Source organism: Enterocloster alcoholdehydrogenati, assembly GCF_013282095.1.
GTDB classification, from domain to species: Bacteria; Bacillota; Clostridia; order Lachnospirales; family Lachnospiraceae; genus Enterocloster; species Enterocloster alcoholdehydrogenati.
This window is the reverse complement of record NZ_BLTJ01000007.1, coordinates 1-57,671: the sequence shown is the minus strand read 5'-3', so window position 1 is coordinate 57,671 and position 57,671 is coordinate 1. Positions and strand designations below refer to the sequence as shown.

50 protein-coding genes and 1 pseudogene (1 of these 51 running past the window's edge) are annotated in these 57,671 nt (G+C 47.8%); 41 read left to right on the top strand and 10 right to left on the bottom strand.

What is annotated here, in order from left to right; genetic code table 11:
• Window positions 1–81, top strand: partial view of a glycoside hydrolase family 88 protein gene (locus tag HW447_RS09385; protein WP_176255040.1) — the 3' end only. The gene continues 1,092 nt to the left of window position 1, outside the view; the window shows 81 of its 1,173 coding nt (coding positions 1,093–1,173); its start codon lies off the left edge, out of view; it ends in the stop codon at window positions 79–81.
• 11 nt (window positions 82–92) lie between these two features.
• Complete coding sequence (locus HW447_RS09380) at window positions 93–1,877, top strand: hypothetical protein (RefSeq protein ID WP_176255039.1); 1,785 nt, start codon at window positions 93–95, stop codon at window positions 1,875–1,877.
• 168 nt (window positions 1,878–2,045) lie between these two features.
• Here HW447_RS09380 and HW447_RS09375 read toward each other — a convergent pair whose 3' ends face one another.
• Window positions 2,046–3,059: an NADH:flavin oxidoreductase gene (locus tag HW447_RS09375; protein WP_176255038.1), complete on the bottom strand. Its 1,014-nt coding sequence runs from the start codon at window positions 3,057–3,059 to the stop codon at window positions 2,046–2,048.
• 121 nt (window positions 3,060–3,180) lie between these two features.
• Between HW447_RS09375 and HW447_RS09370 the strand changes: the two genes are divergently transcribed.
• Window positions 3,181–3,528, top strand: coding sequence for a winged helix-turn-helix transcriptional regulator (locus HW447_RS09370; protein WP_176255037.1), 348 nt, complete (start codon window positions 3,181–3,183; stop codon window positions 3,526–3,528).
• A 225-nt stretch (window positions 3,529–3,753) separates the two neighbouring features.
• Here HW447_RS09370 and HW447_RS09365 read toward each other — a convergent pair whose 3' ends face one another.
• Together HW447_RS09365 and HW447_RS09360 are read right to left on the bottom strand one after the other, a co-directional pair.
• Window positions 3,754–5,811, bottom strand: a complete 2,058-nt coding sequence (locus HW447_RS09365) for a heparinase II/III family protein (RefSeq protein WP_176255036.1) — start codon at window positions 5,809–5,811, stop codon at window positions 3,754–3,756.
• A 127-nt stretch (window positions 5,812–5,938) separates the two neighbouring features.
• Window positions 5,939–8,152, bottom strand: coding sequence for a helix-turn-helix domain-containing protein (locus HW447_RS09360; protein WP_176255035.1), 2,214 nt, complete (start codon window positions 8,150–8,152; stop codon window positions 5,939–5,941).
• 283 nt (window positions 8,153–8,435) lie between these two features.
• On the opposite strand from HW447_RS09360, the gene HW447_RS09355 reads away from it, so the two are divergent.
• The 22 genes and pseudogenes from HW447_RS09355 (at window position 8,436) to HW447_RS09250 (ending at window position 28,645) form a co-directional block, all read left to right on the top strand.
• Window positions 8,436–9,344, top strand: coding sequence for an ABC transporter permease (locus tag HW447_RS09355; RefSeq protein WP_243176261.1), 909 nt, complete (start codon window positions 8,436–8,438; stop codon window positions 9,342–9,344).
• A 13-nt stretch (window positions 9,345–9,357) separates the two neighbouring features.
• Window positions 9,358–10,263 carry a carbohydrate ABC transporter permease gene (locus tag HW447_RS09350; protein WP_176255033.1) on the top strand — a complete coding sequence of 302 codons (906 nt, stop codon included), beginning with the start codon at window positions 9,358–9,360 and terminating at the stop codon, window positions 10,261–10,263.
• 27 nt (window positions 10,264–10,290) lie between these two features.
• A complete protein-coding gene (locus HW447_RS09345) occupies window positions 10,291–11,919 on the top strand; it encodes a type 2 periplasmic-binding domain-containing protein (RefSeq protein WP_176255032.1) in 1,629 nt (542 codons plus the stop codon).
• A 229-nt stretch (window positions 11,920–12,148) separates the two neighbouring features.
• Window positions 12,149–13,174 carry a branched-chain amino acid aminotransferase gene (locus HW447_RS09340; RefSeq protein ID WP_176255188.1) on the top strand — a complete coding sequence of 342 codons (1,026 nt, stop codon included), beginning with the start codon at window positions 12,149–12,151 and terminating at the stop codon, window positions 13,172–13,174.
• A gap of 66 nt (window positions 13,175–13,240) precedes the next feature.
• Window positions 13,241–13,660, top strand: coding sequence for a protease complex subunit PrcB family protein (locus HW447_RS09335; protein ID WP_176255031.1), 420 nt, complete (start codon window positions 13,241–13,243; stop codon window positions 13,658–13,660).
• A gap of 98 nt (window positions 13,661–13,758) precedes the next feature.
• Window positions 13,759–14,433, top strand: coding sequence for a serine O-acetyltransferase (gene cysE / locus HW447_RS09330; RefSeq protein WP_176255030.1), 675 nt, complete (start codon window positions 13,759–13,761; stop codon window positions 14,431–14,433).
• Window positions 14,430–14,873: pseudogene (locus tag HW447_RS09325) on the top strand (tRNA 2-thiocytidine biosynthesis protein TtcA); the annotation flags it as partial. The gene cysE and the pseudogene HW447_RS09325, both read left to right, overlap by 4 nt.
• 123 nt (window positions 14,874–14,996) lie before the next feature.
• Window positions 14,997–16,646, top strand: a complete 1,650-nt coding sequence (locus HW447_RS09320) for an SPOCS domain-containing protein (RefSeq protein ID WP_176255029.1) — start codon at window positions 14,997–14,999, stop codon at window positions 16,644–16,646.
• A gap of 151 nt (window positions 16,647–16,797) precedes the next feature.
• A complete protein-coding gene (locus HW447_RS09315; protein ID WP_176255028.1) occupies window positions 16,798–17,526 on the top strand; it encodes an NAD-dependent protein deacylase in 729 nt (242 codons plus the stop codon).
• Window positions 17,527–17,602: 76 nt separating this feature from the next.
• Window positions 17,603–18,610: an aldo/keto reductase gene (locus HW447_RS09310; RefSeq protein WP_176255027.1), complete on the top strand. Its 1,008-nt coding sequence runs from the start codon at window positions 17,603–17,605 to the stop codon at window positions 18,608–18,610.
• A 70-nt stretch (window positions 18,611–18,680) separates the two neighbouring features.
• Window positions 18,681–18,899, top strand: coding sequence for a DUF951 domain-containing protein (locus tag HW447_RS09305; RefSeq protein WP_176255026.1), 219 nt, complete (start codon window positions 18,681–18,683; stop codon window positions 18,897–18,899).
• A gap of 17 nt (window positions 18,900–18,916) precedes the next feature.
• Complete coding sequence (locus HW447_RS09300) at window positions 18,917–19,633, top strand: hypothetical protein (RefSeq protein WP_176255025.1); 717 nt, start codon at window positions 18,917–18,919, stop codon at window positions 19,631–19,633.
• Window positions 19,630–20,979: an ATP-binding protein gene (locus HW447_RS09295; protein ID WP_176255024.1), complete on the top strand. Its 1,350-nt coding sequence runs from the start codon at window positions 19,630–19,632 to the stop codon at window positions 20,977–20,979. The genes HW447_RS09300 and HW447_RS09295 overlap by 4 nt, the downstream gene beginning before the upstream one ends.
• Before the next feature lie 190 nt (window positions 20,980–21,169).
• A complete protein-coding gene (gene rpsF / locus HW447_RS09290) occupies window positions 21,170–21,457 on the top strand; it encodes a 30S ribosomal protein S6 (RefSeq protein WP_066544744.1) in 288 nt (95 codons plus the stop codon).
• A gap of 47 nt (window positions 21,458–21,504) precedes the next feature.
• Window positions 21,505–21,981 carry a single-stranded DNA-binding protein gene (locus tag HW447_RS09285; protein ID WP_176255023.1) on the top strand — a complete coding sequence of 159 codons (477 nt, stop codon included), beginning with the start codon at window positions 21,505–21,507 and terminating at the stop codon, window positions 21,979–21,981.
• Between the two features lie 42 nt (window positions 21,982–22,023).
• Window positions 22,024–22,293: a 30S ribosomal protein S18 gene (rpsR, locus tag HW447_RS09280; protein ID WP_066544740.1), complete on the top strand. Its 270-nt coding sequence runs from the start codon at window positions 22,024–22,026 to the stop codon at window positions 22,291–22,293.
• A gap of 264 nt (window positions 22,294–22,557) precedes the next feature.
• A complete protein-coding gene (locus HW447_RS09275; protein ID WP_330589142.1) occupies window positions 22,558–23,136 on the top strand; it encodes a YHYH domain-containing protein in 579 nt (192 codons plus the stop codon).
• Window positions 23,137–23,369: 233 nt separating this feature from the next.
• Entirely contained in the window at window positions 23,370–24,869 is a 1,500-nt protein-coding gene (locus HW447_RS09270; RefSeq protein WP_176255022.1) for a tagaturonate reductase, read from the top strand.
• 285 nt (window positions 24,870–25,154) lie between these two features.
• Window positions 25,155–26,315 (top strand): GGDEF domain-containing protein, encoded by a 1,161-nt coding sequence (locus HW447_RS18005; RefSeq protein WP_176255021.1) that lies wholly within the window; start codon window positions 25,155–25,157, stop codon window positions 26,313–26,315.
• Window positions 26,316–26,654: 339 nt separating this feature from the next.
• Window positions 26,655–27,116 (top strand): Hsp20/alpha crystallin family protein, encoded by a 462-nt coding sequence (locus tag HW447_RS09260; protein WP_176255020.1) that lies wholly within the window; start codon window positions 26,655–26,657, stop codon window positions 27,114–27,116.
• 193 nt (window positions 27,117–27,309) lie between these two features.
• Entirely contained in the window at window positions 27,310–27,828 is a 519-nt protein-coding gene (locus HW447_RS09255) for a peptidylprolyl isomerase (RefSeq protein WP_176255019.1), read from the top strand.
• Between the two features lies 1 nt (window position 27,829).
• Window positions 27,830–28,645, top strand: a complete 816-nt coding sequence (locus tag HW447_RS09250; protein ID WP_176255018.1) for a GNAT family N-acetyltransferase — start codon at window positions 27,830–27,832, stop codon at window positions 28,643–28,645.
• Here HW447_RS09250 and HW447_RS09245 read toward each other — a convergent pair.
• A complete protein-coding gene (locus tag HW447_RS09245) occupies window positions 28,548–29,231 on the bottom strand; it encodes a hypothetical protein (RefSeq protein WP_243176260.1) in 684 nt (227 codons plus the stop codon). The two genes, HW447_RS09250 and HW447_RS09245, sit on opposite strands and share 98 nt — an antisense overlap.
• Window positions 29,232–29,412: 181 nt before the next feature.
• Between HW447_RS09245 and HW447_RS09240 the strand changes: the two genes are divergently transcribed.
• From HW447_RS09240 to HW447_RS09225, 4 genes are all read left to right on the top strand, one after another.
• Window positions 29,413–30,147: a YesL family protein gene (locus HW447_RS09240; protein ID WP_176255017.1), complete on the top strand. Its 735-nt coding sequence runs from the start codon at window positions 29,413–29,415 to the stop codon at window positions 30,145–30,147.
• Window positions 30,148–30,377: 230 nt separating this feature from the next.
• A complete protein-coding gene (gene ispE, locus HW447_RS09235; protein WP_176255016.1) occupies window positions 30,378–31,292 on the top strand; it encodes a 4-(cytidine 5'-diphospho)-2-C-methyl-D-erythritol kinase in 915 nt (304 codons plus the stop codon).
• A 15-nt stretch (window positions 31,293–31,307) separates the two neighbouring features.
• Window positions 31,308–32,012: a GntR family transcriptional regulator gene (locus HW447_RS09230; RefSeq protein ID WP_176255015.1), complete on the top strand. Its 705-nt coding sequence runs from the start codon at window positions 31,308–31,310 to the stop codon at window positions 32,010–32,012.
• A 2-nt stretch (window positions 32,013–32,014) separates the two neighbouring features.
• The gene (locus HW447_RS09225) at window positions 32,015–32,218 is read left to right on the top strand and encodes a hypothetical protein (protein WP_176255014.1); all 204 of its coding nucleotides are present in this window, start codon (window positions 32,015–32,017) and stop codon (window positions 32,216–32,218) included.
• A 37-nt stretch (window positions 32,219–32,255) separates the two neighbouring features.
• Here the strand turns inward: HW447_RS09225 and HW447_RS09220 are convergent, their stop codons facing one another.
• A complete protein-coding gene (locus HW447_RS09220) occupies window positions 32,256–32,891 on the bottom strand; it encodes a stage II sporulation protein R (RefSeq protein WP_176255013.1) in 636 nt (211 codons plus the stop codon).
• A 97-nt stretch (window positions 32,892–32,988) separates the two neighbouring features.
• Between HW447_RS09220 and HW447_RS09215 the strand changes: the two genes are divergently transcribed.
• Together HW447_RS09215 and HW447_RS09210 are read left to right on the top strand one after the other, a co-directional pair.
• Window positions 32,989–34,050 carry a D-alanine--D-alanine ligase family protein gene (locus HW447_RS09215; RefSeq protein ID WP_176255012.1) on the top strand — a complete coding sequence of 354 codons (1,062 nt, stop codon included), beginning with the start codon at window positions 32,989–32,991 and terminating at the stop codon, window positions 34,048–34,050.
• A 91-nt stretch (window positions 34,051–34,141) separates the two neighbouring features.
• The gene (locus HW447_RS09210) at window positions 34,142–34,573 is read left to right on the top strand and encodes a DUF1934 domain-containing protein (RefSeq protein ID WP_176255011.1); all 432 of its coding nucleotides are present in this window, start codon (window positions 34,142–34,144) and stop codon (window positions 34,571–34,573) included.
• 72 nt (window positions 34,574–34,645) lie between these two features.
• On the opposite strand, the gene HW447_RS09205 is transcribed toward HW447_RS09210, so the two are convergent.
• Complete coding sequence (locus HW447_RS09205) at window positions 34,646–35,098, bottom strand: hypothetical protein (protein WP_176255010.1); 453 nt, start codon at window positions 35,096–35,098, stop codon at window positions 34,646–34,648.
• A gap of 309 nt (window positions 35,099–35,407) precedes the next feature.
• On the opposite strand from HW447_RS09205, the gene rpoB reads away from it, so the two are divergent.
• Together rpoB and rpoC are read left to right on the top strand one after the other, a co-directional pair.
• Window positions 35,408–39,268: a DNA-directed RNA polymerase subunit beta gene (rpoB, locus tag HW447_RS09200; RefSeq protein WP_176255009.1), complete on the top strand. Its 3,861-nt coding sequence runs from the start codon at window positions 35,408–35,410 to the stop codon at window positions 39,266–39,268.
• A 19-nt stretch (window positions 39,269–39,287) separates the two neighbouring features.
• Complete coding sequence (gene rpoC / locus HW447_RS09195) at window positions 39,288–43,145, top strand: DNA-directed RNA polymerase subunit beta' (RefSeq protein WP_390470847.1); 3,858 nt, start codon at window positions 39,288–39,290, stop codon at window positions 43,143–43,145.
• 121 nt (window positions 43,146–43,266) lie between these two features.
• On the opposite strand, the gene HW447_RS09190 is transcribed toward rpoC, so the two are convergent.
• Both HW447_RS09190 and HW447_RS09185 read right to left on the bottom strand, forming a co-directional pair.
• Window positions 43,267–44,241: a GDSL-type esterase/lipase family protein gene (locus tag HW447_RS09190; protein WP_243176259.1), complete on the bottom strand. Its 975-nt coding sequence runs from the start codon at window positions 44,239–44,241 to the stop codon at window positions 43,267–43,269.
• A gap of 20 nt (window positions 44,242–44,261) precedes the next feature.
• Window positions 44,262–45,680: an MBOAT family O-acyltransferase gene (locus tag HW447_RS09185; RefSeq protein WP_176255008.1), complete on the bottom strand. Its 1,419-nt coding sequence runs from the start codon at window positions 45,678–45,680 to the stop codon at window positions 44,262–44,264.
• Between the two features lie 342 nt (window positions 45,681–46,022).
• Between HW447_RS09185 and rpsL the strand changes: the two genes are divergently transcribed.
• The 5 genes from rpsL (at window position 46,023) to HW447_RS09160 (ending at window position 51,510) form a co-directional block, all read left to right on the top strand.
• Window positions 46,023–46,442 (top strand): 30S ribosomal protein S12, encoded by a 420-nt coding sequence (gene rpsL, locus HW447_RS09180; RefSeq protein ID WP_176255007.1) that lies wholly within the window; start codon window positions 46,023–46,025, stop codon window positions 46,440–46,442.
• Window positions 46,443–46,674: 232 nt separating this feature from the next.
• Complete coding sequence (gene rpsG, locus HW447_RS09175) at window positions 46,675–47,145, top strand: 30S ribosomal protein S7 (protein WP_176255006.1); 471 nt, start codon at window positions 46,675–46,677, stop codon at window positions 47,143–47,145.
• A gap of 43 nt (window positions 47,146–47,188) precedes the next feature.
• A complete protein-coding gene (gene fusA, locus HW447_RS09170; RefSeq protein ID WP_176255005.1) occupies window positions 47,189–49,306 on the top strand; it encodes an elongation factor G in 2,118 nt (705 codons plus the stop codon).
• Between the two features lie 201 nt (window positions 49,307–49,507).
• A complete protein-coding gene (gene tuf / locus HW447_RS09165) occupies window positions 49,508–50,701 on the top strand; it encodes an elongation factor Tu (RefSeq protein ID WP_176255004.1) in 1,194 nt (397 codons plus the stop codon).
• A gap of 173 nt (window positions 50,702–50,874) precedes the next feature.
• A complete protein-coding gene (locus HW447_RS09160) occupies window positions 50,875–51,510 on the top strand; it encodes a thiamine phosphate synthase (protein ID WP_243176258.1) in 636 nt (211 codons plus the stop codon).
• Here the strand turns inward: HW447_RS09160 and HW447_RS09155 are convergent.
• Complete coding sequence (locus HW447_RS09155) at window positions 51,497–52,330, bottom strand: hydroxyethylthiazole kinase (RefSeq protein WP_176255003.1); 834 nt, start codon at window positions 52,328–52,330, stop codon at window positions 51,497–51,499. The genes HW447_RS09160 and HW447_RS09155 overlap by 14 nt on opposite strands.
• 126 nt (window positions 52,331–52,456) lie before the next feature.
• On the bottom strand, window positions 52,457–53,173 hold the full coding sequence (thiW, locus tag HW447_RS09150; RefSeq protein ID WP_176255002.1) for an energy coupling factor transporter S component ThiW: 717 nt from the start codon (window positions 53,171–53,173) through the stop codon (window positions 52,457–52,459).
• Window positions 53,174–53,552: 379 nt separating this feature from the next.
• Here thiW and HW447_RS09145 point away from each other — a divergent pair, with 379 nt between their 5' ends.
• The 3 genes from HW447_RS09145 to HW447_RS09135 all read left to right on the top strand — a co-directional run bounded on the left by HW447_RS09145 (window position 53,553) and on the right by HW447_RS09135 (window position 57,123).
• Window positions 53,553–54,458, top strand: coding sequence for a YitT family protein (locus tag HW447_RS09145; RefSeq protein WP_330589140.1), 906 nt, complete (start codon window positions 53,553–53,555; stop codon window positions 54,456–54,458).
• Between the two features lie 111 nt (window positions 54,459–54,569).
• Window positions 54,570–56,276 carry a DUF5722 domain-containing protein gene (locus tag HW447_RS09140; RefSeq protein WP_176255001.1) on the top strand — a complete coding sequence of 569 codons (1,707 nt, stop codon included), beginning with the start codon at window positions 54,570–54,572 and terminating at the stop codon, window positions 56,274–56,276.
• Between the two features lie 73 nt (window positions 56,277–56,349).
• Window positions 56,350–57,123, top strand: a complete 774-nt coding sequence (locus tag HW447_RS09135) for an AIM24 family protein (RefSeq protein ID WP_176255000.1) — start codon at window positions 56,350–56,352, stop codon at window positions 57,121–57,123.
• The last annotated feature ends 548 nt before the right edge of the window (window positions 57,124–57,671 follow it).

Below are 57,671 nucleotides of genomic sequence, written 5' to 3'. Positions count from 1 at the left end.
GACGAATGCAATCTTTTGGGAGATTATTATTATGCAGAGGGTCTGGTGCGCCTGAGCAGAGAATGGAATCCGTATTGGTAAAGGGGAGTGTTATGAAAGAACTATGCAATAATTTGCTTGAAGAATGGAGCGAAAGCCTTTTAAGGCTTCAAATCAGAAATACGGGAGAGAAACGTTTGGACGGAGGGATTCTGTGTCCGGCCTGCGGAAGGATCCACGGAAGATGCGCAGATGCCATGTATCCTTTCTTAGTAATGGCAGAAAAGACCAGAGAAAGGAAATGGGTTGAGGCGGCGAAGGCTGTTTTTCTCTGGACAGAGCATACGGTTTCTAAGGAAGACGGATCCATACAGAATGATATCGATTCCGACTGGAAGGGAATTACGGTATTTTATGCCATTCAGCTTGCTGACTGTCTGAAATACCATGAGTCTCTTCTGGATGACGATACAAAAAGGCTGTGGAGAGAACGGCTGAAAAAGGCGGCTGAGTTTTTGTATTCGTTTGATGAACTTTCAGACAATAATATCAATTATCCCGTCTCAAATGCTCTTGCCATGTTTTTATGCGGAGATATCCTGGCTGAAGAACGGTACAAAGAAAAGGGGCGGGATCTTTCGGCTGCTGTAAAATGCGCAGCAACCGAAAACGATCTGTTGGAGGGAGAAGGTGTTCCCCGGGGCAGGAAAAGCAAAATGGGATGTTCGGCAGTAGATATCGGCTACAATGTAGAAGAAACACTTCCGGCTCTTTTGAGATATGCACTGATAAGCAGGGAAAAGGATACTGCGTTCCTGGCGAAAAAGGGGCTGGAGGCTCATATGGATTTCATGCTCAATGACGGCGGATGGGACAACAGCTTTGGAACAAGAAACTATAAGTGGAGTTACTGGGGAAGCCGCACTTCAGATGGATGTGCGCTGGGGTATCTGATGGCGGCCGCTTTGGAAGAAAATACTGAGAAAGCGGCCGACTGCACAGAAGCGGCCCGAAAAAATCTGGAATTACTGAAACGCTGCACAAAGGATGGGCTTCTGATGGGAGGTCCTCATTATGGAAACGCCGGACAGCCAATATGCGTCCATCATACGTTCACCCATGCAAAGGTGCTGGCCGGAATTGCAGACCAGGAAACAGAGGGATGGATAAAGACAGAGGACAGAACATTCAGGCAGGAGAGGGAAGAACAGGAGGTGGTTATCCGAAGCTATTCGGAAGTCAGAACATGGAAGGTAACTGCCCCGCTGTTTAACGCTTCTGTTACAGCCTGCGACTGGGAATATATGCCGGGCGGCCATGTCAGCGGTGGAACCCTGTCTATGTTAAGCCACAGACGATCCGGTCCTGTCCTGTGTGCGGGGATGGCAGACTATTCTTTAAAGGAACCTGATAATATGCAGCTTCCCGTGGGCTGTATACACGAATGCCTGGCGTTTCGGATCGAAACCACAGTTAATGGGGAGCGCTACAGCAGCATATATGAAGACAGCGCAAAGGTGCAGGTATCGGGCCGGACCATCAGGGTATGGGGCTGTATGAAGGATATGGCTCACTGCCTGTGTCCGGACCGGAAACTGCCCTATTGGATCGAGTATGAGTTTGATAAGCAGAGAATAAGGATCCGTGCCGGGTTTGAGGAGGGCATAATGATCTGTCCTGTTATCAGTTCAAGCGGCGAAACGGTGATCCGGGAAGAAGATTTAAACCGGATAGAGATAATAAAGCCGGAGTCCTCTGTTCGGATTACTGCAGATGGAAGGATGGATCTGCCGTATGGAACAGAGCGGATATTTAACCTGATCCCCGGATTTCAGGCATTGAAGATATGTATTATACCACAGAGAGAGAATGAGGTAGCCATAGATCTGAATCTATGAAATCAGATGTGAAAAAAGGCTGCTTATCATTTGGCGAATATCAATAAGGAAACAGCAGAAACGGTTTGCAAAAAGGGGCTATCTATTTTCTGACAGCCCCTTAAACTTAATCTGTTTTATGTCAACGCACTAAAACAACGGTTTATTTTTGTATGCCGCTTCATACTGTTAATTTTTATTGATGTAAAAATGTGCGTTTTTTGCCCAGTCTGAATTTTTTAATATCGCTCTGCCGACACCAACTAAGTCTGTCTTGTTTTCCAATAACAGTTTTTCAGCAGTTGCTGCATCTACAATTCCTCCTGTTAAAATAATAGGAATGCTAATATGTTTTTTGAGTTCTTCCGTAATCTCGCTGAAATATCCCTGTTCCTTACTGTATGGATTGATATATCCACAGAAACCACCCGATATATCAAGCAAATCAATTCCGGCTTTTTCAAATTCTTTTGCCGCAGCAATACTATCTTGAAGTGTGCTGCCTCCTGGAATGTAATCACATGCACCAAGCCGTAACGCAATGGGATAATCCTTCCCAACGGCTTCACGAACAGTCTGAATAACATCCAAGTGGAGTTTAATACGCCCCATTAGCGTACTTCCGCTGTACTCATCAGTTCTTTTGTTTGTTAGTGGAGAGTAGAATTGATTTAATAAATATCCATGTGCTGAATGGATTTCAACCCCGTCATATCCGGCTTTTTTTGCTCTGATTGCAGCTTTGGCAAAATCATCAACTACTTTTTGAATATCTAAGAGATTCATTTCTTTCGGAATGTCTGTATTTTCTTTTCCTGCTCTTGGCAGGGGATTTGCACTTGCGCTTAATGTAGTTTGCCCTGTAATGCTCGTTTTCGCTGCACCGCCTGCATGACTGATTTGCGCCATAGCCTTTGTATCGTTTTTATGAATCACATTTACGATTTTTTCCAGACCATCAATATCGCTGTCGTCAGCAATGGCTAATTGCCCGTTGCCTGCTTTTCCCTCAGGGCTGATAAAACTATGCTCTGTTATAATTAGTCCAATATAACTGCCATGTGATTTTTCATCATAGTAATTGCATAAAGCTTGACTTACCTTTCCGTCATTTCCTGCTTTGGCAGTAGCCATTGGCGGCATGACAATTCTATTATTGAGTTTAATATTTCCAACCATAATGGGCGTATTCAGAATATTCATTTGTTGCTCCTCCTGTCGGATGGACGTTTTAGTTTCTTGTTGTTTTTACTTTAGCATGATATAATTGATTATGTAAGAACGCACTTTTTTGATAGATACTATCCAAAAGGAGAGTTATGGGATGAATGATAAATACGAATTTTGTAAGGAAGTGAATGTACGTCCGTTTGCTTACGCTATTTCCTTAATAGATGGTAAATGGAAAATGCATATTTTATTTTGGTTATGGAAGAAAGAAGTTCTTCGGTACAGCGAGCTAAAGCGTGCATTGGGTAAAGTAACACATAAAATGCTAAGCAACCAACTAAAGGAATTAGAAAATGATGGACTTATCCGACGCAGAGAGTATCCGCAAGTACCACCTAAAGTAGAATACAGTTTATCAGAAACAGGAAAAACTTTAATGCCTGTACTTTCTGCAGTCTGTCATTGGGGAACAGAGCATATTCCAGAGGATTGGAATATATAACTTGCGGATAAAAGGGATAGGAAACATACATTAACTCGTATTGGAACGTCGCAGATTGCGGCGTTTTTTCTTTTGTGTATCTTTGGTATTTTGGAAATTTTCCCGTATTAAGGAGTGAGTTGGCAAAGAAAAAGCAGAACGGCATAGCCTTTCGACTGTGCCGCCCTGTGGTTATTAAATTCCTTCCATATGGGTTCTGCCCGTTGCAGGGAGCAGCTTTTTAAGTTATGCCTGGGATGCAGCTGTGCGTTCTACGGTAAGACTGCCGTCTGAAAGTTTCAGTGTATAATAGGTATTATCAATCCGGACGGAGAAATGGACTTCTCCCGGACGGACGATATGGCTGTTTATATCTGTTACAGACGGAGCCGTGCAGCCGGGACGAAGAGGAACTGCTACGGAGAGAAACGCGGTGTCTGTATCGGAGAGATGGTCTGTTTCAAACCGGGCAATCATGGTATCATGCCAGGTGTAATCGATGACAGAAATTTTGGCAGGAACCAGATGGGGTTTCAGACGCTTGTCTGAGAACACCGCAACATTTGCATCATCGGACAGGGACTGGGCAAATGACTGCTCAGAATCAGCAACAGCTCTCGACGCATCCATGTGGAAATTGATCTGGACGCTGGTGTCCGGCTCAATATCTTCCAGATAGTCCATAACTGCAAGAAAACGGGAGTCAACGACAGCAACCGTTCTCTGATGTCTGGTCGGCCGGTAGTTCATATGGAATGCGGTGGCGTACATGAACTGGCTGTTTTGTTTCACGCACATGATATCGCCGATATCCTGTTTTCCTGATTCCCAGGAAGAGATATATTCCCAGGGATTACGGTGGTTAAGTGTCAGACAATTATGCCAGTGGGCCGATTTTGCCTTTTTCCGGTTTTCATCATTTTTATAGGTATAGATAGACGGATCTCCCAGAAGCGTCCGTCCATAGGCGGTAAACTCAAAGCCGGCGGGATCAATATGCTCATGCTCATTTTGAATGGGAGTACGGCATGCGAACATGACATAAAGGGCATCATTGCTCCAGTCGGTCCGAAGAAATGTCTGCTTCAGCTTTTTCTGCCAGGAAACCGTAGGCAGCTCAGGATATCTGTGATGCTGCTGCGCAGTCTGGATCCAGCGGTTCAGATCCTCCAGATCAGGAACTTCCCAGATATAAGGCGCGATCACATTCAGAAAATCTCCGATGGAGTAGTAACAGAGAGCATTGGCAATGTAAGTTCCGTCACCAGTGGCAAGATAGTAGCAGAATGCCCCTACGGAGAAGGTGCCGCTTTTTGTATGGCTGTCTCCCCAGGCGCTGTTGCCGCCGCAGGGACGTGTAGCATGGGTGGAGTATTCCACCATTTTCTTAACGCGTTCCTGATAAGCACAGGACATGGAAAAACCATATTTCTTGGACAGAAGGAGCGGAAGGGCAAACCAGTAGGTGCAGCCGTTGTGATAAGAAGCACAGCCTTCAATCTGTCCGCCCTCATCCGTTACCTGGGCCATAATACTGCGCTCCATTTCATGAATGGCGTGGGCTTTCCAGGTATCCGAATCCTTTAGCTCAGGGAACATACAGGACAGATAGAGCAGGCCATTGTTTTCCATGAGATAGTGGTTGTGGTCTGCATTGGGCCAAAGTTTTGGCGTGATCAGATACAGAACACGGCCATGCTGGTAAATGCTTAACAGATAGGTTTCCAGGAATTTCTCATCAATCAGTCCGCTGTCAAGCAGATGATGAATGATATAGGGCCAGGTGCGGTACATACGGATACCCACTTCCAGAGAACGCCAGATGCCCTGATTGCATTCATAACCGTCAAAGTCCATAAGGGCAAGTTCGCCCTGCTGATTATAGAGAGGCTGGCAGGGGCATTCTTCAACCCAGTGATAAAATTCATCCACAATTTTCTGAGCATATTGGATGTCGCCGGTAAATGAGTATGCTTCCGCCATGGTTCTCCAGTGATCCATACGGTTTAACTGATAGGAATATTCTGCATAGTCGTAGATATTTTCATACCATTTGACAGGATTGCCAATAAAATGCCAGGAAGATGAACCGGGAAGAATAGCATAACCGTCCAGGTTATGCTGCGCGCGGTCCATCCGGCTGGAATAGATATCAGGAAAAAGACTGCGGATGCGTTCTCCCTGCTGAATGAAAGAAACCTCCTTTTGAAAGTCCTTTTCCCGCAGCTTTAACTGAGCTAACACATCAGATATGGTAATCCCGTCTTTTAAAATGTCTTTTAGTGTATAGTCTGCATGAAGCACAAAGAATACCTCCCTCGTTTAAGTTATATAAGTACCTTAACAGCAGGGAGGTAAAATAGCAATTATCTGTTTTTAATATGGAAGCAGCTTTTTTTTCCAAAAGCTGCATACTGGAAAAATCGGCATATCAGGACAGGGAGCTGTTTTGGCTGCGGGCCGCAGATTTCCTGTATTCGCCGGGAGTACAGCCCTGGTTGAGCTTAAAGCGGCGGGTAAAGCTGGAGACGTTGTAATAGCCTACCTGCTCTGAGATATCCTTCAGAGGGAGGTTCGTATGGGTCAGCAGTTCTCTGGCCTTTTGAATGCGCGACTGGATAGTGTAATCCATTACATTTTTACCGGTAGACTCTTTAAAATATTTGCTGAATGCAGGAAGCGTCATATGGAAATGTTCCGAAGCCTCATAAACAGAAAAGTCAGGACTTAATACATATTGATCCAGATATGCAAGAATTTCCGCAATCGAACTGCGTTTCTTTTCCGAAGGGAGTTCCTGAAGCTTCTGGCTCCAGGACTTCAGCATATCCGTGATTTCCTGGGCCGTTTCCATGTTGGACAGTTCTAATACGGAGGTATTAAATGCTTCCGTATTATATTGCTTTTTCACCAGACGCACCAGGTCAAAGCAAATGCTGCGGGCAAGATAAAGGGGCAGAGGGTTCTGCTCCATAAACAGAATGATATTCTGGATGGAGGTATGGATAGCCGGCCTGTTTTGGGTAAAAAGTGCATTTTTCAGAACTGTAAATTCCTCAAGGGGGTATACGGCACTGCTCTGGCTAAAGTCAGTAATTTCCTGAAACTGGATTACAGTCCCGTTTCCCTTTACAAAACGGTAGTCCAGCGCGCTGGCTGCTTCCATATAAGACTGCATGATGCAGTCAGTCTGTTCGGTGGCTGTGCCGATTCCAATAGTGGATGCAATCTGGTACTTTTTAGCAAGAAACATTCGCAGATCCTCAAAACAGAGGTTTGGGGACTGCTGGCTGTCTGTCAGAGTCACAAGGAAGATGATCTGTTCCGGGTGCAGTGAATGGATGCAGTAGTAAATATAAGGAATGGAGGAATGTTTCTGTATATCTTTTGCTATCCGGTCAATATTCGGATCGGTATGATGGAGCAGCATAATGGCAGCGCAGTAGCTTCCCTTGGGAAGATACAGATCCAGCTCGGAACAGTCAAGATTAAAATCCTGCCGGGAATCGTATCTTCCGCTGAGGAGACGGAACAGACGTTCATTTCTCACCGCATTCAGGCTTCCGGAAAGTTTGGAGGAGAGCTCATTGTTCTGATCAGCCAGGTAATCCAGGGCATAGGAAATAGAGTCTAACTCATCCGGGCCATACGATGAGGAGGGGAGAAGCTGCCTGGATTTCTTCAGCAGATTCCGGATGGGAGCATAGTTGAGCCTGGATAGGGTATAGATCACAAGGCAGGCCAGCAAAAGTGCAATAATAATAGAAAAGATAAACTCCCATGTAATGGAGGAAACCTGTGCAAAGGTATCCTGCCTGTTGGGCAGGTAGGCTAAATAAGACCAGTTATTTTCCGGTGAATGCCAACTGCGGACGATGTACTGCCCCTTATTTTCATGGATCGCCTCAGGAGAAGGCCCAAGGGACATGATGACAGAATTTGTCTGATCCATAATATAAAGCTGCGACTGGTAACTGATCAGGCGAGGACTTTTAAAGTTCTGTACCGAGTGTTCTGAAACGAAAAACATAACCGTTCCAACCAGCTTCTGGTAATCCGAAAAAACAGGAAATGAAAAAATGAGAGTATTTTCTGTTGTGGTATTAAGCGAGCGGTTGGTAAGCGGCTGACTGGGAAGACAGCATGGCCGGGTAGAATCAATCAGATCCGTCAGTACATTTTTGGAGGTTCCTGTGTTGGCAGGAGTGACCAGCTGATTGAAATAATACTCCCTTTCCGCTGTAGTAAAGCAGGTGGTAACGTAGGGCTGGTCTTTCATAACCAACACAATATCCGTCAGGAATGGATTGGCAGATCGATAGTTGGATAATGCAGTAATGACAGGCTTAAGTTCCAAAGGACCTGCTGCGTTTGCTGCCTGTGAGGTGACACCGGTCATGGTAAGATGGTCTGTAATGCTCTGCATACTGTTCCATTCATTATCCATCTGTGTTCCAAACTGGATCAGCTCAGAATCTACCGTATTATATATTTCTGTATAGAACCGCTTCATAAACCGTGAGGAATAGAAGTAGATAAGTACAACGAGCGGTATTAAGAGAACGACTGTATAGGAAAAAAGGAGACGGGAATACAGTTTTGAAAAATTCTTTGGCAGCAGCTTTCGATGTCTTGTATTCTCCATTTTATTTTATCCTCCCCATTACTTTTGTGCAGCTTTTATTATAGCGTATACAGATAGCAAAAGCAAGAATAAGCCATTATGCTGTATAAATATGAAGAAAACGGAGAAAAGACGGAAAAATGCGATGATAAAATTGGTCAAGTGGAAAAAAATGCGCATAAGGCGGATGAGATATAAAAAAAGTCCTGCAAATGGGAGAGAAAAAATGTCCGTTGCAATTCAGGCAGAATCAAATTATAGTGGACACGACAAAACGAAACGACAAAAAGGAGGTAATATGTTTATGGGGAAGCAGCTGAGGCGATACATAAAAAGAGACTGGCAGCTCCTGTTGCTGTGCGCTCTGCCGGTAGCGTATTTCATTATTTTTCATTATGTGCCAATGTATGGTGTGCAGATTGCTTTTAAGGATTTCCGGGCGGTAGACGGAATATGGGGAAGCGAATGGTGCGGACTGGAACATTTTAAACGGTTCTTTTCCTCATCTCAATTCTGGCCGCTGATCAAAAACACATTGGGACTCAGCTTTATGCAGATTTTAATTGGTTTTCCGATTCCGATTATTCTTGCGATCATGCTGAATCAGGTAAAGAATGCACGTTACAGAAAATTTGTACAATCTGTGGCATACTGCCCGCATTTTATTTCAATTGTTGTATTAACAGGTATGCTCTATATTTTCTTATCGCCCAGAAACGGCGTTGTGAATCAGATCATCCAGCTATTCGGAGGAGAACCCATTTTCTTTCTGGGGGATCCGAAATATTTTAAAGGAACCTTTGTACTGTCGGGAATCTGGCAGAATGCAGGATGGAGCGCGATCATTTATATAGCAGCGCTGGCTGGGGTCAGTCAGGATCTGTATGAAGCGGCGCAGGTAGACGGAGCGAACAAATGGCAGAGAATCTGGCATATTGATCTTCCTGGAATCATGCCAACTGTGGTAATGATGCTGATTCTTGAAGTAGGAAAGGTAATGAATCTGGGCTTTCAGAAAGCATATCTGATGCAGAACGCACAGAATCTGGCATCCAGTGAAATCATTTCTACCTATATTTACAAGGTGGGTATGATTGATGCACAGTACAGTTATTCTGCGGCGATTAACCTGTTTAATAACATTATTAACATTATTTTGCTGGTAAGCTTTAATAAACTGGCCAAAAAGATTACAAGCAACAGCTTGTGGTAAGGAGGGGAGAAACGTGAAAAAGAAAAGACTGCACAGAGGCTTTCGTTCACAGTCGCTGTCGGATAAGCTGTTTGATATTTTGAATTATGGTTTGCTGGGACTGTTTGCTTTAATCATTTTATATCCCATGTATTTTATTATTATAGCGTCATTCTCAGATCCCGTAGCTATTAACAACGGCCAGATCTCCTTCTGGCCGGTAGGTTTTAATACTCTGGGATATCAGAAAATTTTTGAAAATACCAAAATATGGCGATCCTACAGCAATACAATTTTTTATACGGTTGTGGGTACAACCATTAATATTTTCCTTACAATGATGATGGCGTATCCATTAAGCCGGAAAAATTTCTTTGCAAGAAAACCATTGCTGTTCCTTGCGATGTTTACCATGTATTTTCAGGGGGGAATGATTCCTACCTATCTATGGATGAATGATCTTCACCTTTATAATACTCCGTGGGTTATGGTGCTGCTTCCGGCTATGAATGTATTCAACCTGATAATTGCCATGAATTACATTGCTACCAATATTCCGGAAGAACTTTATGAAGCGGCTTCCATTGACGGATGCAGTCATATTGCCTTTTTTACCAAGATGGTGCTGCCTCTGTCAAAAACAATTATTGTAGTGCTGGTTTTATACTATGGTGTAGCACACTGGAATGAGTTTATGAATGGTTTGATCTATCTTCAGGATGAAGGGCTGCATCCTCTGCAGATGACCTTACGAAGCATTCTTTTACAGAATCAGGCGTCCGGTCTGGGAGATGTGGACAGTATGATGGAACAGCAGAAAGCGGCTGAATTGCTGAAATATGGAGTCATCATTGTATCCACATTACCGGTACTGGCTATTTATCCATTCCTTCAGAAGCATTTTGAAAAAGGCATTATGGTTGGTTCTGTAAAGGGATAAAAATGAAAGAAAAGGAGTAAACGAGCAATGAAGAAAAAAATGGTATGGGCAGCACTCGCTGCTGCGGTAGTGGCTGTCAATCTGGCAGGCTGTGTTCCTCAGGCTGAGTCTAAGGAAACAGAGACAGATAAAACAACTGAAACGGAAGTGACATTCAATAAAGAAGGTCTTCCGATCACGGCTCAGCCGGTTCACTATGACATTGCAGGCATTTCAGTGCGAAACAAGAATTTCAAGGAGCTGGAATACTTTAAAACATTAGAAGAAGAGACCAATGTTATTATCGACTGGAATATGGCAGCTTCTGAGGCATGGAGCGAAAAGAAGAGCCTGCTGTTTGCCGGTTCTGAGCTGCCGGACGCTTTTTATGGACAGAACATATTAACGGATGTGGATATTATCAAGTATGGTTCCCAGGGAATTTTAATTCCGTTAAATGATTTGATTGATACATATGCTCCAAACTTAAAAGCAGTTCTGGATTCAAATCCGGAGTACCGTAAGCAGATCACTGCTCCGGATGGAAATATTTATGCTCTTCCAGCAATCAATGAATTAAATCCGTCTACCTATGATAAGCTGTTTATCAATAAGACATGGCTGGACAAGCTGGGGCTGGAAGTGCCTGAAACACCGGAAGAATTTGAAGCGGTTCTGCAGGCATTTAAGAATAATGACATGAATGGAAACGGAGACACTTCCGATGAGATCCCATTTACATTCCGTTATAATTCTGCCGATCCATATAACCGTCAGCAGGGAATTCAGTCCATGTTCGGTACCTTTGGCCAGTTAGATGATATTTATCATTTCGTAGTGAATAACGGTAAAGTAGTCTATACACCTACAACTGATGGATACAGAGATGCCATGAACTGGTTCGGTTCTCTGTATAAGAAAGGCCTGATCGACAAAGAGGTATTTACTCACGATGCAAATGTATATGCGTCCAAGGTTCAGAATCCGGAAAAAACCGTTGGTGTATTTATGGGATGGAGCAGAAACTCTACTGCAGGAAACAATAAGGATGATTATATTCCAATGGCACCATTGAAGAGCAGCAGCGGAGAGCAGGTATGGCGGACTGTGGATGCCGATGTTATGTCCAGAGGTGCGTTTGCAATTACAAAGCAGGCAGAAAAACCTGAGATTCTTATGCGCTGGATCGACCAGTCCTATGAGCCTGAGACATCATTGGAGATTGGACAGGGTCTGCTGGGAAGAGCTCTGGAAAAGACAGAGGATGGCGGATACCGTCAGATGAAGCCTCAGGAGGGTATGCTTCTGGATACCATGATTCACGATTACAGCCCTGGCAACAGCGGTGTATTTGCGATCACACAGACCATGATTGACAAGCTGGAATTAAACGAAAACCTTCAGGAGAGAAAAGAACTGGATGAATTTTATGCTCCGTATAATGTACCTTTAGAGAATATGTATCCCAATGTATTTTTCACAGAAGAAGAAATTGAAGAGATTGGAGTTTTACAGACCGATATTGATGCATATGTGATGAAAATGTATGCTCAGTGGATTGTAGAAGGCGGTGTGGACGACTGGGACGGTTTCCAGAAGCAGCTTGAGAAGATGAATGTAGGACGTTATATTGAGCTTTACCAGAAAGCCTATGACCGTTATGTAAAAGCGGAATAGCCTCAGAGAAAGACAGGCCTGGTTATACCTTCCATATCGTAATGATATATCCGGAATGAAACTTTTTCGTTGATTTTCTCATGTAATGCGTCTATAATGGCTGTAAATTTAAAGAAGCAGAATGGCTGATATGGTATATAAAACAAAATCAGCAGAACTGCTGGAATGTATAAATGCCGGTTATGGAAAAACGGGATATTTCCCGCAGACAGGAATGGAGGAAATGCCAATGGAAAAGAAAAATCTGGACTGGGGCAATATCGGTTTCAGCTATATGCCAACAGATATGCGATATGTAGCAGATTATAAGGATGGAGCATGGGGAGAAGGGAGACTGACTTCTGATTCTACTGTAGTGCTCAATGAGTGCGCGGGTATCCTGCAGTATTGTCAGGAGTGCTTTGAAGGCTTAAAGGCATATACCACAGAGGACGGCAGCATCGTTACCTTCCGCCCGGACTTAAATGCAGAGAGGATGATGGACTCTGCCAGCCGCCTGGAGATGCCCGTATTTCCCAGGGAGCGTTTTCTTAAGGCGCTGGATCAGGTGGTAAAGGCAAACGCAGCCTGGGTGCCTCCCTACGGCAGCGGAGCTACCCTTTATATTCGGCCCTATATGTTCGCCTCTGGCCCGGTGATTGGCGTAAAACCCTCAGACGAATATCAGTTCAGGATGTTTGTAACGCCGGTTGGCCCTTACTTTAAAGGCGGCGCGAAGCCGATCACCCTTTGTGTCAGCGACTTTGACCGGGCGGCTCCCCATGGTACGGGTCATGTAAAGGCAGGCTTAAACTATGCCATGAGCCTTCATGCCCATGAGACGGCCCACGCCAGCGGATTCGATGAAAATATGTTCCTGGATCCCGCTACCAGAACCTATGTGGAAGAGACTGGAGGAGCAAACTTCATCTTTATTACAAAGGACGGAGAGGTAGTAACTCCCAAATCAGATTCCATTCTGCCGTCGATCACAAGACGGTCTCTGATGTATGTGGCAGAACATTACCTGGGATTAAAGGTAACTCAAAGACCGGTAAAGCTGGAGGAGTTACAGGAATTTGCCGAGTGCGGCCTCTGCGGCACGGCAGCCGTGATCTCACCGGTAGGAAAGGTCTTTGACCACGGAAAAGAGATCTGCTTTTCAAGCGGCATGGAGGAGATGGGCCCCGTTACAAAGAAACTGTATGACACCCTGACGGGCATCCAGATGGGGCGTATTGAGGCTCCTGAGGGATGGATCAGAAAGATCCTGTAGGGATCACAGACAGGCCTTCCGGAATATACTGATCACAGATGGTATATTCCGGGAGGTTTTTTTACTATGAGGAAATTTGTGAAAATGCTTTTGGCGGCGGCGCTTGCAGCTTCATTTGCAGCGGGTCTTTCCGGCTGCTCTGTTTCCAGGGAAGATAAAGATAAGGTGCGGGATCTGGAATTTCAGGTGGCTGCGCAGGGAGAACTGCCTCAAGAACTGTCAAAGCTTATTGCTCAAAAGGTTTCTCAGCCCTTTAAGCTGACCTACACAGACAGTCAGAATCTTTACATAGCTGTCGGCTACGGGGCACAGCCTACAGGAGGATACAGTATCAGCGTGAAAGAACTGTACCTGACAGAAAATTCCATTATCCTGCAAACGGAACTTATGGGGCCTGAAAAAGGGGAGGATCCGGGGACGGAGCAGTCATTTCCTTATATCGTACTGCGGACGGAGCTGTTAGAGGAGCCGGTAGTATTTCAGTAGAAAAAAACCTTTTTTTCGCCGGGATCATATGCTATACTACACCAAAGTATATGTGCGTTTCAGGAGCGTCGTATGATTTAGAAAGGTTGGAGGCGGATATGATCTTAAAAGATATTTGGCTGGATATAAAGGCAGTACAGGAACGGGATCCGGCAGCCCGCAGCGCATTTGAGGTGCTTTTTCTGTATCAGGGCATCCACGCGTTGATCTGGCATCGGTTTGCCCACTGGTTTTACTGCCATAAAATGTTTTTTATTGCCAGGCTCATTTCACAGATCGCCCGGTTTTTTACGCTGATCGAGATTCATCCGGGAGCCCGGATGGGACACGGAATCCTCATCGATCACGGAAGCGGAGTGGTGATCGGAGAGACCGCTGTGGTGGGAGATAACTGCACCATCTATCAGGGAGTGACCCTGGGCGGCGTTGGCACAAAGAAGGGGAAGCGCCACCCCACTCTGGGAAATAATGTGATGGTAGGCGCGGGAGCCAAGATCTTAGGCGCCTTTGAGGTGGGAGATAACTGCTCTATCGCGGCCAACGCAGTGCTTTTAAAGCCCCTTGAGGATAATGTGACCGCAGTAGGGATCCCTGCCCGGCCGGTGAAAAAGGACGGAGTCAGCCTGCCTAAAAAGCGGGAGGCCATGACGCTGGAAGAATATGAGGAAATGAAGCGTCAGATGGAGCAGATGACCAGGGAACTTAAGGAGCTTAAAGAGATGGCAGAGCGGCTTGCAAAAGAAAAAGAGGCAAGGGAAAGCATATCAGAATGAAACAGGAAGCACCACGCATCAACATTGAGCGGAGCATCATAAAAGACTATAGAAAAACCATCTGGAAACCTTTTGTAAAGGGCATTCAGGAATACCGGATGATCGAGGACGGCGATCGGGTAGCTGTGTGCATTTCCGGGGGGAAGGACTCTATGCTTCTGGCAAAATGCCTGCAGCAGCTGAAACGCCAGAGCGATACGAAATTTGAACTGGAATTTATCATTATGGATCCGGGGTATCAGGCGGAAAACCGGCGTCTTATTGAGGAAAATGCGGCGCTCATGAATATCCCGGTCCGTATTTTTGATTCAGATATTTTTAATATTGTGGTGGATGTGACCCAGTCCCCATGCTATCTCTGCGCCAGGATGCGCCGGGGATATCTCTACTCCCACGCAAAGGAACTGGGATGCAACAAGATCGCGCTGCGCCACCATTTTTTAGAGACATATGACAGGGAGGAGTCCCAGGAATAGGGCCGGCGTAATGGGGGATATCATAAAATACCTGCTGTCCGCATAGATTCTTTATCAAGAGACTATGAGGGATGGCAGGTATTTTTTATGGAACTTATAAAGAAACAGATACATATGAATCAGTGGAGGGGGACAGCGTCTACACAGATCACTCTGGATGATGATTTCATCGTGCCGGATACCATGGACGACATGGAGCAGGTGATGCTTCATACAGGGGAGGTTCAGGTTGAGCAGGTGAAGAATCAGGGAGATAAGGTAAATGTGAAGGGACATCTGGAGTTCCAGGTGCTTTACCGCAGGGAAGGCGGTGGGCTTCAGACACTGGGAGGGAATATCCCTTTTGAGGAACTGATCAATGTGCCTCAGTTAGAGGATAAGGACGCAGTGAGCCTGACCTGGGTGTTAGAGGATCTGAATACTGATATGATCCATTCCCGCAAGCTGGGAGTCCAGGCGATTGTTACCCTGCAGGTGCGCATCGAGGCCGTAAGGGAAACGGAGGCGGCGGCAGATGTAAAAGCGGAGGGAGATACGGGGGTGTCCCCTGAACATCCCCTGGCTTTTGCAGAGGGGGAAACGTCGGGACTGCTAAGAACTCCGGGAACCGGCTCAGATCCTGTTCCTGTTGAGACGCTAAAGCGCAGGATCACCGCCGCCTCCATGGCTGTCCGGGGAAAGGATACCTACCGGATCCGGGAGGAAGTAGGCCTTACAGGGGGAAAGCCGGGGATTGGCCGTCTGCTCTGGAGGGAGCTGAAGCTGCGGGATGTGTCCGTAAAACCTCTGGATGGCCGGCTTCATTTGGACGGAGAGCTGACCGTCTTTGTGATTTATGAGGCAGAAGATGAAAATATGCCCGTCCAGTGGGTAGAAGAAATTATCCCGTTTTCCGGGGATATGGAGGCTGAGGGGGCAAAAGAGGATCTTATTCCAATGATTACCGTGCGCCTGGCCCACAGAGAGATTGAGGCAAAGCCGGATTACGACGGGGAGATGCGGGAACTGGAGATTGATGGAGTGCTGGAGCTGGATATACGCCTGTACGAGGAAACGGATACGGAACTTTTAAGCGATGTATATTCCAACAGCCTGGAACTGACACCGGAACGCAGGGAGGCCGTTTTTGACCGGATCCTGACCAGAAATGTATGCCGCTCCCGGATTGCGGAAAAGGTAAAGCTGCCGCAGGCGGAGCGAATCCTTCAGATCTGCCACAATGAGGGAGTTATCAAGCTGGATGAGGTGGAGCCGGGGGAGAACTGTCTAAAAATAGAAGGCGTTCTGGAAGTGACGCTTCTCTACCTTACCAGTGACGATGAAGCCCCCGTTCAGGCGGCTATGGAGCAGATTCCCTTTAAATGCTCCGCAGAGGCCAGAGGGATCAATGAGGACAGCATTTATCAGCTGGATGCGGGCTTAGAACAGCTGAGCGCCGTGATGATGGGGGGAGACATGGTGGAGATCAAGGCTGTAGCTGCTCTTGACTTTCTGGTGCTGCAGCCTGTTAAGGAGCAGGTAATCACCGGCATTGCCTCAGGCCCGGTGGATTTTAATAAGCTTCAGGAACTTCCTGGTATTGCAGGCTATATCGTCCAGTCCGGCGACAGCCTGTGGAGCATAGCCAAGAAATTCCATACTACGATCGGCAATATTATTTCCGCTAATGAACTGGCTGATGATCAGGTAAAACCGGGGCAGAGGCTTCTTCTGGTAAAGGAGGTAGCACGGGGATAGCCGCAGAGAGGGAAATCCAGGGGACTGCAGGATAGCAGCTTCCGGTCAGAGAACTGTTCATGGAGACATGGACAGTTTTTTTTTGCGTTGGAATGTGGTATACTTACTCAAAAGCAACTGGAAAACGGCAGTTTCTGAAAGGAGAGACTCAATGGATGAAACATGGCAGCAGCTAAAGGAATGGATCGATGCCAGCCGCTATATTGTGTTTTTCGGTGGTGCAGGCGTATCTACTGAGAGTGGGATACCGGATTTTCGCAGCGTGGACGGGCTGTATAATCAGACGTATAAGTACCCGCCGGAAACTATTATCAGCCACAGCTTTTTTATGCGCAGAACAGAGGAATTTTACCGGTTTTACAGGGAGCGCATGATTTTTCAGGGCGCTGCTGCGAATCCCGCCCACCTGGCCCTTGCAGCCCTCGAACGCAGAGGGAAGCTGAAGGCTGTGATTACCCAGAATATTGACGGCCTTCACCAGCTGGCCGGCAGCAAAGAGGTGCTGGAGCTGCATGGCTCCATCCATAGAAACTACTGTACCCGCTGCGGCCAGTTCTATGGCCTTGACCGCATAACAGAAAGCGACAGCGTGCCTAAATGCAGCTGCGGCGGTATCATAAAGCCGGATGTGGTACTGTATGAGGAGGGCCTGGATGACACCGTCATCCGACGCTCCATGGAGCATATTGCCAATGCGGATATGCTCATAGTAGGAGGCACGTCCCTGGTGGTCTATCCCGCAGCGGGGCTCATCGATTATTACAGAGGAAAGAAGCTGGTTTTAATCAATCGTTCCGTCACTTCCAGAGATTCTCAGGCAGACCTGGTAATCAGAGACAGCATCGGAGCAGTGCTGGGAGCTGTCGCCGGCATAAAGTGAGTGAAGATGACGGCGAATGGGAGGACACGTCTGCCGAAAAAACTAAGCGAATTAAAAATCAGGAGGAAAGAGATCTATGTATGAAGCAGCAGAAAACAGATATGACCATATGAAATACAGAAGGGCCGGAAGAAGCGGGGTTCTTCTTCCTGAGGTGTCTTTGGGCCTGTGGCAGAATTTTGGCCTGGAAAAGCCGTTAGAGGAGCAGAGACAGATTCTCCTTCGTGCCTTTGATCTGGGAATCACTCATTTTGATCTGGCAAATAACTATGGCGCTCCTGCCAGAGGAAAGGCGGAGGAAAACTTCGGCAAGGTTCTGGCATCAGATCTAAAACCCTACAGAGAGCAGCTTTTTATCTCCACCAAGGCAGGCTATGACTTTTGGCCCGGCCCCTATGGAAACTGGGGATCCCGCAAATACCTGATGTCCAGCCTGGACGCCAGCTTAAAGCGTATGGGGCTTGATTATGTAGACATTTTCTATCACCATCGCCCGGATCCTGATACGCCTCTTGAAGAAACCATGGGCGCTCTTTCTGATATGGTGCGTCAGGGGAAAGCCCTTTATGTGGGTATTTCCAATTATCAGGCGGACGAGGCAGAGCGGGCCATTGGCATTTTAAAGGAAAATGGAACCCCGTGCCTTTTAAACCAGCCCCGCTACAATATGTTTGAGCGCTGGTGCGAAAATGGCCTGCTGCAGGTACTGGACCGCGAAGGCACAGGCTGTATCTGCTACAGTCCTCTGGCACAGGGCGCTCTTACCGGCCGGTATTTAAACGGCATTCCTGAAGGTTCCAGAGCTTCCCGCGCCAACACTACGGTAGGAGGCCGATATCTGACTCCCGGTAATCTGGAAAAGATCAGGGCTTTAAATGACCTGGCAAAAGAACGCGGACAGAGCCTGGCCCAGCTGGCCCTTTCCTGGGTGCTGCGCAGAAAAGAGGTTACAAGCGTCCTCATTGGAGCCAGCAGCACGGCACAGCTGGAGGACAATATAAGGGCTCTGGACGGACCCGTATTTGCAGAAGAAGAGCTGGCTGCCATTGACAGTATCCTGGCGTCCATGGAGCAGCAGGGATAGGAACATCTGCTTTGCCGGATCAGACGGAGTTCCGTGCAGGCTGATATCACAGAATATGGGAGGATGAGCTATGGCAGAAAAACTGGACTATGAGGTAGGAGATGTTGTAAAACTGAAAAAACCCCATCCATGCGGCAGCAGCGAATGGGAGATCTTGAGAGTGGGAGCGGATTTCCGCTTAAAATGCGTCGGCTGCGGCCATCAGATCATGGTGGCCCGTAAACTGGTGGAGAAAAATACCAGAGGGCTTACAAAGAAAAATATTTCCCGAAAACCAGCGGACGAATAAAAAGACAGGGAATGATCGTGGAACAGAAATTACGAGAGGAATTATATCAGACAAATCAAAAGCTGTATGTGGCTATGAGGGCCTTTCAGATGGCGGCGGAGGAGTCGCGCAGCCTGGTGTTTACATATGATCTGAAACGGCAGACTATTTTTGTGGATGAGCAGACGGCCAGAACCTTCGGTGTGGCAGAGGTGCAGCCGGATGTACCCTATGGGATGGTGGGAAGAGGCATTGTATCGGAGGATACTGTGGATGAGTACATCAGGATTCATGAGGAGATATTAAACGGCGGGCTGCAGGCCGAAGGAATTGTAAAGCTGATAACGGTGGATGGAACGCTTTCCGTTCAGAAACTGAAATTTGAGATGATTATGGACGCTGAGGGGAAGCCCAGCGGCACTGCAGTGGGGATTTACCGGGACATCACCGGTCAGTACCAGGATGAAAAGGAACTGAGGCGGTATCAGCGTCTGGACTATGTGATCCAGGCTATGAAAAACGATTATCTGGGCATTTTTGAACTGGATCTGGTGAAAGAGCGTTACTGCGTGCTCCATTGTGGAAGGGAGCATTCATTTCCTCTGCCAATGGAAGGCGATTATAAGGAACTGGTGGATAAGGTGGCAGAGAAACTGATAGCGCCGGAGTTTTTGGAATTAAGCCGTCAGTTTACATCACTGGACAGGATGCGCGGCTGCTTGCCGCGGAAGAACGGGCTGAACTGGAATATATGACGACGGAACCGGGAAATCCCTGGAGAAGATCTGCGATCCGGTGTGTAAAGAGAGTGGATGGCATTCCTGTGCAGGCGGTTGTATTCCAGATGGATATTGACCAGGCGAAATCCGAGCGTCTGAGAAATCAGCTGGCTCTTCAGGAGGCGTACCGGTATGCGGAATCTGCCAATCGTGCCAAGTTGGATTTTATGTCAACTATGAGCCATGATATGAGGACGCCGCTGAATGCGGTTATGGGGATGACTTCCATTGCGCGCACCCGGTTGAATGAGCCGGAGCGGCTGGCACAGTGTCTGGACAGCATTGACGGCGCCGCCAGACATCTCCTTGACCTGGTCAATGAGGTGCTGGACATGAATAAGCTGGAGGCGGGAGCGGCCCGGCTGTGTGAGGCTCGGTTCTCTTTGCGGGAGGCTGTGGACAGCGTACATTCACTGCTTGCTCCTCTGGCAAAGGAACACGGCCACTGCTTTTTTGTTTCCTGTTTCGAGGTCAACCATGTCTGGGTTCTGGGAGACCGGTCCAGATTTGAACAGATTTTGGTAAACCTTCTGTCAAATTCCATTAAATACACGCCGGATGGCGGAACGATTACCCTTTCTGTACGGGAGACTGCCTCAAACAGCGCAAACTACGGAGCATATGAAATCTGTGCAGAGGATAACGGCATTGGAATGAGCCGTGAGTTTAGAGAGGTGATGTTCGAACCCTTTACACGGGCTGAGGACAGCCGTTTTTGCAAGGTCACAGGCACAGGGCTGGGGATGAGTATTACACGGAGCCTGGTTTACATGATGGACGGAGAGATTCAGGTGCATTCAGAGCCGGGGCAGGGAACCTGTATTACAGTCAGCCTTCACCTTAAGGCGGCAAAACAGGATGATACCGGGATGGGAGATGGAAATTCTAACGGAGAGGGAGGAAAAGAACTGCTGGATCTGACGGGGATCCGTATTCTTCTGGCAGAGGATAATGATCTGAATGCAGAAATCGCCAAAGAGCTGCTGGAACATCTTGGGGCGGAGGTAAAACGGGCGGCAAACGGACGTGAAGCGGTACAGATGTTTGAAGCCTCAGCTCAGGGATATTATGACCTTATCTTTATGGACATACAGATGCCAAAGATGAATGGATATGAGGCGGTAAGGCAGATCCGCAGACTGGAACGCACAGATGCAGGCCGTGTGCCGGTTATAGCCATGACGGCAAACGCCTTTGCGGAGGACGTGAAGGCGGCCCTGGGTGCAGGTATGAACGGTCATCTGGTAAAGCCTGCGGATCTGCACAGGATGGCAGAGGCAGCGGTTTCGTCTGTGCAGAGGGGAACCGCCGATGCTTCTTGAATAACGAAAGGCATCCAAGAATACGTTCCATCCTGAATTACTGCCAAAAACAAGGAAAACGCCCGAAAAACAGCAAAAAAAGGACTTGCATTTACACAGATCCTTTGGTACAATATTTATTCGTGACATATTAAATCCTTGCTCCTGAAACTGAAAGCAGGGGCCAGAGACCACAAGGAGGTAAAGCAAGATGAACAAGTACGAATTAACCGTTGTTCTGAATGTGAAGCTTGAAGACGAAGAGCGCGCAGCAGCACTCGAAAAGGTAAAGGGTTACATCACCCGTTTCGGCGGAACCGTAACCAACGTAGATGAGTGGGGTAAGAAGAGACTTGCATATGAGATCCAGAAGATGCATGAGGCTTACTACTACTTCATCCAGTTCGAGTCTGATTCTGTATGCCCGAACGAAGTAGAAGCTCACGTTCGTATTATGGAACCAGTGATCAGATACTTATGCGTAAAGGCTGAGGCATAAGACATACCCAGACCGCTCAGGCGGAATTGAAAAGGAAGTGTGACCGTATGAACAGAGTTATCTTAATGGGCAGATTAACAAGAGATCCGGAAGTAAGATATTCCCAGGGAGAGCGTTCCATGGCAATTGCCAGATACACTCTCGCAGTGGACAGAAGAGGCCGCAGAAGCCAGGATGGAAATTCCGAGCAGACCGCAGATTTTATCAACTGTGTGGCATTTGACCGCGCAGGAGAGTTTGCGGAGAAGTATTTCCGTCAGGGTATGCGTGTGCTGGTATCCGGGCGCATCCAGACAGGAAGCTATGTGAATAAGGACGGTCAGAAGGTATACACCACCGAGGTCATCCTGGATGACCAGGAGTTCGCGGACAGTAAGGGCGCGGCTTCTGATATGGGCGGATATGGACAGTCCGGCTACGGACAGTCTGCGCCATCTCAGAGACCGGCTCCTACCAGCGCGATTGGTGATGGGTTTATGAATATTCCGGACGGAGTTGAGGACGAAGGACTTCCATTCAACTAGACCGGGATTTTTCACGGTGAATAATAAAGGAGGACAACACCAATGGCATTTAACAAGACTGAAAGACCAGAGGGCGCTAAGATGAGAAGACCAGGCGGTATGCGCAGAAGAAAGAAAGTCTGCGTATTCTGCGGCGACAAGAACGGCGTAATTGATTATAAGGACGTAAACAAGCTGAAGAGATACGTATCCGAGAGAGGAAAAATTCTTCCCCGCCGTATCACCGGCAACTGCGCAAAGCATCAGAGAGCGTTAACGGTAGCAATCAAGCGTGCACGCCACATTGCTTTGATGCCTTATACCTGCGAGTGAAATTAAGTAAAATCAAGGGTTTTCGGGCCTTTGGGTAAGTATTTTACTCAAATTTTTACTCCAAAAAGTCTTATAAAAATTTTTGAAAAGACTCTGTATCCTATGTGGTACGGGGTTTTTTTGCGTGTGGAAATATTTTTTTATATGGAGACAGGCAGAGGTATTAGTGGCAATATCTTATAAAAACCCCTTGGCCCGGGGGCATCAATGCGCTATAATAAATCTGTCCGGGCAAAAGTCCGGCAGGAACAGGAGAGGAAACGAATGAAAAAGAACAAAACAGCGGCATTTCTTGCTGCACTGATGGTATCTGCCTGTGCTCCCCAGACATTTTTGGGCGCGTCTAATGTGATCGTAGCGGAGGCGCATAGCGGCCGTACCGATGCAAACGGAGGCCACAGGGATAAGAAAAATGTAAGCGGTCTTGGATCTTACCACTACCACTGCGGCGGTCATCCGGCCCATCTGCATACGAATGGTGTCTGCCCATACGGCAAGAATACAGGCGCCTTGGGTTCTGCAGCAGCAGCGGCGGCGCCGGCTCCGGCTAAGACTAAGACAGAGCCGGCTGTACCGGAAAATATTTCTCTGGTATTTGACGCAAAATACTATGCGGATAACAATTCAGACCTTTATGCTGCGTACGGGTATGATAAAAGCAAGCTGCTGAATCATTTTCTGACAGACGGTATGAAAGAAGGAAGAATTGCCTGTGAGGGATTTAATGTGAATACTTACAAGGAAAATAATGCGGATCTGGCGGGCGCATACGGAGATGATCTGTCTGCGTACTATACCCATTATATGAATTGCGGCTGGGCTGAAAATCGGGTTTGCCGCTGAAGCAATGGGGCTGAAAAAGGGATTTTTACCCATATGTTTTACAAAAACTCAATGTAAGCAAATGTAACATTGATAAAAAATGCACAATACTACGAAACAGAACAAATTTTACAAAAATAATGCCATGATTTTCATATTTTCTACAAAATAAAATATTTCTATTTAAAAAGGGTAAATACCTGTGGTAAAATAGAAAGCAAAGATTGTTCACAAAGGAAAGGAGAACATTTATCATGGCACTTTTAAATTATGACGTGTTGAAGAAATCCGGCTATGACGGATATATCCTGGAGGATGCCCCTGTAAAAGTCCTTCAGTTTGGCGAGGGAAATTTCCTCCGCGCGTTTGTGGATTACTGGTTTGATCTTGCGAATGAAAAGGCCGGATGGAACGGAAAGTGCTGCCTGGTACAGCCTATCGCTCCGGGCCTGGCAAAGATGATCAATGAGCAGGAAGGTCTGTATACTCTGTATCTGCGTGGAAGCGAGAACGGCAAAAAGGTAGATGACAAGCGTGTGATCTCCAGCGTTGCAGGCTGCTTAAACCCATATGAAGAGGCTGATTATGAGAAGATGATGGAGGTCGCAGTAAGTGATGACCTTGAGATTATCGTTTCTAATACCACTGAGGCAGGTATTCAGTACGACCCTTCCTGTCAGAAGGATGACTGCCCTCCTGCAAGCTTCCCTGCAAAGCTGACCCAGGTGCTGTACCGCCGTTATCAGGCTGGAAAGTCCGGCATTATCATGCTGGCCTGCGAGCTGATCGACAATAACGGCAAGGAGCTGTTAAAGTGCGTAAACCAGTATATCGAGCAGTGGGGCCTTGAGGACGGATTTAAGAAATATGTCAATGAGGACTGCACGTTCTGCGGCTCTCTGGTGGACCGTATTGTTCCTGGACGGATTCGCGATGCCGAGGAAGTAAAGGCGCTGGATGCCAAGAACGGTTATGAGGATCCTCTGACAGACGTTGGTGAAGTATTTGGCGTATGGGTAATCGAGGGTGATGAGAAGTTAAATGACGTTCTGCCTTTTAAGAAGGCCGGTCTGATGGACAAGGTATTCGTAGTGCCTGATATGAGCCCATACAAGAAGAGAAAGGTACGCATCTTAAACGGCGCACATACCGGCTTTGTTCTGGGCGCATACCTGGCAGGCGAGAATATCGTCCGCGACTGTATGAATGATGAAGTGATCAAGGGCTTTATGAACAAGATGCTGTATGACGAGGTGATCCCGACCCTTCCTCTGGATAAGGATGATCTGTTAAAGTTTGCATCAGCCGTATCCGATCGTTTCAACAACCCCTTTGTAAACCATGAACTGATGAGCATTTCCTTAAATTCCACCTCTAAGTGGAAGGCGAGAAATATGCCGTCCTTCCTGGAGTACATCAAGGAAGAGGGCAAGCTGCCTGAGTGCCTGACCATGTCCCTGGCTGCGTATATTGCATTTTACAGCAATGATATTCAGGCTCTTACCGAGGCCGGTCTTGTATGCAGACGCCCGGCAGGCGATGAGTACACAGTAAGCGATGACCGCTGGGTACTGGAATTCTACAATGACCACAAGTCATATTCTGAAGAGGCTCTGGTACACGCTGTCCTGACCAATGAGAAGATGTGGGATCAGGATCTTACAAAGATCGAGGGCCTGGAGGCTAAGGTAGTAGAGAACTTAAAGAAGATCCACACAGAAGGCGCAAGGGCTGCATACGCAAGCTGCCTGTAATCCACCGGATTCCCTTTGCGGGGAACTGTAAAATAAGTACCGCAGAAAGCAATATAAGCTGCTTTCTGCGGTATTTTTAATTAGCCAGTTAAAAGTGCCTCAGCGTTTCCGGCCGTGAAATGTTTGGATAGGATGCCATCAGACTCTCTTTCATCAGATTATGTAAAAGTGTTCATTATTCCCCTGCATAATTGCATGAACAGGTTTGAAAAAAGGGAAACAGGGATATCCTCTGTTTCGTTTTTATGGTAGAATATACGGGAGGAAGCAAAGGAGAAATGGAGGATGAAAAAGAAATATTTTACACGGGTAGACCGACAGGTTGCAGTGCTGTTGGGGGCGGTACTGATCCTATTCAGCATATCCATATTTTGGGTAAGCACTCAGATTTATTATGACACGATCCGTAAAAACCTTACCAGTCGTGTGGAAAGCATTCATGCGTATATTGAGCATCAACTGACCCCGGAAGGGATTCTGGAAATTGATGATCAGCAGGATATGGATTGCGAGAGCTACCTGAACCTGAAGGAAAGGCTGGAGGAGATACGGGAGATTGGAGATCTGATGTATCTGTATACGGCAAAAAAGAATGAGGCCGGACAGCTTGTATATGTTGTGGATGGACTGCCTGAGACAGCTGAGGATTTCCGATATCCCGGCGATTTGATTGAACCTGAAATACAGCCGGAACTGGAACGGGCGCTGGCGGGAGAAACCGTATTGCCTGAGAAGATTCTTGGAACCGGATGGGGAGATATTTTTATTGCATACTATCCCCTGCATGACCGTGAGGGGATGGTAGTGGGAGCTCTTGGCATAGAGATCCGGGCGGATGTGGAGGCGGCTGCATTTAAGCGCCTGACGGAAGCAGTCTGTATGACCTGCCTGCTTTTCTGTACCATTGCCTTTGGAATTTCTATTTTTGTTTTCCGAAGGATATCCAATCCATTATACAGGGATATGTCCAATACGGATTTTATGACAAACCTGAAAAATCGAAATTCCTATGAGACAGACCGGAAGAACCTGACTGCCCGAAAGAAAATGAATGATATGACGGTGGCAGTGGTGGATGTGAATAACCTGAAACTTGCAAATGACCGGCTGGGACATCATATTGGGGACGAATGTATCATGACTGCCGCAAAGTTGCTGCACAGTACAGAATCAAGTAAAATCACAGCATACCGCTATGGCGGAGATGAATTTGTAATACTGATGGAGGACCAGCCAGACCCTGAGGAGCTCTTTGGACAGATCAGAGAAAAATTCCGGGCCTATGCAGAGAATCTGGAAGTACCGGTCGCTTTGGCAGTGGGATACGCGGCATTTGATGAAAAACTGGATCGTGATATAGCGGACACACAGAAACGTGCGGACGAGCGGATGTATCAGGATAAAATGAAGATAAAACAGGAAGAGGAGAGAACCGGATCGAAATGATCCGGTCTTTGCTTTTTTGAAAGCGGTTAGCCGCTTGTCAGAAAAATCCCATCCCATATTGAACTGTTTGATTCATATCAGATTTATCCTGGCTTTAAGATGGCGGGAGATGCTGACATTATCTGTGGGAGGGACGCACAGATTAAAAAAAAAATTAGCACTCACCTATTGACAGTGCTAATAATAAGTGTTATATTACATATAGAACAAATGAAAAGGAAATGAAAGAAAAAAATCGTTTTCTTCCCAGAAGTTCCCCTTTCGGATCTGTGAAGGATCCGGGAAGGATAAGAAGGTACACGATAGTAAACAGGTTTCAGGAAAAAGGAGAGATGACTTATGTTGATGCCTAGTATTTTTGGAGAAGATATGTTTGATGATTTTATGAGAGATTTTCCGTTTTTTGATGACAGAGATGAGAAGAGGGCAGAGAGAAAGCTTTACGGGCGCAGAGGCAAAAATCTTATGAAAACTGATGTGAAGGAAACAGATCAGGGATATGAATTGGAAATGGATCTTCCTGGCTTTGCAAAGGATGAGATCAGAGTTTCTCTGGAAAATGGATACATGACCATCAGCGCTGCCAAGGGCCTGGATCAGGACGAAAAAGAGAAGGATTCCGGCCGTTACATCCGCAGAGAGCGGTATGCAGGCGCCTGCCAGCGTTCCTTCTATATAGGAGAGGATATTACAGAAGAGGATATTAAAGGCGAGTTTAAGCACGGCATCTTAAAGCTGTTTGTGCCAAAGAAGGAAGCAAAGCCGACAGTAGAACAGAAGAAGTTTATTACGATTGAATAAAGGCAGAAGGATGGTTGGCGTCACTGCTGAGCCATGGAAAGAGGGATCGGCTGCTTTCGATATCAGGGTTTGTATCTAGTTTACTCTCTACTGGACAAAAGACCAGGGATTTGATATAGTGGAACAAGATAAAAAGAGGGAGGGGAAACCGTATGCCGAGCCCCCCCCATCAAACAAAAAGGAGAGTATCACAATGGCAAATCCAGTTGTTACCATCACAATGACAAACGGCGATGTGATGAAAGCAGAGTTATATCCACAGACCGCTCCCAACACAGTTAATAATTTTATCAGTCTTGTATCTAAGGGGTATTATGACGGTCTGATCTTTCACCGCGTCATCCGCGGTTTTATGATTCAGGGCGGCTGCCCTCAGGGAACGGGAATGGGAGGCCCAGGCTACTGCATTAAGGGAGAGTTTTCTCAGAATGGATTTAACAATGATTTAAAGCATACAGAGGGCGTTCTTTCCATGGCAAGAGCCATACATCCCGATTCAGCAGGCTCTCAGTTCTTCATCATGCATGAGACCTCCCCTCATCTGGACGGCGCATATGCAGCATTCGGAAAGATTACCGAGGGTATGGATGTGGTGAACCGGATTGCTGGAGAGCGCACCGATTACAGCGACCGTCCCTTAAATGAGCAGAAGATTCAGTCCATGACCGTTGAGACCTTTGGGGAGACATATCCTGAACCGGAGAAGTGCTGATATGATCCAGGAGCGGAGGATTTGGATTGAGGGAACAGAGTACAGACTTCTAATATCAGATGAACCGCAGGCCCTTCTGGCAGCCCAGGCTGCCGGAAGGGCTGTTTTGGGTGTAGAGGATCCTGCTGCAGAAAAATGGACTATGCGGGGAATCCCCTATGTGGTTCCAGGCTGGGAGGAGATTACAGAGGAACTGGAGGAGATGGTTCTGCGCCGCCGCCTGGGATTTCCCTGGATCATAGCTGCTTCGGATCGTTTGACGATCCGGGAGTTTGTAAAAGCGGACGCAGGGCAGATACCTGTAGAGGAGTGTACTCTGGAGGAGGAGCACTTCCGATCAGAAGAGGCCATGGAGCAGTACATTAGAAATCAGTATGCTTTTTATGAGTACGGCATTTGGGCGCTGGTGGAAAAGGAAGATTCTAAACTCATCGGAATGGCGGGGGTGACGGCTCCGGGGGAGAAGATTTTCAGAAACTTTAAACTTGAGCCACTGCCTTTCCAGGAGCAGTGGCTGGAGCTGGGGTACCATATTTTTGAACCATACAGGGGAAAAGGATATGCAAAAGAGGCTGCTGCCATGGTACGCTCCTATGCTCATGATGTGCTGTCAGCCCGTCTCATTGCTGTGATCCACGAAAAAAATCAGGCCTCCCGCGCAGTGGCGGAAAGCCTGAAAATGAAGCTGATTCCTGAAAGGGATCCTGGGTGCGCCGCAGCTATTCTCCCGCAGAACGGAACAGATACTCAATGGCAGAACGGACATCTTCTGTATGGTGAGTGCTGCTTATCACTGCCAGATAGGGAGGATTCATGACGATTCCTGTGTCGCTGTGCAGTGAGGAGGTCTCCAGAGAGACAGCTGCGGGAACCGTAGAGCCATCTTCGTCTGATACATAGAGAAGCTGATTTTCCAGCTTTTTATAGAGATCTTCCGGCAGAAGTTCTCTCAGATCCATATAGGCATCCATATTTTCATAGTGGCGGATCGTGGCTTCGTCTGTAATCATAATGTCTAACATCCCTCCGGATACCAGGGCTGCAATTTTTGCCATGCTTGCATAGGAATACTGGGACATGGTTTCTTCGTTGGTATCAAGATAGAGACCTTCATTGATTTCAATGATGTCTTTTTTTTGGCAGTTAAGGGCATTTCTCAGTCCTTCCATCAGAGGAGCGGTGGAAGAGGCTCCGCCGGAGCGGTCATTGATGATAGCCATGGAGAGCCGTGTGGTAAAGGACTGACGGTACAGTGAGGTGCCTATAACCCACAGGATGACAAAGGCAATCAATACCAGGAGCATATGGAATTTATAATATTCCCAGACGTACCAGATCCGGTCTTTCCAGGACATATATTTGAGTTTTTCTTTTTCTGATTTGGCTTCTTGTTTTAAATTCATGGGTTCCAATTCCTTCCATATATAATGCGGACATAGCTGTGTGAGAACAGCCGTCCCGACGCTTTGGATAATTATCATCCATTATAGGCTATTTCCTATCCCTGTGCAACTATCCCTTTGCAATTTTCAGCGAATATGGTACAATGTTTTGTAATATCGTTTAGAAAGAAGAGGATTCATCATGCTTCAAGGCTTATTTAATTATGACAACCCGGTATGGCGGTTTATTGGAAAGTTGGGGGATCTGATCTTACTGAATATTCTCTGGATTGTCTGCTCGATTCCCATTGTCACTGCAGGCGCCTCAACCACAGCTGTATACTATGTGACCTTAAAACTGGTTCGTGATGAGAATGATTCTACAATTAAGAACTTTTTTCACTCCTTTAAGGAAAATTTTAAGCAGTCCACCATTATCTGGCTGCTTCTGATGGCGGCGGGGACTCTGCTGGCGTTTGATTTCTGGTTCTTTCTGACCGGTCAGATGCACAGTCTTACCGGGACGCCGAAGCTGCTTATGACGGCAGTATTCGGAGGCCTTCTGCTGGTGTATCTGTTTATTGCGACCTATGTCTTTGCTCTTCAGTCTCGTTTCTACAATCCTGTGAAACGCACACTGTTTAATGCCTTTTTCATGTCTGTGCGCCATCTGCTCCAGACCATTGGAATCATTGCCATTGATGTGATCGTAGCTGCGCTTTCTTACTTCGGCCTGTATTTTCTGCCTCAGGTGGCCATGCTGTTAGTGCTCTTTGGTTTTCCGCTGATCGCATTTATCAATTCATACTTTTTTACATCTATCTTCCAGAAGTATATGCCTAAGGAGGAAGAACATAAGGAACACGATATAGTACCTTTGTTAGACGATGAAGATAAAGACGTAGAAGAGGCCATCAATCATTTAAAAGGAAAATAATGGATTGCTTTAATCACTGCACGGGACGTTTCTTGGGAGGCGTCCCGTGCAGTGGTTTATCAGAAAAGGCCGTCAGAGGCGTTCATTCCCTGTCGCTTCGTGGAGATGTCCAAATAAAAGGTCATTTTTTGTATATTTTACATATTGAAAATCGCGCCATTTTATTGTATACAATGTTATGTATTATAAAAACAGCAGCAGGAACAATAAAGAAAAAGGGAGCAGTGGGAATGATTGCGCATTTACGCTTAAAGGCATACGGAAAGATCAATCTGGCTCTGGACGTACTGGGAAGAAAGCCGGACGGCTACCATGAGGTCCGCATGGTCATGCAGACGGTAGGGCTCCATGACCGGATTGATCTGTACCGTACCAGAGAGCCGGGGATCCGGCTGGAGACCAATCTGTTTTATCTGCCGGACAACGAGCAGAATCTGGCATATCGGGCGGCAGCTCTGTTGTTTGAAGAGTTTGGAATCAAGGAGGGTCTGTCCATCCGTCTGAGAAAGTTTATCCCCGTATCCGCAGGGATGGCCGGCGGAAGTACGGATGCGGCTGCGGTACTCTATGGCGTAAACCGTATGTTTGGTCTGGAGCTTACTCTGCAGGAACTTATGGAACGGGGGGTAAAGCTTGGCGCGGATATTCCCTACTGCATTATGCGCGGCACAGCCCTTTCTGAAGGAATAGGAGAGAAACTGACCAGACTTCCGGCGATCCCCCAGTGTCAGGTGCTGATCGCAAAGCCAGGGATCAGCGTTTCCACGAAAACAGTGTACGAAAGTCTGGACGCCATGGATCTAAAACCAGAGGATCACCCGGATATCGACGGGATGATCGAGGAGATCCGCAAAAAAGACCTCTACGCAGTGGCGGGAAAATTTGGAAATGTTCTTGAACGGGTGACGGCAGGCCGTTATCCAGTGATCGGTCAGATCGAGGATCTGATGAAGGAACAGGGAGCGGTGAATGCCATGATGAGCGGAAGCGGCCCTACCGTGTTCGGATTGTTTACCAATCCGGCGGCGGCAAGAAAGGCCTACCAGGTTCTGCGCTACGGTGAAGGCTCCGGTCTGGCAAAGCAGGTATACCTGACGAATTTTTTTAATATTGGAAAAAGCACGGCCGGCAGGCCGCGAAGATAAGGGGAGAGTAAGGTCATGGACAACAATTTCAAGGTAAATATGAACGAGTATCTGCCGCTGCGTGACGTGGTGTTTAATACCCTGCGTCAGGCGATCTTAAAGGGTGAGCTGGCTCCGGGTGAGCGCCTGATGGAGATTCAGCTGGCTGAGAAGCTGGGCGTAAGCCGCACTCCCATCCGCGAGGCGATCCGCAAGCTGGAGCTGGAAGGCCTGGTGCTAATGATCCCGCGCAAGGGAGCGGAAGTGGCAAAGATTTCGGAAAAGAGCCTCAGAGACGTGCTGGAGGTGCGCCGGTCTTTAGAGGAACTGGCGATTGAACTGGCCTGCCAGCGGATGACGCAGGAGGATCTGGTGCAGCTGGAGCAGAGGCAGGAGATTTTCTGCAGGGCCATCCGCAGCGGCAGTCCCATGGAAATGGCAGAGAGCGACGAGGCATTTCATGATGTGATTTATCTCAGCACGGGAAATGACAAGCTGGTGCAGATGCTGAATAATCTGCGGGAGCAGATGTACCGCTACCGTCTGGAATATATTAAAGATGCAGACAAGCGCCAGGTGCTGATGGTAGAGCATGAACATATTTTAAATGCCTTAAAGGGCAGAAATTTAAGCGAGGCCAAGCTGGCGGCCAGGGAGCATATCGATAACCAGGAGATCACGGTTTCAAAGAATATTAAGGAGCAGGAGGAAAATATTCTTCCTGGCCGCGGGAGAAGGTAAAGATGGAAGAGAAGAATTTTAAGGAACGTTATCTGGCGGGAGAGATCGGGTTTGAGGAAATTGACCGCTATATCAGCCGGTGGAACAACAGCGATGATGAGAGAACTCTGGCCAACTATCTGGGACTGAACGAAGAGGAAGAGGACATCTGGATCGATGACAGCGATGAAGCGCTGCAGGAAATGCTGGACCGGCAGAAACAGTAGGGCAAAAACAAGAGCGTAAGACAAGGCAGGCGCAGAATTAAGAATCTGCGCCTGTAATCAGGTCTAAAAGCCGGAAACGGATCTCTACTTTGGGAGGCTCATGGAAAATGGTTTCGTAGTCCTTTGAATCCATCATATGGGCCAGCTGGCTCCTGGAACGATCAGGAACTGTGGCTGTGAGAGAGTCTGTAAGGCAGAGGCTGGGATAAAGGACGCACCACCAGTTGCGTCCTTTTCCATTACCTATGGTGACCCGAACGGCATCATACACACCGCAGGGGAAGGAGGCCTGGCCGTAGGTTTTGGTGGGAAAATAGTCGCGGGTCAGGGAAAGGGATACGGGAGCCGGGGCGTCCTGAGAGGAAAGCCAGTTTTCCGCAGCGCAGATGAGCTGAGAGCGGTGCTGCGCGATCCAGCGCTCTAACTGGGGTTTGGAAGCGTTTTTGGGGGCGGAGGACTGGATGACAGACAGAATGGTGTCGCGGACTCCCAGCTTGAGGGTCTGGTCTTTGGAAGAGTTGCTGGCAGCCAGAACGTGAAAACGCAGAATATCCGGGGCGATCCGGGAGGCCATGGCCTCCTGAGAAGCGGTTCGGGCAGAAATAAGGAGAAGAAAAAGGGTCAGGATCAGGGTAAGTACAGAGGTCGATGGTAAAAAGAGGGAACGTTTCATATAATTGGGACTCCTTTCGTTGGGGTATTTCTATTTATCTCCACATATGCTATACTGTATACGTTTGTATTTTAAATAAAGGAGTGAAAACCAGATAATGGAAAAGAAAACAGCAGCAGTGATTTTTGGCGGACAGTCATCAGAGCACGTAGTTTCCTGTATGTCAGCTGCAAACGTGATTGACCGCATCAATAAAGATAAATATAATTTAGTTCTGATCGGAATTACCCAGGAGGGCCATTGGGTGAAAGCAGATTCCGTAGATCAGATCCGGGATGACTCCTGGAGAGAGAGCCCGACGTCTGCCGCTATTCTTCCCGATGCTGTGAAGAAATGCGCTGTGTTTGTGAAAGATGGAAAGACGGAAGAAGTTAAACTGGATGTGGTATTTCCGGTGCTTCACGGTCTGTACGGTGAGGACGGCACCATTCAGGGCCTTCTGGAGCTGGCAAAGATTCCTTATGTGGGCTGCGGCGTTCTGGCGTCTGCAGTTTCTATGGATAAACTGTATACCAAGATCATTGTAGACGGACTGGGGATCCGCCAGGCGGCATATGTTCCGGTCATGAGGGAGCAGCTGGCAGATATGGACCGCACAGTGAGCCGGATTGAGAGCCGTTTTTCATACCCGGTGTTTATTAAACCCTCCAATGCAGGCTCATCTAAGGGAGTCAGCAAGGCGGAAAACAGAGCAGAACTGGAAGCTGGCTTAAAAGAAGCGGCCCGCCATGACCGCAAGCTTCTGGTAGAAGAAATGATCACAGGCCGCGAGGTGGAGTGCGCTGTATTCGGCGGCGGCAGCGAGGAGATAAAGGCCTCCGGCGTAGGAGAGATCCTGGCAGCGGCTGATTTCTATGATTTTGATGCAAAATATTACAATGCAGAGTCAAAGACGGTTACAGATCCTGAACTTCCCGGCGACGCTGCAGAGCAGATCCCCAGGGCGGCGGCCGCTATTTTTAAGGCAGTTGACGGCTATGGTTTATCAAGAGTGGACTTCTTTGTGAAAGCTGACGGAGAGGTTGTATTTAATGAGATCAATACAATGCCCGGCTTTACGGCGATCAGTATGTATCCGATGCTGTGGGAAGCAAGAGGTATCGGAAAGGAACAGCTGGTAGATATGCTCTTAGAGCATGGTTTAAAACGCTTTTCCTGAAACGTGCGGCGCCATAGTGCAGACGTGTGCCCGGAAGTCTCAGAACCTGCGGTCTGGATGTGCGGCAAAAGGGCAAAAGAAGGAGAAAAACATGACGAAAGACGTGCTGGTCACCATAAACGGCATCCACACCATGGATGAGGAAGATAATGATGTGGAAATGGTCGTCCGGGGTGATTATTATCAGAAGAACGGAAAGCACTATATCCTCTACGAGGAGGTACTTGAAGGAATGGAAGAGACGGTAAAGAACGTGATCAAAATTTCAGACTCTTCCATGGACATCATCAAAAAGGGAGCAGCCAACAGCCATATGCTGTTTGAGAAAAATAAAAAGAACCTCTCCTGTTACAGCACCCCCATGGGGGATATGATAGTGGGTATCCAGGCGAACCGTTTTCGGGTAGAAAAAGGGAAGGACAGCCTAAAGGTCCATGTGGACTATTCTCTGGATATCAACTATGAACATATGTCGGACTGCCGCATCTGCGTGGATGTACAGTCCTGCATGGTTCAGGACTGAGAAATAAAACAGCTAATACGGAACAAAAACAGCCGGTATCTGAGAAAACTCAGGAGCCGGCTGTTTTCGAAATTATTGCTTTTTCTTTTTGAATTTTGCAAAAAATCCCTTTTTCTTTGGAGGAGTAGGAATAGAGCCTCCCCGTACGCTCTTGATCTGGGTAATGTAGATACCGCTTAAGACTACCTTTGCCTCCGTCTTTACAGGAAGAGACTCGAATACTCTTGCATCGGCGATCAGCGTCATCACCTTGGGACCGATCTTTGCCTTTACCACAGGAACCTTGGTCCAGCGCATATACTTGGGCGTCTGATCCACCACCATCTTAGGCAGTCCGGCCTGTGTCAGCTTCAGCTTTTTCTTGTCGATCACCAGCATGGATACGGTCTGAGCGGCGGCATCCAGCATCTGCTGCTGTTCTGCCTGACGCTTCTGCAGCTTGTTTCCCAGGAAATAGAGGACTGCAAGCACAACAGCCGCGATGATCAGGAGTACCAGCAATACGTTTAGAATGGTTTGTACCATATCGGTATACCTCCAGATTGTAAATAATTTCCTTCTCCTTTGCAGTAAAAAACTGTCATACCTGCCAGAAGACATTCTATAACAGTATATCATTTTCGTAAGGAAAAAGCAAGAAAAAATTCTTGACACCTTGACATAGCTATGATATTATGGAGTGTGCACTATTGTGGCGTCGTGGGCTTTTTGCGCCCATACCGCGACGTCCGATTACCGAGAACGACAGTAATGGCCCAAAGTGCTGGAAGAGACGCCTGTCCTCCAGACGAACGGGATATTGCAACCAAATTAGAAAACAGGGGTGAAACGTCAATGGAGAAAAGCAGAATACGTCCGGTACCAGCCGGGAAAAGCGTAAGAATGAGCTATTCAAGGCAGAAGGAAGTCCTTCAGATGCCAAACCTGATCGAGATTCAGAAAGACTCCTATCAGTGGTTCTTAGACGAAGGCCTGAAGGAAGCGTTTGATGACATCTCTCCGATCACAGATTTTGCAGGTCATCTGAGCCTGGAATTCGTTGACTTTACATTATGCAAGGATGATGTCAAGTACACCATCGAGGAGTGTAAGGAACGCGATGCCACTTACGCGGCACCACTTAAGGTAAAGGTTAGACTGTACAATAAAGATAAAGATGAGATGAACGAACATGAGATATTCATGGGCGATCTGCCTCTGATGACAGACACGGGTTCCTTCGTTATCAACGGTGCAGAGCGTGTTATCGTCAGCCAGCTTGTGCGTTCCCCTGGTATCTATTATGGCATTGGTCACGACAAGGTAGGTAAGGAACTGTATACCTGCACCGTGATCCCCAACCGCGGCGCATGGCTGGAATATGAGACGGATTCCAACGATGTATTTTATGTCCGCGTAGACAGAACACGTAAGGTTCCTGTGACCGTTTTGATCCGTGCCCTGGGCTTTGGCACTAATGCGGAGATTCTGGAACTGTTCGGTGAAGAGCCGAAACTTCTTGCCAGCTTTGGAAAGGATACTTCTGATAACTATCAGGATGGTCTGTTAGAACTGTACAAGAAGATCCGTCCCGGCGAGCCTTTATCCGTTGACAGCGCTGAGAGCCTGCTCAACAGTATGTTCTTTGACCCCAGAAGATACGATCTGGCAAAGGTTGGCCGCTACAAATTTAATAAGAAGCTTTCCTTTAAGTTCCGCCTCAACGGCCAGACGCTGGCTGAGGATGTGGTAAATGAGGAGACCGGAGAGATCCTGGCTGAGGCAGGCACAAAGCTTGACAAAGAGTCTGCCATGCGCATTCAGAACTCCGGTGTTTCATCCGTATGGGTAGAAGGGCCGAACAGAAAGCAGAAGGTTCTTTCTAATATGATGGTAGAGCTGGGAGCTCACGTTTCCTTTGATCCTGAAGAGGTTGGCGTTACAGAGTTAGTATATTATCCGGCTCTGTCTGCTATCCTGGAAAAAGCAGGCTCCGATGAGGAGATGCTAAAGGAGGAGATCCGCAGGAATATCCATGGTCTGATTCCGAAGCATATCACAAAGGAAGATATCATTGCTTCCATTAACTATAATATGCATCTGGAAGAGGAAGTGGGAACCTCAGACGATATTGATCATCTGGGCAACCGCCGTATCCGTGCCGTGGGAGAACTGCTTCAGAACCAGTACCGCATTGGTCTGTCCCGTATGGAACGTGTGGTAAGAGAGCGTATGACTACCCAGGATGTAGACGGAATTACACCACAGTCTCTGATCAACATCAAGCCTGTGACAGCGGCTGTGAAGGAATTTTTCGGAAGTTCCCAGCTGTCTCAGTTCATGGATCAGAATAATCCTCTTGCCGAGCTGACACACAAGAGACGTCTTTCTGCCCTGGGCCCCGGCGGTTTGTCAAGAGACCGTGCCGGATTCGAGGTGCGAGACGTTCACTATACACACTATGGCCGTATGTGTCCTATCGAGACCCCTGAGGGTCCCAATATCGGTCTGATCAACTCTCTGGCAAGCTATGCGAGAGTAAACCAGTACGGCTTTATCGAAGCGCCTTACCGCGTGGTGGATAAGACAACAGACCCTGCGAACCCCAGAGTTACTGATGAGGTTGTATATCTGACTGCAGATGAAGAGGATAACTTTATTGTAGCCCAGGCGAATGAGGCGCTGGATGAAGACGGTCACTTTGTTCACAACAACGTTGCCGGCCGTTTCCAGGCTGAAACCTCCGAATTCCAGAAACGCACCATTGACCTGATGGACGTTTCTCCGAAGATGGTATTCTCCGTGGCTACCGCCATGATCCCCTTCCTTCAGAACGACGATGCGAACCGCGCTCTGATGGGATCTAATATGCAGCGTCAGGCCGTGCCGCTGTTAAGCACTGAGGCTCCTGCAGTAGGAACCGGCATCGAGGCGAAGGCTGCCGTTGACTCCGGTGTCTGCGTAGTGGCAAAGAATGCGGGTGTGGTAGAACGCTCTGCTTCCAATGAGATCATCATTAAGAGAGATTCTGACGGAAACCGTGATGTATATCATCTGACGAAATTTAAGAGAAGCAACCAGAGCAACTGCTATAACCAGAAGCCGATTGTTTATAAGAATGACCATGTAGAGGCTGGCGAAGTTATTGCCGACGGTCCCTCCACTGCCAACGGCGAGATTGCTCTTGGCAAGAACCCGCTGATCGGCTTTATGACCTGGGAAGGCTATAACTACGAGGATGCGGTTCTGCTTTCCGAGCGTCTGGTTCAGGATGATGTATATACCTCGGTTCACATCGAGGAGTATGAGGCGGAAGCCCGTGATACCAAGCTGGGACCGGAAGAGATCACAAGAGACGTTCCGGGCGTAGGCGAGGATGCATTAAAGGATCTGGACGAGCGGGGCATCATCCGCATCGGCGCTGAAGTGCGTGCCGGAGATATCCTGGTAGGAAAGGTAACTCCCAAGGGAGAGACGGAGCTGACCGCAGAAGAGCGTCTGTTAAGAGCGATCTTTGGCGAGAAGGCGAGAGAGGTTCGCGATACTTCTCTGAAGGTTCCCCACGGCGCTTATGGTATTATCGTTGACGCAAAGGTATTTACAAGAGAGAACGGCGATGAGCTTTCACCTGGCGTAAATCAGACCGTCCGCATCTACATTGCTCAGAAACGTAAGATTTCTGTAGGTGATAAGATGGCTGGACGTCATGGAAATAAGGGTGTGGTTTCACGTGTGCTTCCTGTAGAGGATATGCCGTTCCTTCCGAATGGTCGTCCTCTTGATATCGTGCTGAATCCTCTGGGCGTGCCTTCCCGTATGAACATCGGACAGGTGCTGGAGATCCACTTAAGCCTTGCTGCCAAGGCCCTTGGATTCAACGTTTCCACTCCGATTTTTGACGGTGCAAATGAGAACGACATTCAGGATACCCTGGAGCTTGCAAATGACTACGTAAACAGCTCCTGGGAGGATTTTGAGGCAAAATACAAAGATACATTGAAGCCTGAGGTAATGGATTATCTGGGCTCCCATCTGGAGCACAGAGAACTGTGGAAGGGCGTTCCGATCAGCAGAGACGGAAAAGTCCGCTTAAGAGACGGCCGTACCGGCGAGTATTTCGACGGAGCCGTTACCATTGGACATATGCATTACCTGAAGCTGCATCACCTGGTAGATGATAAGATCCACGCACGTTCTACCGGCCCATACTCCCTGGTAACTCAGCAGCCGTTGGGTGGTAAAGCCCAGTTCGGCGGCCAGCGTTTCGGAGAGATGGAGGTTTGGGCGCTGGAGGCGTATGGCGCTTCCTACACCCTACAGGAAATTATGACTGTGAAGTCCGATGATGTGGTGGGACGTGTGAAAACATACGAAGCCATTATCAAGGGCGAGAACATCCCTGAGCCTGGCGTTCCTGAGTCCTTTAAGGTGCTTCTTAAGGAAATGCAGTCTCTGGGACTGGATGTACAGGTGCAGAGAGAGGATGGAACCGAAGTTGAGATGACTGAGAACATTGACTACGGCGATACCGAACTGCGGGCCATGTTAGAGGGCGACCGCCGCTTTAATGATCAGGAATCCCTTGCTTCCTATGGTTATCAGGAGCAGGAAATCAAGGATAATGAATTTGTAAGCGTAGAATCGGCTTCCAGGTCTGCAGATGATGACACAGATGATCTGTATGACGCGTATACAGATGACGGTGAAGACGAATAATAGAAGGGAGTAAGAGCTCATGCCGGAAACAAATGAAACTTATCATCCAATGACATTTGATGCCATTAAGATTGGTCTGGCTTCCCCTGAAAAGATTAGATCCTGGACCCACAGGACCCCTGAACCTGCCGACAAGCCCAGTGAGCAGTGGAAAGAATGGTGGGAGCAGGGCGCTATGCGCAACCGTATGCCTGAGCCTTCAGGCGCTCCCTCCAAAGAGTGGAGAGAGTGGTGGGAGCACGGCGTTGTAAAGAAGCCGGAGACCATCAACTATAGAACCTTAAAGCCAGAGAAGGATGGCCTGTTCTGCGAGAGGATCTTCGGACCCAGCAAGGACTGGGAGTGCCACTGCGGCAAGTACAAGAAGATCCGCTATAAAGGCGTGATCTGTGACCGATGCGGCGTTGAGGTTACAAAGGCCAGTGTAAGAAGAGAGCGTATGGGACGCATCGAGCTTGCTGCTCCTGTTTCCCATATCTGGTACTTCAAGGGTATTCCCAGCCGTATGGGCCTGATCCTTGATATCTCCCCAAGAACACTGGAAAAGGTGCTCTACTTTGCATCCTACGTTGTACTGGATCCCGGCGTGACCAGCCTTCAGTACAAGCAGGTGCTTTCCGAGAAGGAGTACCGTGAGGAAGTAGAAAAGTATGGCGGTTCCACCGCTTTCCGTGTGGGAATGGGCGCTGAGGCGATCCAGGAGCTCCTTATGTCCATTGATCTTGAGAAGGATTCCGCTGATTTAAGAAAGCAGCTGGTAGACGCTACGGGACAGAAACGCGCAAGGGTAATCAAGCGCCTGGAAGTAGTAGAAGCATTTTTAAACTCCGGAAACCGTCCTGAGTGGATGATCATGGACGTGATTCCCGTGATCCCGCCGGATATCCGTCCTATGGTACAGCTGGACGGCGGACGTTTTGCGACTTCTGACTTAAATGATCTCTACAGAAGAATTATCAACCGCAATAACCGTCTTGCAAGACTGCTGGAGCTGGGCGCTCCGGACATCATCGTCCGCAATGAAAAGCGTATGCTTCAGGAGGCGGTAGATGCCCTTATTGACAATGGCCGCCGGGGCCGTCCGGTAACAGGACCCGGAAACCGTGCGCTTAAGTCCCTTTCCGATATGTTAAAGGGTAAGCAGGGACGTTTCCGTCAGAATCTGTTAGGTAAGCGAGTAGACTACTCTGGACGTTCCGTTATTGTCGTGGGGCCTGAATTAAAGATTTATCAGTGCGGTCTGCCGAAGGAAATGGCAATCGAGCTGTTTAAGCCTTTCGTTATGAAAGAGCTTGTATCCAACGGTACCGCTCACAATATCAAGAACGCAAAGAAGATGGTAGAGAAACTCCAGACGGAAGTTTGGGATGTACTGGAGGATGTAATTAAAGAGCATCCGGTTATGTTAAACCGTGCTCCTACGCTGCACAGACTGGGTATTCAGGCCTTCGAGCCGATCCTGGTAGAAGGTAAGGCCATCAAGCTTCATCCTCTTGTTTGTACCGCGTTCAACGCCGACTTCGACGGTGACCAGATGGCGGTTCATCTGCCTCTGTCCGTAGAGGCTCAGGCGGAATGCCGTTTCCTGCTCTTAAGTCCTAACAACCTGCTTAAGCCTTCTGACGGCGGTCCTGTGGCTGTTCCGTCTCAGGATATGGTTCTGGGCATCTATTATCTGACTCAGGAGCGTCCCGGCGCAAAGGGTGAGGGAATGGTCTTTAAGAGTGTAAATGAAGCAATCCTGGCGTATGAAAACCAGGAAGCAACTCTCCATTCCAGAGTGAAGGTAAGGGTCACAAAGACTCTTCCAAACGGCGTTGTTAAGACAGGTGTGATCGAGTCTACCATTGGCCGTCTCATTTTCAATGAGATCATTCCTCAGGATCTCGGTTTTGTAGACCGTTCCATTCCAGAAAATGAGCTGAAGATGGAGGTTGACTTCCTGGTAGCCAAGAAGCAGCTAAAGCAGATCCTTGAGAAGGTTATCAACGTACACGGCGCTACCCAGACAGCCGTTACACTGGATGATATCAAGGCCATCGGCTACAGGTTTTCTACGAAGGCAGCCATGACTGTATCAATTTCCGATATGACTGTGCCTGCAAGCAAGCCGCAGCTGATTGCTGATGCTCAGGCAACTGTAGATCACATTGCAAAGAACTACCGCCGCGGTCTTATCACTGAGGAGGAGCGCTATAAAGAGGTTATCGAAACCTGGAAGACCACGGATGATCAGCTGACCCACGATTTGCTGACCGGACTTGATAAGTACAACAACATCTATATGATGGCGGATTCCGGTGCGCGAGGATCTGACAAGCAGATCAAGCAGCTGGCAGGTATGCGAGGACTGATGGCAGATACCACTGGTCATACCATCGAACTTCCTATCAAATCCAACTTCCGTGAAGGTCTTGACGTACTGGAGTACTTCATTTCCGCCCATGGAGCACGTAAGGGTCTGTCCGATACGGCTCTTCGTACAGCCGACTCTGGTTATCTGACCAGACGACTGGTAGACGTTTCACAGGATCTGATCATCCGTGAGGTAGATTGCTGTGAGGGCAGAGATATTCCATTTATGGAGATCAAGGCGTTTACAGACGGAAACGAAGTGATCGAGGATCTTCAGGAGAGAATTACAGGCCGTTATATTGCCGAGGACATTATCGATCCCGATACGGGAGAGGTAGTGATGAAGGCCAACCATATGTGTACACCAAAGCGTGCTGCAGCAGTTATGAAGGTGCTTGAAAAGCAGGGACGCAAGTCCGTGAAGATCCGTACTGTCTTAAGCTGTAAGTCTCATATCGGTGTATGCGCTAAGTGCTACGGAGCCAACATGGCCACAGGACAGCCTGTACAGGTAGGCGAGGCAGTCGGCATCATCGCAGCACAGTCTATCGGTGAGCCTGGTACACAGCTGACCATGCGTACCTTCCATACGGGCGGCGTTGCCGGCGGCGATATCACACAGGGTCTTCCTCGAGTAGAGGAGCTTTTCGAGGCCCGTAAGCCGAAGGGTCTTGCTATCATCACTGAGTTTGGCGGCGTGGTAAGCATCAAGGATACAAAGAAGAAGCGTGAGATTACGGTAACTGACAATGAAACCGGCAATTCCAAGACCTATCTGATTCCTTATGGATCCAGAATCAAGGTTATGGACGGTCAGGTGCTTGAGGCTGGCGACGAGCTGACCGAAGGTAGCGTAAATCCTCACGATATCTTAAAGATCAAGGGCGTCCGCGCGGTACAGGATTATATGATCCAGGAAGTACAGCGTGTATACCGCCTCCAGGGTGTAGAAATCAACGATAAGCACGTTGAGATGATCGTTCACCAGATGTTAAAGAAGATCCGTATCGAGGAAAGCGGCGACAGTGATGTGCTGCCGGGCGTATCTATGGATGTTCTGGACTTCAATGAGATGAATGAACAGCTGATTGCAGAGGGCAAGCGTCCGGCAGAGGGCAAGCAGGTTATGCTTGGTATTACCAAGGCATCTCTTGCAACTGACTCCTTCCTGTCAGCTGCATCCTTCCAGGAGACTACGAAGGTTCTGACTGAAGCTGCGATTAACGGTAAGGTAGATCACCTGATCGGTCTTAAGGAAAATGTTATTATTGGTAAGCCGATTCCGGCTGGTACTGGTATGAAACGCTACAGAACCGTAAAGCTGGATACAGATGATGCGTTTGCAGCAGAAGCTGAGGACGAGATTCTTCTCTCTGAGGATGAGGACGGAGCGGAAGCTGAGGATAACAGACTGACCGAGGAAAATGTAGCAGAAGAAGTCCTTGATATGGATGAAACCGCAGAAGAGGACGAGGCTGCAGATTCAGAGGCGGAAACTGATTCTGAGGATACAGATGAATAAAATAAAAATTTGGTTTTATGCTTAAAACCGGATATAAAAAACCCCGGCAGGTCGGAATGGTTCGGCCTGCCGGGGTTTTTGCATCAGCAAATATACATATTGTGGTAGAATGTATTTTGAATCAAACGTGCTGTGTTCGAAGCCACTGAGCCCAGATGGTGTAGTATTTTCCCATAATGTGAGCGTTGTCTACCGAATATTTAGAATCCAGATTCCCCTGTCCGTCATCAAAAAGCCCATTTACATCTACGTAACCACAGCCTTTGTCCACAGCGATCTGATAAATAGCGTTGTTTAATGCGTTGAGTTTCCCGTTTCCGTACGTGGGGTCAGAATCAGATTTTTTCTTTGTTACGTGCAGATTGGCTTCTAGTACCAGACGTGCATTTGGCTGGAGGGCCTGAATCCGATCCACAATAGCGGAATATTGCCTGATTACAGTAGATGAGGGATATCCCAGTTCATTGATACCAAGCATGAGATAGATCCGTTCATAGCTTCGCTCAGACAGCAGTTCTTCCAGAGTCTTTTTGCTGCCATCCTTTAAGGTCAGACTGGCAGAGAGAAGGTTAAAGGTACTCATACCGGAATTGGCAAAAAATTCCGCCTCATTTAAACCGCCGTATTCCTTTAAGCCCTCAGTACGCGAATCTCCAATAAAGAGGGTAGAACTAAAATCAATGGGTGCAGACGGAGTTTCGGAAACGGTTTCAGCCGGTGAAGTGCTGGTGGCGGCTCCGCTCACAGGGTCATCTGCAGGCACTTCTGTTCTGTCCTGTGCCCCAGTTTCTTCTTCCGGTGTTTCGAGATCAGAAGAGGAAGACTCACTGAAAACTGTTTCCTGGTCAGAATCGGTTGACTGGCCGGGGAGACGGGGGATGGAAAACTGGCTGTCTCCTTCATTTCCGGCGTCGTTTTCAGCAGAAGAGGAGAGGGGGGATGCAATGGCTGCAGGTTCGGCTTCAGAAAGCAGCTCCGGCTTTCCGTTTTGATTTAAAAGGTTTTCCAGTCCGGCCCCTTGAGAAATAAGAGTTCCGCCTTTAACGGCGATCAGACTTCCTGCCAGAATCATAGTATACCAATATTTTTTCATCATAAAAGTCACTTTCTAAATCATTAGAATCGGAAGTATAAGAATGGGTCATCCATTCCCATTTTAATGCAGTATATACAGATCCAAAACAGAACGACCAGCCCAAGGGCCGTAACAAAGGTAGTTCTGTAGCGGTTATAGATCCGTCTTGGCAGATCTGTCACAAAAATCAGACCCGCAATAAGGGACAGGCCGTAAATCTGTCCGTATTTCAGATAATCTCCTGCAAACCATGTATAGGCTCCCGGTGCGTTGAAAAATGGAAAAAGCCGCTGTAGGTAGATCAGGATCTGAGCTGGCTGGCTTATGGCAAATACCAGCCAGTTTAAGGGAATTACGAAGGCCATATATATATGCCCCAAAGCCGGAAAACGGTTTAAGAGAGTTCCCAGTCCCAGCTTTTCAAGAGAGATAAGCACAAAAAGCAGCAGCCCCCACAGGAGAAAATTCCAGTCTGCTCCATGCCAGAACCCGGTCAGCAACCAGACAGCCAGAAGATTGCGCACCATTATGAAAGTTCCCCTGCGATTGCCGCCCAGAGGAATATATATATAATCCTTAAACCATTTTCCGAGAGTCATATGCCAACGCCGCCAGAATTCCGTCATAGACAGGGACTGATAAGGATGTGCAAAGTTTCTGGGAATCTGGAAACCAAGGATCCATCCAAGGCCCTGGGCCATGAGGGAATAGCCGTAAAAATCAAAATAAAGCTGCAGACTGAAAGCGATGATTCCCATCCACGCCAGAGGAGTGGAAATACTCTCATAACCAATGGCGTTTACCTGATTCCAAAGTCCTCCAAGCTGATTGGCAAGAAGAACCTTAAGGCTTAGGCCAATCGTAAATTCACGAAGTCCCGTTTCAAGCCGATCCAGGGATAGCTTTCGGCCAAGAAGCTGGGGACGTACCTCCTGATACCGGGTGATAGGGCCGGAGGTTACCTGGGTGAACATGGTAAACCAGGTGCCAAAGCGCAGAAGAGAACTTTCGCTGCGGATCTTCTTCCGATATACATCCGCCAGATATGCAATTGCCTGGAAGGTATAAAAACTGATCCCCAGGGGGAGTGCAGGGCGCAGTACGGGCAGCTGCACAGACAGCCCCACATATGTCAGAAGCGCATTCGTATTTTCTGCAAAAAAGGCGCTGTATTTAAAACTCATCAGCCACAGCAGGTTATAGATAATGCCGATTGTCAGCCAGACGGCCCGTTCCGGCCCGTTCCATTTTCTTCCAATTCTGCGGCCGATAAAGAAATTGACCGCCATGGAAAGGAGAAGAAGCCAAAAATAAAGGGGCAATTGTCTGGAGCCATAAAAGTAGAATACGAGGCTTCCGACAAAGAGACAGAGATTACGCTGTCTTTCTGGACATATAAAATAAAGAAACAAAAATACCGGCAGGAACCGGAATAAAAAGTCAAAGCTGCTGAATACCATAGAAAATCCGTCCTATCTGATCGTGGTATCTGCAGTAAGATGAGTACCCCTCAAAGCTGCCATACGGGCCGCATAAGGGCAGACTCTTATCTGCAGATCGTACATATTATATACATTGGACGGACAAAATGACATAAAAGTTTCAAAAAATAAAAAAAACTTAAGAATCACACATGATAAAAAAATATGGAATTTCCGGCTATTTGCCGCCCACTAAAAAAATACTTGACAGATTTGGGCCTTATGTTATAATGAAAAAGTGTGTTCAGAACACTTATGTTTTGGTGCACAAAAGCTGAAAGACACAGCAACCAACAGTCAATATCACAGGAGGTGAAAAGGATGCCAACATTTAACCAGTTAGTTAGAAAGGGAAGACAGACCAGCGCAAAGAAGTCTACTGCACCAGCTCTGCAGAAGGGTTACAACTCTTTACAGAAGAGAGCAACAGACGTATCCGCACCACAGAAGCGCGGCGTATGCACCGCTGTTAAGACTGCTACCCCTAAGAAACCTAACTCTGCACTCAGAAAGATCGCCAGAGTACGTCTTTCTAATGGTATCGAAGTAACAAGCTATATCCCAGGAGAGGGACACAACCTTCAGGAGCACAGCGTTGTTCTGATCCGTGGAGGAAGAGTTAAGGACCTGCCAGGTACCAGATACCACATTGTCAGAGGTACACTGGATACAGCAGGCGTAGCAAACAGAAAGCAGGCTCGTTCCAAGTACGGCGCTAAGAGACCAAAAGATAAGAAGTAATCTCACAGCAGTTTGGAACAAACCAGATTAGTACCACTAACAGCAGTAAAGTGACTGCGAAAGATATTTTCGCATTTGTTAGTGCCGGATCCGTGATATTGTACCTGTGGTTGCAGGAAATATATAGACCGAGCACGAACACATTTTATGGAAACTTGTGAGTACCGTTGAGTTAATGGAAACTGCCTGTATCATTTCTGATAAAGGGCAGCATATTAAGGAGGGAAGTAACGTGCCACGTAAAGGACATACTCAGAAAAGAGACGTTCTGGCAGACCCGATCTACAACAATAAGGTTGTAACAAAGCTGATCAACAATATCATGTTAGACGGCAAGAAGGGTGTTGCACAGAAAATCGTATACGGAGCATTCAATCGTGTAGCTGAGAGCACCGGTAAGGATGCGATCGAAGTATTTGAAGAAGCAATGAACAACATTATGCCTGTTCTGGAAGTTAAGGCAAAGCGTATCGGCGGCGCTACCTATCAGGTGCCCATCGAGGTTAAGCCAGAGAGAAGACAGGCCCTGGCTCTGCGCTGGATCACTCTGTACTCCCGTAAGAGAGGCGAGAAGACCCAGGAGGAGAGACTGGCAAACGAGATTATGGACGCAGCCAACAACACTGGCGCATCCGTAAAGAAGAAAGAAGATATGCACAAGATGGCAGAGGCAAACAAGGCGTTTGCTCACTACCGTTTCTAAGCTGCACATCGGCTTTGCTCGATAAATTAAGGAGGAAAATCCCTTGGCTGGAAGAGAATATCCGTTGGAGAGAACCAGAAATATCGGAATTATGGCTCATATCGATGCTGGTAAGACCACTACGACAGAGCGTATTCTGTATTATACTGGTGTAAACTATAAGATCGGTGATACCCATGAGGGTACTGCTACCATGGACTGGATGGCCCAGGAGCAGGAGAGAGGTATTACCATTACTTCCGCTGCTACTACCTGCCACTGGACTCTGCAGGAAAACTGCAAGCCGAAGCCAGGTGCGGCAGAGCATCGTATCAACATCATCGATACGCCAGGACACGTAGACTTCACAGTTGAGGTTGAGCGTTCCCTGCGTGTACTGGATGGCGCTGTTGGCGTGTTCTGTGCAAAGGGCGGCGTTGAGCCACAGTCCGAGAACGTATGGCGTCAGGCTGACACCTACAACGTACCCCGTATGGCATTCATTAACAAGATGGACATCCTGGGTGCAAACTTCTACGGTGCTGTAGAGCAGATTAAGAGCCGTCTGGGCAAGAATGCGATCTGCATTCAGCTGCCTATCGGCAAGGAAGATGATTTCAAGGGAATCATTGACCTGTTTGAGATGAAGGCCTACATCTACAATGATGATAAGGGCGATGATATCTCTATCGTAGACATTCCTGAAGATATGCAGGATGATGCGGAATTATACCGTACCGAGCTGGTAGAGAAGATCTGCGAGCTGGACGATGACCTGATGATGCAGTATCTTGAGGGCGAGGAGCCTTCCAACGATGAGCTGAAGAAGGTATTAAGAAAGGCAACCTGTCAGTGTACAGCTGTTCCTGTATGCTGCGGTACTGCTTACAGAAACAAGGGTGTTCAGAAACTTCTGGATGCTATCATTGAATTTATGCCATCTCCATTAGACATCCCCGCAATCAAGGGCGTTGACCTGGACGGCAACGAGATCGAGCGTCATTCTTCTGATGAAGAGCCTTTTGCAGCTCTTGCATTCAAGATCATGACTGACCCATTCGTTGGTAAGCTGGCATACTTCCGTGTGTATTCTGGTACTCTGGGCTCCGGTTCTTATGTACTGAATGCAACAAAGGGCAAGAAGGAGCGTGTTGGACGTATCCTTCAGATGCACGCAAATAAGAGACACGAGTTAGACCGCGTATATTCCGGTGATATTGCTGCTGCTGTTGGTTTCAAGACCACAACGACCGGCGATACCATCTGTGATGAGCAGCATCCGGTTATCCTGGAGTCCATGGAGTTCCCGGAGCCTGTTATCGATATCGCGATCGAGCCAAAGACCAAGGCAAGCCAGGACAAGATGGGCGATGCTCTTGTAAAGCTGGCGGAGGAGGATCCTACCTTCCGTGTCCGCACAGACGAAGAAACAGGCCAGACCATCATTTCCGGTATGGGCGAGCTTCATCTGGATATCATCGTAGACCGTCTGCTGCGTGAGTTCAACGTAGAGGCTAACGTAGGCGCTCCTCAGGTTGCTTATAAGGAGACCTTCACAAAGGCTGTTGACGTTGACAGCAAGTACGCGAAGCAGTCCGGTGGTCGTGGACAGTACGGTCACTGTAAGGTTCACTTCACACCAATGGATGCAAATGCAGAGGAGACCTTCAAGTTTACTTCTTCCGTTGTTGGCGGTGCTATTCCTAAGGAGTACATCCCGGCAGTTGGAGAAGGTATCGAAGAGGCTGCAAAGACCGGTATCCTGGGCGGATTCCCTGTACTGGGCGTTTGCGCAGATGTATACGATGGTTCCTACCACGAGGTTGACTCCTCCGAGATGGCATTCCATATCGCCGGATCCATGGCATTCAAGGATGCTATGCACAAGGGCAACCCGGTTCTGCTTGAGCCGATTATGAAGGTAGAGGTTACCATGCCTGAGGAGTACATGGGTGATGTTATTGGTGATATCAACTCACGCCGTGGACGCATCGAGGGTATGGAAGATATCGGCGGCGGTAAGATGGTTAAGGCTTACGTTCCGCTGTCCGAGATGTTCGGATACTCTACAGACCTTCGTTCCAGAACGCAGGGACGCGGCAACTACTCTATGTTCTTTGAGAAGTATGAGCAGGTTCCGAAGAATGTTCAGGAGAAGGTTCTTGCTGATCATAAGAAATAAAGAAAATTGCGTATGCGGTTTTCATTGCGCCCGGCCGGCGCAGCGGGGTTTGCGTTTCCTGTCTTAAACGGGACGCGCAGACTACCCCCTAAAAAACGAAAAAAGGCTTGTAAATCAAAGGAAAATAGAATATAATGATTGATAGCCTGACTAACTATATCAGCCCGCTTTGCGGGCGCAAATTAAGGAGGACGTTATAAAATGGCTAAAGCTAAGTTTGACAGAACTAAACCACATTGTAACATTGGTACCATTGGACACGTTGACCACGGTAAAACTACTCTGACTGCTGCAATCACAAAGGTTCTGGCAGAGAGAGTTGCTGGTAACGCAAAGGTAGATTTCGAGAACATCGATAAGGCTCCAGAGGAGAGAGAGCGTGGTATCACTATCTCTACTGCTCACGTTGAGTATCAGACAGAGAAGAGACACTATGCACACGTTGACTGCCCAGGACATGCTGACTACGTTAAGAACATGATCACTGGTGCTGCTCAGATGGACGGCGCTATCCTGGTTGTAGCTGCAACGGATGGTGTTATGGCTCAGACAAGAGAGCACATCCTTCTGTCCCGTCAGGTAGGCGTTCCCTATATCGTGGTATTCATGAACAAGTGCGATATGGTAGACGATCCTGAGCTGCTTGAGCTGGTTGATATGGAGATCCGCGAGCTGTTAAATGAGTACGAGTTCCCAGGCGATGATACACCAATCATCCAGGGTTCCGCTCTGAAGGCTCTTGAGGATCCGATGGGCACATGGGGCGACAAGGTTATGGAGCTGATGGACGCTGTTGACAGCTACATCCCAGATCCTGTTCGTGAGACAGATAAGCCTTTCCTGATGCCTGTAGAGGACGTATTCACCATTACTGGCCGTGGTACTGTTGCTACTGGTAGAGTAGAGCGTGGTACTCTGAACCTGAACGACGAAGTTGAGATCATCGGTATCCATGAGGAGGTTCGCAAGACCGTTGTTACCGGTATCGAGATGTTCCGTAAGCTCCTTGACAGCGCTGAGGCTGGTGATAACATCGGTGCTCTGTTGCGTGGTGTTCAGAGAACAGAGATCGAGCGCGGACAGTGTCTGTGCAAGCCAGGTTCTGTAAAGTGCCACAACAAGTTTACCGCTCAGGTTTACGTTCTGACTAAGGACGAGGGCGGCCGTCATACACCTTTCTTCAACAACTACCGTCCACAGTTCTACTTCAGAACAACTGACGTAACTGGCGTTTGCGAGCTGCCAGCTGGTACAGAGATGTGTATGCCTGGCGATAACGTAGAGATGACCGTAGAGCTGATTCATCCAGTAGCTATGGAGCAGGGTCTTCGTTTCGCTATCCGTGAAGGCGGACGTACCGTAGGTTCCGGTAGAGTTGTATCTATCGTAGAGTAATTAACGCTTAAGGGGGTTAACCCCGGCGAATGTGATAAATGATATATCTGAATGGATATTGTGCCCAAACGAGTTGGCCCCCGGAGTTTTCCGGGGGTTTTTTAGTACATGGAAAGACAATGCCAGACGGCACGCCTGCTGTCCGGCCAGAGGTACCGGGGAGGTATATATTTATGTACGGGAAAATGATAGCAGTGACAAATCACAGCCTTTGCAGGAGACGGGAAATAGAAAAGGGAGAAAATGGAAGAGAAAGCCGGACAGAGATCCCGGCATTTATGCCGGGTACGGATACCTGGATACGTTATCTGGCACAGATCCGCCGTATCGTGTCCGCAAGGCCAAGGGCAATTGTACTGCGTGAGAAAGATTTAAGTTCAGAATTGTATAAATGTCTTGCTTACCAGGTTAGAGAAATCTGCCGGGGAGCCGGTCAGGAACTGATTGTAAATACAGCACCAGATATAGCGCATGAGCTGGGAACTGTAAGAATCCATATTCCGATGTCTGTTTTAAGGAGCACAGGAAGGCCTTCGTGGGCCGAATGGACGGGAACCTCCATTCATTCGGTGGAAGAGGTAAAAGAGGCCATAGAGCTTGGAGCAGACTATTTATTTGCAGGAAATATCTATGAAACGGACTGTAAGAAGGGATTGCCCGGTCGGGGACTGGAGTTTTTAAGACAGGTCTGTAATGAAAGCACGGTTCCGGTCTATGCCATCGGCGGTGTAAATGAAAATCGCCTGCCGCAGATTTTGGAAACAGGTGCGGCAGGCGGATGTATGATGTCAGGGTTTATGCGGATGTAGATCCATCCGTATATACCCTCAGCGTTTTTGTATGAAGTTTCATCCTGCGTTCAAGGGTCTCATTGCTTAGCAGAGACAGTGCGTCCAACAGCTTCATGTGATAGGTTCCAAGTCCCAGGGAGCAATCGGCTGTTTCTCCTGAGATTCCCAAGGCTGCGGCTCCGGCAATAGCTGCATTCAAGGGGGACGTCACAGCCATAAAAGCCCCCATGATACAGGTCAGCATACAGCCGGTTCCAGTGATCTGCGCCATGGAAGGCACTCCATTTTCAAGAAAGTAGGCCGTATCTCCACCGGGAGCCACGATCACATCCACCGCTCCGCTGGCAGCCACCACCGCACCGGTCTGGTCAGCGATTCCCTTCATCAAAAGTGCCAGTTTCAGCTGAGCGCTTTCATCTCCCTTTTCAACTGCGTCTTTCGGGCTCACATCGATTCCCTGACTGTGAAATCCGGTCCCTGCAATGGCGCGGATCTCAGAGGCATTTCCCTTGATTACCGCAGGATGACATTCCTGTATGAACCGTTTGGCCAGTTTCATACGAAAATCGCTGCAGGCGATCCCTACCAGATCGATCACGCCGGGGCGGATGCGTCCGGCGGCCATGATGGATTCTGCTCTGGCATCCGTGATATTTCCCAGACTGACGGTCAGAGACTGGGCCAGGGCTGCGATCTGAGCTGCTTCCGCAGGATGCTCCGCCATGATCGGACGCGCTCCCAGAGCCAGTACGGCGTTTGCGCAGTCATTAATAGCAATGGGATGAGTAATGCAGTGAATCAGAGGAGATGAGGTATGTAAACGGGAGATCAGATCCATGAGAGTAAAGCTCCTTTCATCGGGAAATAGTTGCAGTAAGAATGTAAAAGACGGCACTGGCTGCAGAAAAATGTCAGATGGCCGTGGGCCTTTGACGGTGCCGCAAATGCAGATTGCTCTGAAACCCTATGCTGCTTTAGGACGTTTTACATTCCAGTACACAAGGGCCGCTCCCATGAAGGCTGCCAGTACCAGATAGCGCAGCATATTCACCACAGTTCCGCCGTCGGGTGCGAACTGGTGAACTGCCACAGTTACAGCCAGATATCCGATAAAGCCGGAAAAGGCGATTCCAAGCGCGTCATTTGTCACATCCTCCCTGGAATCGTAGGCCTGAGAGCCCAGCGTTTCCTGGAACATTGACAAAAGCTTTGCCTTCTGCAAATGTTTTAAGAATAAAAAGGCAATGGTTCCGCCGATCAGCGTGCCTGCGATAAAGGACGGCACATAGAAAAACCAGGTCAGTCCCGTTTTGCCCCATACAAAAGTCATAACAGGATAGGAGAGGATTGCGCCAATGATGCCGGTTCCAATGACCTCGCCTGCAAAGGCACAGACCAGTTTGCCCCTGGACATACGGTAGAACATTCCTGATAAAAAGGCTCCGAATACAGCGCCTGTAAGCGCCAGGGGAGGGATTCCCATACAGGTCATACGGATAATGCCGATTGCCAGGGCGCATACGAAGGCATACCAGGGGCCCAGCATTACTGCACAGGTGACATTGATGAAATGGGCCATGGGACACATACCCTCCACACGGAGAATGGGAGAGATCACCACTCCCAGTGCCACCATCATGGCAAGAAAGACCAGTTTCGCTGCGTGTTTGTTTTTGTTCATAAATTCCTTCCTCTTTTCTGCCGCGTACCGGCAGGCGCCAGGACTGTTTTCGGACATAAAAAAACGCACCTGGGTGCGTCAGACATATGTTCCCGAAGATACAGGCATAGCGACGGCGCCGGTCAAGCAGCTGTGATAGGGCGCAGTTTATGCGCTCTTCGGTCGATGCTCTCCTGCATCCTCTCAATCCGAAACACGGACTCCCATCGCTATCCTTTTGTACGCAGCATCAGGGCGCTCCCCCTCACACCGGCTCAGCATCCGAAAAAGGAAACAGATACAAAAGTTCTAAGAGTATTATAAACGGCGGGCGTGGATTGTCAAGGCTTTCTTGACAGCCCACCTGAAAAATGATACCCTCGAAAGGAAGGGAGAGAACATGATGAAACAAAACAACAACAGACAGAAATGGCTTCAGATAGCCGTAAAAGCAGCTGTTATCCTTTTGGGAAATGTGATCTATGCGGCTGCAGTGGTATTATTTATCATGCCGAACGGCCTTGTAACAGGAGGCACCACAGGACTGGGCCTGTTTTTTAATCGGCTGTGTGGGATCCCTGTAAGCCTATTTGTAAGTGTTTTTAATATTGCTGTCTTTGGACTGGGACTGTGGCAGCTGGGAAAGGGATTTGCCCTTACCACTGTCTTAAGCACGGTGATGTATCCAGCCGTCTTAGGAATTATGGAACGGACAGGAATCACGGGCTTTTATATGCAGGATCGTCTTATGGCGGTGATCTACGCAGGCATTTTCATTGGAGCGGGGATTGGCATGGTGATAAAAGTAGGGGCGTCTACCGGCGGCGTTGATATTCCCTGTCTCATCCTGCGGAAAAAATGCGGTATCAACGTATCGCTTTCTCTTTATGTGCTGGACTGCGTGATCCTTGGGCTGCAGCTCATTACCTCCGGTACAGAGGAGGTACTTTATGGTATTCTTTTAATTATCACATATACTCTGGTGCTGGATAAGGTTTTAATGGCAGGCACCGCCAGGATCCAGGTGAAGATTGTCAGCCGCCGTTATCAGCGCATCAATGCTCTCATAGGAGAACGGTTAGACTGCGGCACCAGTCTGCTTCATATGGAAACGGGATACCTGCATAACCAGCAGGATATGATTATGGCGGTTATTTCCAAGCGCGATCTGCCGCGGTTAAATCAGCTGGTACTGGATGAGGATCCGGAGGCATTTATGGTGATCAACCAGATCAACGAGGTACAGGGCCGGGGGTTCACTCTGAAAAAAGTTTATCAGGAAAATGATATTACAAATAAGACTTAAGATAATGTAATAAAATCGTAATTGAAAATGCAGGATAGATTAGGTATCATAGAAGTTGATATTAAAACGGATATTCCGGGAGCATACACATAAGTCGGAGGTAATTTCAAGATGAAAAAAGGATTTTTAACAGGAGGCAGGGGAGTGATCCTAGCGGCAGCGCTGTTTTTTGGCGCGGCGGCAGTGAGCCTGGGCGCCTTTACACAGACTGCGGCAGCAGAGGAGGGGCAGGAGGCGGAAACTGGATTAAAGGGCCAGATCTCCTCCTGTAAGATCACAGGAGATAAGCAGAATGTGGAGATTGTATTTTCCAGCAGCGGTAATTCTACGGGAACAGACGGAAAGGTTTATGTATTTGAGCAGCAGACCTATGAGGACAGTCTGGATGGCAGGAGCGATTACATTGCTTCGGCGGATGCTCTTTCCAGTTCGACAGCCACGATTCCTCTGAATTTCGGCAGTACGTCCGATCGGCTCTACAGTAAATTTGTGCTGGCATCCTTTGACGGAACCAGTTATAAGGCAATCAGCGAGCCGCACTATATCACAAACCCGGAGGCGGTGGCCAAAAATACAGAAGCCTTCAAAACGCCTCTGACAAAAAAAGGCCTGAATATTGAAATCGATATGCTGGACGATGCCTTTGACCTGGGTGTAAAGCACGTGACGACTAATATTGCGTTTTCTCAGATTATGGGAACTGGTATTGATTATGAATATGACGGAAAGACATATCATTTCAACAAGGCAATTGTAGAGGATTACGACAGAACCATCAGTGCTCTGTCAAATAAGGGAATGACCGTTACCGTGATCATTTTAAATGACTGGAACGACAGCCGCCCGGATCTGATCTATCCAGGTACAAAAAAATCCTCTAACGCTTTCTACTATATGTTTAATGCAGCTAATCAGGCGGGCTATGAACAGACCAGAGCGATTGCGGCTTTTCTGGCAGACCATTACAGCGGAAAAAATCCTGACTATGGCAAAGTGTCCAACTGGATTATTGGAAATGAGATAAACAACCAGCAGTGGAACTATATGGGTCCTATGGACCTGACAAACTATGTGAAGGCTTATCAGAAGGCATTCCGCGTATTCTATACAGCTATCAAGAGCACCAATGCTAATGACAGGGTATACTTCTCTCTTGATTACAACTGGATGAATGAAATTGACGGCAAGGTGAAATACGGCGGCAAGGAAATCGTAGACAGTTTTAACTCCATTGCCAACAATCAGGGGCAAATGGACTGGGGACTGGCATATCACCCGTATCCCTGCCCGATGACTGAACCGGAATTTTGGGATGATCCTCAGTCCACGGGCCTGTTTACAAATGACTTTAACTCTCCGGTGATCAATTTCGCCAACTTAAATGTACTGACAGATTATTTTAACCAGGAGGCATTAAAAGCGCCTTCGGGAAATGTGCGCCATATTATCCTGACGGAGCAGGGCTTTACCTCTTATAGCCCTACACGGGGGAATATACCTGAGATTCAGGCAGCGGCCTATGCGTACTCTTACTATATCGTAGACAGCAACCCATATATTGACGCTTACACCGTAAGCCGCCAGGTGGACGCTCCCAGCGAGGCAAAGCAGGGACTTAAATTTGGCCTCTGGGAGTGCGACATGAACCAGCCCGACAAGATTGTGGCAACCAAGCGCAAGAAGATCTGGCAGGTATTTCGGGATATTGACAAGAAAAACTCTACTCTTGAAGCTTCAGAGTTCGCAAAGTCTATTATAGGAATTAACAAATGGTCGGATGTGATACCGAATTTTAAGTGGAAGAGTCTGGAAAACTAATTACGCTGGGCCATGAGGATAAAACATACTCGGACAGGTCGGAGCGTATGGCCAAGTGAACAGGAGGGAATGTATGTACCGTATTTCAAATTTTGCTGACAATGATGATGTAAAAGTCCTCTCTGAGCTGGGAGCGTTTCAGGTCATTGAATATCAGAGGGATCTCAGTGTAACACCAGGATCTGCTATAACAGCTTATTTCAGCGCTCAGATGAATGTGAAAAAGCGTCAGCTGGTGTGCCATCTGAATCGGGCCAATGTGACCGTTCAGGCAGGAGCTATGCAGTGGATGCTTGGAAACGTCAATGCCACTACCGGGATCAAGAGTGTAGGAGATTTTCTGGGGAAGGCAGTGCGAGGGAAGGTCAGCGGGGAATCCGCCATCAAACCGGAATACACGGGCGACGGTATTCTGGTCTTAGAACCCACCTATAAATATCTCATCCTCTTAGATGCAGCCGAATGGGGCGGCGCTGTTGTGCTGGATGATGGCCTGTTTCTGGCCTGTGAATCCAGCTTGCAGCATAAGGCGGTGATGCGCTCCAACCTGTCCTCAGCCATTGCCGGCAACGAGGGACTCTTTAATCTCAGTCTTAACGGAAATGGTGTATTCTGTATTGAATCCGACTGCCCTAAGGAGGAGCTTATTGAAATCGAACTTCAAAACGATGTTCTGAAAGTGGATGGAAATTATGCTATTGCCTGGAGCAAGGGACTGGACTTTACCGTAGAGCGTTCCGGCAAGAGCCTCATTGGCTCCGCTGCCTCTGGAGAAGGTCTTGTAAATGTATACCGCGGCACAGGCAGAGTTCTTATGATGCCTACCGCAAAGATGCCTAATATTTAAGGGCCTCGTGTAAAAAAGCAGTTTCGGGATGGATTTGATTCCGAAACTGCTTTTTGCATACTGAAATGGTTCGGTATGGGGAGAGCAGAGGTTCGTCCATATTTAAACGGCCAGTGTTCTATTTGTAGACTGCGTGCCCCAACCAGTGTCTTTTTCCATTGGTCAGTATACATCCAGAACAGCTCCAGCTGTGCCTTTCTGCCAATGATGATAAAATCCTAAAAAAATTTGAAAAAGTTATTGACATTTATCCATGCTTCTGGTAAGATAATCTTCGCTGTCGGGAACGACAGGAAAGAAAAAGAAAAGACATTGAAAAATGTCAAAATAAATTTTAAAAAAGTTGTTGACAAAATAAAAGCGATCGGTTATAATAAATAACCGTTGCGGACGAAAAGTCGAACAACAAACGAGTTCCTTGAAAATTGAAGATTAAACAGTATGTAAAACCCTGAAAATTCTAACAATTCAAAAGGTTTGGTTTAGACCTTTGGATTTGAGAAAATTCAGAACAAAAACCAAGTAAAACGGTTTAAGATAACATTAGC

Coding starts and splice junctions, on each gene's coding strand:
- HW447_RS09275 (WP_330589142.1), top strand. CDS start 22,558: ATGAAAAAGAACAAAACAGCGGCATTTCTTGCTGCACTGATGGTATCT.
- HW447_RS09240 (WP_176255017.1), top strand. CDS start 29,413: ATGCTTCAAGGCTTATTTAATTATGACAACCCGGTATGGCGGTTTATT.
- HW447_RS09155 (WP_176255003.1), bottom strand. CDS start 52,330: ATGGATCTGATCTCCCGTTTACATACCTCATCTCCTCTGATTCACTGC.
- HW447_RS09305 (WP_176255026.1), top strand. CDS start 18,681: ATGGCAGAAAAACTGGACTATGAGGTAGGAGATGTTGTAAAACTGAAA.
- HW447_RS09215 (WP_176255012.1), top strand. CDS start 32,989: ATGGAAAAGAAAACAGCAGCAGTGATTTTTGGCGGACAGTCATCAGAG.
- HW447_RS09370 (WP_176255037.1), top strand. CDS start 3,181: ATGAATGATAAATACGAATTTTGTAAGGAAGTGAATGTACGTCCGTTT.
- HW447_RS09210 (WP_176255011.1), top strand. CDS start 34,142: ATGACGAAAGACGTGCTGGTCACCATAAACGGCATCCACACCATGGAT.
- HW447_RS09340 (WP_176255188.1), top strand. CDS start 12,149: ATGGAAAAGAAAAATCTGGACTGGGGCAATATCGGTTTCAGCTATATG.
- HW447_RS09260 (WP_176255020.1), top strand. CDS start 26,655: ATGTTGATGCCTAGTATTTTTGGAGAAGATATGTTTGATGATTTTATG.
- HW447_RS09315 (WP_176255028.1), top strand. CDS start 16,798: ATGGATGAAACATGGCAGCAGCTAAAGGAATGGATCGATGCCAGCCGC.
- HW447_RS09250 (WP_176255018.1), top strand. CDS start 27,830: ATGATCCAGGAGCGGAGGATTTGGATTGAGGGAACAGAGTACAGACTT.
- tuf (WP_176255004.1), top strand. CDS start 49,508: ATGGCTAAAGCTAAGTTTGACAGAACTAAACCACATTGTAACATTGGT.
- HW447_RS09360 (WP_176255035.1), bottom strand. CDS start 8,152: ATGGAGAATACAAGACATCGAAAGCTGCTGCCAAAGAATTTTTCAAAA.
- HW447_RS09230 (WP_176255015.1), top strand. CDS start 31,308: ATGGACAACAATTTCAAGGTAAATATGAACGAGTATCTGCCGCTGCGT.
- rpsR (WP_066544740.1), top strand. CDS start 22,024: ATGGCATTTAACAAGACTGAAAGACCAGAGGGCGCTAAGATGAGAAGA.
- HW447_RS09355 (WP_243176261.1), top strand. CDS start 8,436: ATGGGGAAGCAGCTGAGGCGATACATAAAAAGAGACTGGCAGCTCCTG.
- HW447_RS09245 (WP_243176260.1), bottom strand. CDS start 29,231: ATGAATTTAAAACAAGAAGCCAAATCAGAAAAAGAAAAACTCAAATAT.
- HW447_RS09220 (WP_176255013.1), bottom strand. CDS start 32,891: ATGAAACGTTCCCTCTTTTTACCATCGACCTCTGTACTTACCCTGATC.
- HW447_RS09160 (WP_243176258.1), top strand. CDS start 50,875: ATGTACGGGAAAATGATAGCAGTGACAAATCACAGCCTTTGCAGGAGA.
- rpoB (WP_176255009.1), top strand. CDS start 35,408: ATGGAGAAAAGCAGAATACGTCCGGTACCAGCCGGGAAAAGCGTAAGA.
- HW447_RS09375 (WP_176255038.1), bottom strand. CDS start 3,059: ATGAATATTCTGAATACGCCCATTATGGTTGGAAATATTAAACTCAAT.
- ispE (WP_176255016.1), top strand. CDS start 30,378: ATGATTGCGCATTTACGCTTAAAGGCATACGGAAAGATCAATCTGGCT.
- HW447_RS09270 (WP_176255022.1), top strand. CDS start 23,370: ATGGCACTTTTAAATTATGACGTGTTGAAGAAATCCGGCTATGACGGA.
- HW447_RS09190 (WP_243176259.1), bottom strand. CDS start 44,241: ATGATGAAAAAATATTGGTATACTATGATTCTGGCAGGAAGTCTGATC.
- HW447_RS18005 (WP_176255021.1), top strand. CDS start 25,155: ATGAAAAAGAAATATTTTACACGGGTAGACCGACAGGTTGCAGTGCTG.
- HW447_RS09335 (WP_176255031.1), top strand. CDS start 13,241: ATGAGGAAATTTGTGAAAATGCTTTTGGCGGCGGCGCTTGCAGCTTCA.
- cysE (WP_176255030.1), top strand. CDS start 13,759: ATGATCTTAAAAGATATTTGGCTGGATATAAAGGCAGTACAGGAACGG.
- HW447_RS09380 (WP_176255039.1), top strand. CDS start 93: ATGAAAGAACTATGCAATAATTTGCTTGAAGAATGGAGCGAAAGCCTT.
- HW447_RS09255 (WP_176255019.1), top strand. CDS start 27,310: ATGGCAAATCCAGTTGTTACCATCACAATGACAAACGGCGATGTGATG.
- HW447_RS09285 (WP_176255023.1), top strand. CDS start 21,505: ATGAACAGAGTTATCTTAATGGGCAGATTAACAAGAGATCCGGAAGTA.
- HW447_RS09345 (WP_176255032.1), top strand. CDS start 10,291: ATGAAGAAAAAAATGGTATGGGCAGCACTCGCTGCTGCGGTAGTGGCT.
- HW447_RS09205 (WP_176255010.1), bottom strand. CDS start 35,098: ATGGTACAAACCATTCTAAACGTATTGCTGGTACTCCTGATCATCGCG.
- rpsF (WP_066544744.1), top strand. CDS start 21,170: ATGAACAAGTACGAATTAACCGTTGTTCTGAATGTGAAGCTTGAAGAC.
- HW447_RS09140 (WP_176255001.1), top strand. CDS start 54,570: ATGAAAAAAGGATTTTTAACAGGAGGCAGGGGAGTGATCCTAGCGGCA.
- HW447_RS09135 (WP_176255000.1), top strand. CDS start 56,350: ATGTACCGTATTTCAAATTTTGCTGACAATGATGATGTAAAAGTCCTC.
- HW447_RS09225 (WP_176255014.1), top strand. CDS start 32,015: ATGGAAGAGAAGAATTTTAAGGAACGTTATCTGGCGGGAGAGATCGGG.
- HW447_RS09310 (WP_176255027.1), top strand. CDS start 17,603: ATGTATGAAGCAGCAGAAAACAGATATGACCATATGAAATACAGAAGG.
- HW447_RS09185 (WP_176255008.1), bottom strand. CDS start 45,680: ATGGTATTCAGCAGCTTTGACTTTTTATTCCGGTTCCTGCCGGTATTT.
- rpsL (WP_176255007.1), top strand. CDS start 46,023: ATGCCAACATTTAACCAGTTAGTTAGAAAGGGAAGACAGACCAGCGCA.
- thiW (WP_176255002.1), bottom strand. CDS start 53,173: ATGAACAAAAACAAACACGCAGCGAAACTGGTCTTTCTTGCCATGATG.
- rpoC (WP_390470847.1), top strand. CDS start 39,288: ATGCCGGAAACAAATGAAACTTATCATCCAATGACATTTGATGCCATT.
- HW447_RS09145 (WP_330589140.1), top strand. CDS start 53,553: ATGATGAAACAAAACAACAACAGACAGAAATGGCTTCAGATAGCCGTA.
- HW447_RS09320 (WP_176255029.1), top strand. CDS start 14,997: ATGGAACTTATAAAGAAACAGATACATATGAATCAGTGGAGGGGGACA.
- HW447_RS09295 (WP_176255024.1), top strand. CDS start 19,630: ATGACGACGGAACCGGGAAATCCCTGGAGAAGATCTGCGATCCGGTGT.